60 protein-coding genes, 1 pseudogene and 1 riboswitch (2 of these 62 only partly in view) are annotated in these 56,196 nt (G+C 48.6%); of the genes and pseudogenes, 29 read left to right on the top strand and 32 right to left on the bottom strand.

The window, feature by feature from the left end; genetic code table 11:
- On the top strand, positions 1-495 hold the 3' portion of the coding sequence (locus NYE68_RS06060; RefSeq protein ID WP_015417169.1) for a mep operon protein MepB. 15 nt of this gene lie to the left of the window's left edge; only the last 495 of its 510 coding nucleotides appear in the window; the start codon falls outside the window, past its left edge; its stop codon occupies positions 493-495.
- A 228-nt stretch (positions 496-723) separates the two neighbouring features.
- Here NYE68_RS06060 and NYE68_RS06065 read toward each other — a convergent pair whose 3' ends face one another.
- Positions 724-1,434, bottom strand: a complete 711-nt coding sequence (locus NYE68_RS06065; protein ID WP_032866163.1) for a YrpD family protein — start codon at positions 1,432-1,434, stop codon at positions 724-726.
- A 195-nt stretch (positions 1,435-1,629) separates the two neighbouring features.
- Here NYE68_RS06065 and NYE68_RS06070 point away from each other — a divergent pair, with 195 nt between their 5' ends.
- Positions 1,630-1,899, top strand: a complete 270-nt coding sequence (locus NYE68_RS06070) for an excalibur calcium-binding domain-containing protein (RefSeq protein ID WP_003155168.1) — start codon at positions 1,630-1,632, stop codon at positions 1,897-1,899.
- Positions 1,900-1,931: 32 nt separating this feature from the next.
- On the opposite strand, the gene NYE68_RS06075 is transcribed toward NYE68_RS06070, so the two are convergent.
- From NYE68_RS06075 to NYE68_RS06090, 4 genes are all read right to left on the bottom strand, one after another.
- Positions 1,932-2,249, bottom strand: coding sequence for a YbjQ family protein (locus NYE68_RS06075; protein ID WP_003155166.1), 318 nt, complete (start codon positions 2,247-2,249; stop codon positions 1,932-1,934).
- A 41-nt stretch (positions 2,250-2,290) separates the two neighbouring features.
- Positions 2,291-3,760 (bottom strand): sodium:solute symporter, encoded by a 1,470-nt coding sequence (locus NYE68_RS06080; protein WP_324635955.1) that lies wholly within the window; start codon positions 3,758-3,760, stop codon positions 2,291-2,293.
- Positions 3,757-3,957: a DUF3311 domain-containing protein gene (locus tag NYE68_RS06085; protein ID WP_007409181.1), complete on the bottom strand. Its 201-nt coding sequence runs from the start codon at positions 3,955-3,957 to the stop codon at positions 3,757-3,759. Before NYE68_RS06085 ends, NYE68_RS06080 begins: the two co-directional genes overlap by 4 nt.
- Before the next feature lie 120 nt (positions 3,958-4,077).
- Positions 4,078-4,437, bottom strand: a complete 360-nt coding sequence (locus NYE68_RS06090) for a hypothetical protein (protein WP_040238315.1) — start codon at positions 4,435-4,437, stop codon at positions 4,078-4,080.
- Positions 4,438-4,589: 152 nt separating this feature from the next.
- Here NYE68_RS06090 and NYE68_RS06095 point away from each other — a divergent pair, with 152 nt between their 5' ends.
- The 4 genes from NYE68_RS06095 to NYE68_RS06110 all read left to right on the top strand — a co-directional run bounded on the left by NYE68_RS06095 (position 4,590) and on the right by NYE68_RS06110 (position 7,965).
- A complete protein-coding gene (locus tag NYE68_RS06095; RefSeq protein WP_031378467.1) occupies positions 4,590-5,216 on the top strand; it encodes a TVP38/TMEM64 family protein in 627 nt (208 codons plus the stop codon).
- Positions 5,213-5,728: a signal peptidase I gene (gene lepB, locus NYE68_RS06100; RefSeq protein WP_015417172.1), complete on the top strand. Its 516-nt coding sequence runs from the start codon at positions 5,213-5,215 to the stop codon at positions 5,726-5,728. Before NYE68_RS06095 ends, lepB begins: the two co-directional genes overlap by 4 nt.
- A gap of 148 nt (positions 5,729-5,876) precedes the next feature.
- Positions 5,877-7,355 carry a monooxygenase gene (locus tag NYE68_RS06105; protein ID WP_033574496.1) on the top strand — a complete coding sequence of 493 codons (1,479 nt, stop codon included), beginning with the start codon at positions 5,877-5,879 and terminating at the stop codon, positions 7,353-7,355.
- Between the two features lie 88 nt (positions 7,356-7,443).
- Positions 7,444-7,965, top strand: a complete 522-nt coding sequence (locus tag NYE68_RS06110) for a MarR family transcriptional regulator (RefSeq protein WP_033574497.1) — start codon at positions 7,444-7,446, stop codon at positions 7,963-7,965.
- 36 nt (positions 7,966-8,001) lie between these two features.
- Here the strand turns inward: NYE68_RS06110 and NYE68_RS06115 are convergent, their stop codons facing one another.
- From NYE68_RS06115 to NYE68_RS06135, 5 genes and pseudogenes are all read right to left on the bottom strand, one after another.
- Positions 8,002-9,159: an AbrB family transcriptional regulator gene (locus tag NYE68_RS06115; protein ID WP_324635954.1), complete on the bottom strand. Its 1,158-nt coding sequence runs from the start codon at positions 9,157-9,159 to the stop codon at positions 8,002-8,004.
- 167 nt (positions 9,160-9,326) lie between these two features.
- Positions 9,327-10,523: an MFS transporter gene (locus NYE68_RS06120; protein WP_012117246.1), complete on the bottom strand. Its 1,197-nt coding sequence runs from the start codon at positions 10,521-10,523 to the stop codon at positions 9,327-9,329.
- 15 nt (positions 10,524-10,538) lie between these two features.
- Complete coding sequence (locus NYE68_RS06125; protein WP_012117247.1) at positions 10,539-11,159, bottom strand: TetR/AcrR family transcriptional regulator; 621 nt, start codon at positions 11,157-11,159, stop codon at positions 10,539-10,541.
- A 227-nt stretch (positions 11,160-11,386) separates the two neighbouring features.
- Entirely contained in the window at positions 11,387-11,896 is a 510-nt protein-coding gene (locus tag NYE68_RS06130; RefSeq protein WP_015417176.1) for a ferritin-like domain-containing protein, read from the bottom strand.
- A gap of 68 nt (positions 11,897-11,964) precedes the next feature.
- Positions 11,965-12,679: pseudogene (locus NYE68_RS06135) on the bottom strand (DUF421 domain-containing protein).
- Positions 12,680-12,818: 139 nt separating this feature from the next.
- On the opposite strand from NYE68_RS06135, the gene addB reads away from it, so the two are divergent.
- From addB to NYE68_RS06160, 5 genes are all read left to right on the top strand, one after another.
- Positions 12,819-16,319: a helicase-exonuclease AddAB subunit AddB gene (gene addB / locus NYE68_RS06140; RefSeq protein ID WP_053573545.1), complete on the top strand. Its 3,501-nt coding sequence runs from the start codon at positions 12,819-12,821 to the stop codon at positions 16,317-16,319.
- A complete protein-coding gene (gene addA, locus NYE68_RS06145; protein ID WP_053573573.1) occupies positions 16,306-20,010 on the top strand; it encodes a helicase-exonuclease AddAB subunit AddA in 3,705 nt (1,234 codons plus the stop codon). The genes addB and addA overlap by 14 nt, the downstream gene beginning before the upstream one ends.
- A 64-nt stretch (positions 20,011-20,074) precedes the next feature.
- A complete protein-coding gene (gene sbcD, locus NYE68_RS06150) occupies positions 20,075-21,247 on the top strand; it encodes an exonuclease subunit SbcD (RefSeq protein ID WP_015417180.1) in 1,173 nt (390 codons plus the stop codon).
- Positions 21,244-24,636 (top strand): exonuclease subunit SbcC, encoded by a 3,393-nt coding sequence (sbcC, locus tag NYE68_RS06155; RefSeq protein WP_327935067.1) that lies wholly within the window; start codon positions 21,244-21,246, stop codon positions 24,634-24,636. Before sbcD ends, sbcC begins: the two co-directional genes overlap by 4 nt.
- A 15-nt stretch (positions 24,637-24,651) precedes the next feature.
- Positions 24,652-24,945, top strand: a complete 294-nt coding sequence (locus NYE68_RS06160; RefSeq protein ID WP_003155144.1) for a hypothetical protein — start codon at positions 24,652-24,654, stop codon at positions 24,943-24,945.
- A gap of 43 nt (positions 24,946-24,988) precedes the next feature.
- Here the strand turns inward: NYE68_RS06160 and NYE68_RS06165 are convergent, their stop codons facing one another.
- The 7 genes from NYE68_RS06165 to NYE68_RS06195 form a co-directional block, all read right to left on the bottom strand.
- Positions 24,989-25,207 (bottom strand): spore germination protein, encoded by a 219-nt coding sequence (locus tag NYE68_RS06165; protein WP_003155143.1) that lies wholly within the window; start codon positions 25,205-25,207, stop codon positions 24,989-24,991.
- A gap of 39 nt (positions 25,208-25,246) precedes the next feature.
- The gene (locus NYE68_RS06170) at positions 25,247-25,642 is read right to left on the bottom strand and encodes a spore germination protein GerPE (protein WP_014417372.1); all 396 of its coding nucleotides are present in this window, start codon (positions 25,640-25,642) and stop codon (positions 25,247-25,249) included.
- Positions 25,642-25,818 (bottom strand): hypothetical protein, encoded by a 177-nt coding sequence (locus NYE68_RS06175; protein ID WP_003155141.1) that lies wholly within the window; start codon positions 25,816-25,818, stop codon positions 25,642-25,644. The genes NYE68_RS06170 and NYE68_RS06175 overlap by 1 nt, the downstream gene beginning before the upstream one ends.
- Entirely contained in the window at positions 25,815-26,432 is a 618-nt protein-coding gene (locus NYE68_RS06180) for a spore germination protein GerPC (RefSeq protein WP_060562129.1), read from the bottom strand. The genes NYE68_RS06175 and NYE68_RS06180 overlap by 4 nt, the downstream gene beginning before the upstream one ends.
- A 35-nt stretch (positions 26,433-26,467) precedes the next feature.
- Entirely contained in the window at positions 26,468-26,704 is a 237-nt protein-coding gene (locus tag NYE68_RS06185; protein WP_007409164.1) for a spore germination protein GerPB, read from the bottom strand.
- 12 nt (positions 26,705-26,716) lie between these two features.
- Entirely contained in the window at positions 26,717-26,938 is a 222-nt protein-coding gene (locus tag NYE68_RS06190) for a spore germination protein (protein WP_003155135.1), read from the bottom strand.
- A gap of 189 nt (positions 26,939-27,127) precedes the next feature.
- Positions 27,128-27,343 carry an aspartyl-phosphate phosphatase Spo0E family protein gene (locus NYE68_RS06195; protein WP_007409163.1) on the bottom strand — a complete coding sequence of 72 codons (216 nt, stop codon included), beginning with the start codon at positions 27,341-27,343 and terminating at the stop codon, positions 27,128-27,130.
- Between the two features lie 217 nt (positions 27,344-27,560).
- On the opposite strand from NYE68_RS06195, the gene NYE68_RS06200 reads away from it, so the two are divergent.
- On the top strand, positions 27,561-28,466 hold the full coding sequence (locus NYE68_RS06200) for a fumarylacetoacetate hydrolase family protein (protein WP_031378473.1): 906 nt from the start codon (positions 27,561-27,563) through the stop codon (positions 28,464-28,466).
- A 93-nt stretch (positions 28,467-28,559) separates the two neighbouring features.
- Positions 28,560-28,916 (top strand): YisL family protein, encoded by a 357-nt coding sequence (locus NYE68_RS06205; RefSeq protein WP_007409161.1) that lies wholly within the window; start codon positions 28,560-28,562, stop codon positions 28,914-28,916.
- A gap of 38 nt (positions 28,917-28,954) precedes the next feature.
- On the opposite strand, the gene NYE68_RS06210 is transcribed toward NYE68_RS06205, so the two are convergent.
- On the bottom strand, positions 28,955-29,134 hold the full coding sequence (locus NYE68_RS06210) for a hypothetical protein (RefSeq protein WP_324635952.1): 180 nt from the start codon (positions 29,132-29,134) through the stop codon (positions 28,955-28,957).
- Between the two features lie 35 nt (positions 29,135-29,169).
- Complete coding sequence (locus NYE68_RS06215) at positions 29,170-29,712, bottom strand: DUF2777 family protein (RefSeq protein WP_038456447.1); 543 nt, start codon at positions 29,710-29,712, stop codon at positions 29,170-29,172.
- 175 nt (positions 29,713-29,887) lie between these two features.
- Between NYE68_RS06215 and asnB the strand changes: the two genes are divergently transcribed.
- Positions 29,888-31,729 carry an asparagine synthase (glutamine-hydrolyzing) gene (gene asnB / locus NYE68_RS06220; RefSeq protein ID WP_025284535.1) on the top strand — a complete coding sequence of 614 codons (1,842 nt, stop codon included), beginning with the start codon at positions 29,888-29,890 and terminating at the stop codon, positions 31,727-31,729.
- An 85-nt stretch (positions 31,730-31,814) separates the two neighbouring features.
- Positions 31,815-32,555, top strand: a complete 741-nt coding sequence (locus tag NYE68_RS06225; RefSeq protein ID WP_094032926.1) for a squalene/phytoene synthase family protein — start codon at positions 31,815-31,817, stop codon at positions 32,553-32,555.
- A gap of 35 nt (positions 32,556-32,590) precedes the next feature.
- On the opposite strand, the gene NYE68_RS06230 is transcribed toward NYE68_RS06225, so the two are convergent.
- Entirely contained in the window at positions 32,591-33,958 is a 1,368-nt protein-coding gene (locus tag NYE68_RS06230; RefSeq protein WP_033574567.1) for an MATE family efflux transporter, read from the bottom strand.
- Positions 33,959-34,080: 122 nt separating this feature from the next.
- Between NYE68_RS06230 and NYE68_RS06235 the strand changes: the two genes are divergently transcribed.
- The gene (locus tag NYE68_RS06235) at positions 34,081-34,944 is read left to right on the top strand and encodes an AraC family transcriptional regulator (protein ID WP_044053084.1); all 864 of its coding nucleotides are present in this window, start codon (positions 34,081-34,083) and stop codon (positions 34,942-34,944) included.
- A gap of 143 nt (positions 34,945-35,087) precedes the next feature.
- Here NYE68_RS06235 and NYE68_RS06240 read toward each other — a convergent pair whose 3' ends face one another.
- Both NYE68_RS06240 and NYE68_RS06245 read right to left on the bottom strand, forming a co-directional pair.
- The gene (locus NYE68_RS06240) at positions 35,088-35,582 is read right to left on the bottom strand and encodes a DinB family protein (protein ID WP_015239546.1); all 495 of its coding nucleotides are present in this window, start codon (positions 35,580-35,582) and stop codon (positions 35,088-35,090) included.
- A 54-nt stretch (positions 35,583-35,636) separates the two neighbouring features.
- Positions 35,637-36,245 (bottom strand): LysE/ArgO family amino acid transporter, encoded by a 609-nt coding sequence (locus NYE68_RS06245; protein WP_025284538.1) that lies wholly within the window; start codon positions 36,243-36,245, stop codon positions 35,637-35,639.
- A 125-nt stretch (positions 36,246-36,370) separates the two neighbouring features.
- Between NYE68_RS06245 and NYE68_RS06250 the strand changes: the two genes are divergently transcribed.
- Positions 36,371-37,813, top strand: coding sequence for a PLP-dependent aminotransferase family protein (locus tag NYE68_RS06250; RefSeq protein ID WP_031378478.1), 1,443 nt, complete (start codon positions 36,371-36,373; stop codon positions 37,811-37,813).
- 7 nt (positions 37,814-37,820) lie between these two features.
- Here NYE68_RS06250 and NYE68_RS06255 read toward each other — a convergent pair whose 3' ends face one another.
- The 4 genes from NYE68_RS06255 to NYE68_RS06270 all read right to left on the bottom strand — a co-directional run bounded on the left by NYE68_RS06255 (position 37,821) and on the right by NYE68_RS06270 (position 41,812).
- Positions 37,821-38,447: a pentapeptide repeat-containing protein gene (locus tag NYE68_RS06255; protein WP_031378479.1), complete on the bottom strand. Its 627-nt coding sequence runs from the start codon at positions 38,445-38,447 to the stop codon at positions 37,821-37,823.
- A gap of 197 nt (positions 38,448-38,644) precedes the next feature.
- The gene (locus tag NYE68_RS06260) at positions 38,645-39,085 is read right to left on the bottom strand and encodes a GNAT family N-acetyltransferase (protein ID WP_007409151.1); all 441 of its coding nucleotides are present in this window, start codon (positions 39,083-39,085) and stop codon (positions 38,645-38,647) included.
- Between the two features lie 82 nt (positions 39,086-39,167).
- Positions 39,168-41,009: a bifunctional homocysteine S-methyltransferase/methylenetetrahydrofolate reductase gene (locus NYE68_RS06265; protein ID WP_033574504.1), complete on the bottom strand. Its 1,842-nt coding sequence runs from the start codon at positions 41,007-41,009 to the stop codon at positions 39,168-39,170.
- 89 nt (positions 41,010-41,098) lie between these two features.
- A riboswitch (SAM riboswitch) is annotated at positions 41,099-41,220 on the bottom strand.
- Between the two features lie 100 nt (positions 41,221-41,320).
- Positions 41,321-41,812, bottom strand: coding sequence for a YajQ family cyclic di-GMP-binding protein (locus tag NYE68_RS06270; RefSeq protein ID WP_012117263.1), 492 nt, complete (start codon positions 41,810-41,812; stop codon positions 41,321-41,323).
- A gap of 99 nt (positions 41,813-41,911) precedes the next feature.
- Here NYE68_RS06270 and NYE68_RS06275 point away from each other — a divergent pair, with 99 nt between their 5' ends.
- The 4 genes from NYE68_RS06275 to NYE68_RS06290 all read left to right on the top strand — a co-directional run bounded on the left by NYE68_RS06275 (position 41,912) and on the right by NYE68_RS06290 (position 46,985).
- Positions 41,912-42,808, top strand: coding sequence for a S1 RNA-binding domain-containing protein (locus tag NYE68_RS06275; protein ID WP_170936341.1), 897 nt, complete (start codon positions 41,912-41,914; stop codon positions 42,806-42,808).
- A gap of 170 nt (positions 42,809-42,978) precedes the next feature.
- Positions 42,979-43,956: a BMP family ABC transporter substrate-binding protein gene (locus tag NYE68_RS06280; protein ID WP_053573551.1), complete on the top strand. Its 978-nt coding sequence runs from the start codon at positions 42,979-42,981 to the stop codon at positions 43,954-43,956.
- Positions 43,953-45,602, top strand: coding sequence for a methyl-accepting chemotaxis protein (locus NYE68_RS06285; RefSeq protein WP_031378482.1), 1,650 nt, complete (start codon positions 43,953-43,955; stop codon positions 45,600-45,602). Before NYE68_RS06280 ends, NYE68_RS06285 begins: the two co-directional genes overlap by 4 nt.
- Before the next feature lie 132 nt (positions 45,603-45,734).
- A complete protein-coding gene (locus NYE68_RS06290) occupies positions 45,735-46,985 on the top strand; it encodes a cytochrome P450 (RefSeq protein ID WP_031378483.1) in 1,251 nt (416 codons plus the stop codon).
- 48 nt (positions 46,986-47,033) lie between these two features.
- On the opposite strand, the gene NYE68_RS06295 is transcribed toward NYE68_RS06290, so the two are convergent.
- Both NYE68_RS06295 and NYE68_RS06300 read right to left on the bottom strand, forming a co-directional pair.
- Positions 47,034-47,156 carry a hypothetical protein gene (locus NYE68_RS06295; protein WP_003155105.1) on the bottom strand — a complete coding sequence of 41 codons (123 nt, stop codon included), beginning with the start codon at positions 47,154-47,156 and terminating at the stop codon, positions 47,034-47,036.
- A 48-nt stretch (positions 47,157-47,204) separates the two neighbouring features.
- A complete protein-coding gene (locus NYE68_RS06300; RefSeq protein WP_015417195.1) occupies positions 47,205-48,056 on the bottom strand; it encodes a DegV family protein in 852 nt (283 codons plus the stop codon).
- Between the two features lie 125 nt (positions 48,057-48,181).
- Between NYE68_RS06300 and NYE68_RS06305 the strand changes: the two genes are divergently transcribed.
- Both NYE68_RS06305 and NYE68_RS06310 read left to right on the top strand, forming a co-directional pair.
- Positions 48,182-49,024 carry a YitT family protein gene (locus NYE68_RS06305; RefSeq protein ID WP_007409143.1) on the top strand — a complete coding sequence of 281 codons (843 nt, stop codon included), beginning with the start codon at positions 48,182-48,184 and terminating at the stop codon, positions 49,022-49,024.
- Between the two features lie 14 nt (positions 49,025-49,038).
- Positions 49,039-49,500: a BsuPI-related putative proteinase inhibitor gene (locus tag NYE68_RS06310; protein ID WP_007409142.1), complete on the top strand. Its 462-nt coding sequence runs from the start codon at positions 49,039-49,041 to the stop codon at positions 49,498-49,500.
- A gap of 36 nt (positions 49,501-49,536) precedes the next feature.
- Here the strand turns inward: NYE68_RS06310 and NYE68_RS06315 are convergent, their stop codons facing one another.
- The 3 genes from NYE68_RS06315 to NYE68_RS06325 form a co-directional block, all read right to left on the bottom strand.
- The gene (locus tag NYE68_RS06315) at positions 49,537-49,734 is read right to left on the bottom strand and encodes a DUF3813 domain-containing protein (RefSeq protein WP_003155097.1); all 198 of its coding nucleotides are present in this window, start codon (positions 49,732-49,734) and stop codon (positions 49,537-49,539) included.
- Positions 49,734-49,883: a hypothetical protein gene (locus tag NYE68_RS06320; protein WP_003155094.1), complete on the bottom strand. Its 150-nt coding sequence runs from the start codon at positions 49,881-49,883 to the stop codon at positions 49,734-49,736. Before NYE68_RS06320 ends, NYE68_RS06315 begins: the two co-directional genes overlap by 1 nt.
- 85 nt (positions 49,884-49,968) lie before the next feature.
- A complete protein-coding gene (locus NYE68_RS06325; RefSeq protein ID WP_007409141.1) occupies positions 49,969-50,781 on the bottom strand; it encodes a Cof-type HAD-IIB family hydrolase in 813 nt (270 codons plus the stop codon).
- A 120-nt stretch (positions 50,782-50,901) separates the two neighbouring features.
- Here NYE68_RS06325 and NYE68_RS06330 point away from each other — a divergent pair, with 120 nt between their 5' ends.
- Together NYE68_RS06330 and NYE68_RS06335 are read left to right on the top strand one after the other, a co-directional pair.
- Entirely contained in the window at positions 50,902-51,669 is a 768-nt protein-coding gene (locus NYE68_RS06330; protein ID WP_007409140.1) for a prolyl oligopeptidase family serine peptidase, read from the top strand.
- 62 nt (positions 51,670-51,731) lie between these two features.
- Positions 51,732-52,040, top strand: coding sequence for a metal-sulfur cluster assembly factor (locus tag NYE68_RS06335; protein ID WP_003155088.1), 309 nt, complete (start codon positions 51,732-51,734; stop codon positions 52,038-52,040).
- Positions 52,041-52,171: 131 nt separating this feature from the next.
- Here NYE68_RS06335 and fosB read toward each other — a convergent pair whose 3' ends face one another.
- Positions 52,172-52,615: a metallothiol transferase FosB gene (fosB, locus tag NYE68_RS06340; RefSeq protein WP_182072541.1), complete on the bottom strand. Its 444-nt coding sequence runs from the start codon at positions 52,613-52,615 to the stop codon at positions 52,172-52,174.
- Between the two features lie 321 nt (positions 52,616-52,936).
- Between fosB and NYE68_RS06345 the strand changes: the two genes are divergently transcribed.
- The 4 genes from NYE68_RS06345 to argJ all read left to right on the top strand — a co-directional run.
- Positions 52,937-54,373 carry an FAD-binding oxidoreductase gene (locus NYE68_RS06345; protein WP_324635951.1) on the top strand — a complete coding sequence of 479 codons (1,437 nt, stop codon included), beginning with the start codon at positions 52,937-52,939 and terminating at the stop codon, positions 54,371-54,373.
- A complete protein-coding gene (locus NYE68_RS06350) occupies positions 54,370-54,912 on the top strand; it encodes an MFS transporter (RefSeq protein ID WP_012117271.1) in 543 nt (180 codons plus the stop codon). Before NYE68_RS06345 ends, NYE68_RS06350 begins: the two co-directional genes overlap by 4 nt.
- Before the next feature lie 165 nt (positions 54,913-55,077).
- Complete coding sequence (gene argC, locus NYE68_RS06355) at positions 55,078-56,115, top strand: N-acetyl-gamma-glutamyl-phosphate reductase (RefSeq protein ID WP_113766354.1); 1,038 nt, start codon at positions 55,078-55,080, stop codon at positions 56,113-56,115.
- A 22-nt stretch (positions 56,116-56,137) separates the two neighbouring features.
- Positions 56,138-56,196, top strand: the 5' end (the start) of a protein-coding gene (argJ, locus tag NYE68_RS06360; protein WP_324635950.1) for a bifunctional ornithine acetyltransferase/N-acetylglutamate synthase. It continues 1,159 nt past the right edge of the window; the window shows 59 of its 1,218 coding nt (coding positions 1-59); its start codon is at positions 56,138-56,140; its stop codon lies beyond the right edge, outside the window.

Below are 56,196 nucleotides of genomic sequence, written 5' to 3' on the forward strand. Positions count from 1 at the left end.
AAGGCGTTAACACATGTAAATAAAATTTTTTATGAACCAAATCACTTAACGATACATGATATTCAAGAAGAAGCTCAAAACTCAGAGTATGGGGCCGGTAGGTTTCAACTGCATTCAAAATCAGTTCGATTCAGAGTCGCAAAAATAACGCCTAACAAGATAGGACAGTTTGTTGCTTTTTGGGAAAAAGATGGAGATGGTAAAAACCAAGCCTTTTCATATGAAAAAGCTGCTGATTTATTGGTTATCAATACTTTTGCCAGTAATCATCATTTTGGACAATTTGTTTTTCCAAAAGAAGTTCTTGTAAAGCAAAATATCCTTAAAACAGCCGCTACAAAAGGAAAAATGGCAATTAGAGTTTACCCTGAATGGGAAAATCCCACTAGCAAACAAGCTATCGAAACACAAAAATGGCAGTTGGCATATTTTGTTGAGGCGAACGATGCAGATCGTTTTCCAGCACAAGACCTGTTAAAGCTATATTCTAACTAAAATTGGACAGCCCTGAGCCGGCTGACAGTATGTGAAGTTAACCGGTGCGTGAGTTGGAGAATAACGGGGAACCTCAACAAATGAGGTTCCTCTAATTGTTATATAGAAATCGACATTTTGAATGTAACAGAGTTTGTTTATTAAACGTAATCCGAAAAATAAGGGATTTGCGTATCCGGCAGACCCTCACGAAACGCACGATGTCAGAAATCGTGCGTTCGGAATTCTTTATTTGACGACAGACATGCTGACGCTGCTGCCTGACACTGTCAATTTGGCAAAATCCTGTGTATCAATCACAGGTGTGACTGCTTTATTGTCAATCGTGATGTTCGTAAAGGCTGTTGAGAAGTTTGATTTGATGTAAGGGCGCTGATCCTCTGATGTGACCGCGACGGTGGCGAGCGCTTTCCATTTTGAGACAGAGCCTACATTTGTTTGGGCGAGTTCTGAGATGATGCGGCCGGTGTATCCGTCATTATTCGTGCCCCAGTATGTGGCGCGGGTATTGCCGTTCAGATTTTTGTAGATGGTCAGCTGTACGGTGCTGCCGGGCCGGAAGCCTTTCGTATAGGTGAATTGGCTTTCTCCTTCCAGATACTTGACCTGGCCTTGTCCCTTTGAACCGACTTTCATGATCGGTTTCCATACATGATAGGTGTCACTGTACTGAAGTCCGATATCAGCCTCTGTGCCTCCGGTAAATCCTGAGTAAATATAGGCTGTCCCATTTGACACCTGAATTGAGCTTGGAAGCTGAATTTTCGTGACGAGTACAGAACCCGTGCTATTCAGGTAGGCCCTTCCGCCGATTCCTTTGCTGAGCTGGGACGCCGCTTCCGCCGTATTGGGGCTGATCACCCCCGGAATTTCCGCCGTACATGTGCCGAATAGAACCGCTGTAGTGAGCACACCCGCAAAAAGCCCTTTTTTCATCATCATTTCTCCTCCTATCATCATAGTCAGATCGCGCTATCAATTCATATTATAAAAGGTTTTGGGAAAAATTCCATAAAAGATATACGGGCGGACATAAATTAAAACTATCTTCCTATTTCTCTTGTAAATGGATATTATTTGAATTATGATATGTTCAGCAATACCGCATAACTTAGGAGAGGGGATAGGATAGAAATGAAAAAGACGGCAGCTGTGCTTTTGTCTTTCGGTCTTGTGTTCGGTTGTTCATACGGAGCGGGGCAGACGGCAGAAGCGAAAACAAAGGTAAAAACGTATCAAAACTGCAAGGCGCTGAACAAGGTGTATAAGGGCGGCGTGGCCAAATCGTCGAAAGTGAAAAACAAGGGCGGCAGAACAAAGTACAAGCCGTATGTATCAAAAGCGCTTTACAATGCAAATAAAAGACTTGACCGAGATAAAGACTATATCGCATGTGAGAAATAAAAAAACAAGCCTCTTTAAAGAGGCTTGTTTTTTTAAATGGATTCGGCGGTGACGGCGGTTCCGTATCCGATTAATTCGGATGTGTTCTGTCCTGCGGTCAGTTCGAACCTCAGGCCGACGATGGCGTTCGCTCCGAGCTGCTCCGCCTCTCTGATCAGCCGCTCTTTCACCGCTTTTTTGGAGTCTTCCAGCATTTCAGTATAGCTTTTCAATTCACCGCCGACGACAGATTTTAAGCCTGCAAGCAAGTCTTTGCCGATGTGACGGGACTGGACGATACTGCTTGTCACCAAGCCTTTCACTTCCGTAATCTGTTTTCCGGCGACAGTTTCGGTCGTTGTCATGATCATGCGTTTTTCCCCTTTCGTGTATCTTACCGCTATCTTACCATTTAAGCCGCCTTTTCGGCTGCGCTGATTTGTTTTTTTCTGACTGCGGCGCTGACTGCAAACATGACGGCAATGTTCAGAACCAGTGCGATGATGCCTGTATTCATATCTTTAACGATCTGCGGAAGAAACGGAAAGAGGGTTCCGATGGTTGATTCGGTCAGCGTAATGAAGGCCACCGTTCCGACCCCGGCCGTTATGCCGGCAAAAGCGCCGTGGCTTGTGATGAAACGCCGCTTCGGCAGGCTGAATAAGAGGGCGGGGAAAAGCTGGGTGACAAGGCTGTAGCCCATTAAAAGCAAGGTGACGATGGTATTTCCGCCTTTCAGCGTAAAATATACGGATATCAGCGCGATGACGGGTACGGCGTATTTTGCGAGCCGTGAGACTTTGTCGTCAGTCGTGCCGGGCAGAATGGCTTTGTACACATTTTTGGCGAACAGCGTGCTTGAGGCCATTAATATCATTGAACCGGGTACAAGCGCCGTCAGAATGCCCGCCGATCCGATCAGTCCGACAAACCAGGGATCAAAGGTTTTCACAGACAGCTTTAATAAGGCGAGATCCGTGTCCGTCCCTTTTAAACCGGGCACCTGCAGAATCGCCGCAAATCCGGTAAAGATGACAAACAGCAGGACGAGCTGATAAAGAGGCATGATGATCGCGTTTTTCCGAAACACCCGCGGATGCTCCGCCGAATAGGAAGCGGCAAAGGTATGAGGCCACATATAAAAGCCGAGGGCGGTCAGCAAAACCGTTGAGCTGAACCAGGAAACGCTCTGTCCGGTTTCCGGCAGCGTGAGAAAACCGGGTTTTGCGGCGTCAATTTGTTTGAACATCTCCGTAAACCCGCCATAGTAATGAATGGGCAGATAAATGCCTAAATACAGGACGATGCCTAAAATCATGATATCTTTAACGACTGATATCCACGCTGAACCGTGGATTCCTGATATCATCACATAAATCGTGATGGAGACAGCGCCGATCCAGACAGCGGCTGAGGGCGGAATCTGTCCGTATGACGTTGCTGAAACAATTAATCCGAGCCCTTTCAGCTGCAGGACGAGATAGGGGATGAGGGATGCGATGCCGACGAGCGATACGAGAATGCCGAGGAGCGGGCTGTTGTATTTTGAAATAAAAAAATCTGATTGCGACATCAGTTTGTGTTGTTTGGCGTAAGTCCACACGGCTGGCAGAAGCCAATATGACAAAATGTAGGCAAGGCAGCCGTACGCGATAATATAAAAGGCGGGGCCTCCTTTTCCGTAAGCCCATCCGCTTCCGCCGAGGAATGTAAAGGTCGTGTATATTTCTCCCGCCATTAATAAAAAGACAAACATCGTGCCGAAGCCGCGTCCGCCCACCGTCCATTGTTCAAGGTCCATATGTTTTCCTTTTCGGGCCCGGATTCCGAGATACACACAAAACAGGAGCACGGCGGCCATTACGGGAAATGCTGCGTTCATTCCGCCTCACCCGCCTTGTTTTCTTTGTCCAATTTGTAAACGGCGGCCATCAGAACGGAAGTCAGCACCGCCCAGATGACGACATACGCGAGAATGAAAGGCATTCCGAAAACATAAGGCGTCACCCGGTTGGCAAATGGAATGCCGGCGAGAATTCCGAAAAAGGGCAGGGCGGCGAGAACATGAATCAGTTTCATAACATTCCTCCTTTTCATTGAAAACAGCGTGTCCCGATTATAAAGAAAATCATGTCGAATGTATAGTGTGAATAGTCTGAAATTTATCAACTGAAAAGGAAAAGCAGTCCCGGCTGCTTTTTAAATGGTCGCAAGAGACAGGTAATATTCTAATAAGACGGTTACCTGTTCCCTTATTCTCGGGTTGAAATAACGGTGTTTTTCTTCATAGCCGTTAATGGTGCATATATAAAGCGTAAATGCTTCGTCTCTTTCCGCTTCGTATATTTTAATTTTACGCTTTCTTAACTCTTTTCGAACATCACTCAAATCCTTTTGTGCTAATTTTAAAGAGCAGCCGATAAGCTGTTTATAGGGTTGTTTTAATTTGAACGGGCACGAATCAAGCGCTTCGAGGTCCCGGTTCAGGATGGCAGCCGCCATGGGCAGAAACAGCCCTTTTTCGATGAGATCGCGGGTGCCGCTCCGGATGTCAGGCATAAATACTCCTTCTTTCTTAAAAAAGAGAACATTTGTTCTTATTTTATACTCGCTTACACGATATTTCAAGTCGGAAAATCTCGTAAACATTTTCGTTTTTTGGAGATAATGTGTAGAATAAGGATAGACAAACTCGTTAAGGAGTATAAACGTTGGAGCAATTTTTATCATATTTGACTGAGGAACAGCTGACGGAATGGTTCCAAAGCTATAGAGCTTTCGGCCCGGCGGCTGCGGTTGCACTGCCTTTTATTGAAGCGTTTCTTCCGTTTTTGCCGCTTGTTGTATTTGTGGTGGCGAATACGAATGCATTTGGGTTATGGGAAGGTTTTTTTCTGTCGTGGCTCGGATCTGCGGCAGGATCGATGCTGATGTTTTATGCCGTCCGCCGTTTCGGACAGAAAAGAGCTTTCGGTTTCATCCGCAGGCATCAGACCATAAGGCGGATGATGCTCTGGGTTGAGCGGCACGGTTTCGGTCCGCTGTTTATTTTGCTTTGCTTCCCCTTTACGCCGTCCGCTGCGGTTCATATCGTTGCCGGCCTGTCACGGGTCGGGGCGCTGCAGTTTATATCAGCAGCCGCTATGGGGAAAATGGTCATGATTTTTATGATCAGCTTTATCGGATATGATCTTCACGCACTCATGACACAGCCTTTCAGGATGGCGGGCGCCATAATGGTGATCGCGGTGCTGTGGTATGCCGGGAAGCATATCGAACGGCGTTTACAGATGAGAATCAGTCAGCATGAGAAAGACGGAGGGAGACAGGAATCTTGAAAAAACGATTTTGGTTTATAGCCGGCGTGCTTATCGTTGTTTTGGCCATACAATTAAAGAATGCCATTTTTATTGATTATAAAGTCGAAGGAATCAGCATGAATCCGACCTTTAAACAAGGAAATGAGCTGATGGTCAACAAGTTTTCCCATCGTTACAAAACGATCCGCCGTTTCGATATTGTCCTGTTCAAAGGCCCGCACCGCAAAGTGCTGATCAAACGTGTCATCGGGCTCCCCGGCGAGTCAATCGCATACAGGGAGGATCAGCTGTATGTGAATGGAAAACGGGTGGCGGAACCGTTTTTAAAACCGTTAAAGTCATCATTGTCCGCCGGGAGCCATGTGACCGGTGATTATACGCTGAAGGAAACGACCGGGCGCAAAAGCATACCGAAGGGACAATACTTTGTTATTGGCGACAACCGCATATACAGCCTCGACAGCCGTCATTTCGGTCCGATTAAGGATAAAGACATTGTCGGAGTCATCAGTGAATCAGACGCCAGGTAAACGGCGTCTTTTTTTTCGGAAATGATTGTAAAAAAGCAGAGGAAAGACTATAATGAAAATTGTTACGTGTGAAACAAAAAAGAAGGCGTTTTATTTTTTGGTTATTTTGTTACGTGTGTAACAAAAAATATGAAAGAGGGCTGATGAGATGAAAACACAGGCTGCCATTATCGGGGGAGGTCCGGTCGGGCTTATGCTTGCATCAGAACTGGCGCTGGCCGGAGTGAAAACGACTGTTATTGAACGATTGAAGAAGACGGTGCCATATTCCAAAGCGCTTATCATGCATCCGCGCACACTTGAGCTTTTTGCCATGAGAGGCATATTGGAACGCTTTTTGGAAAAAGGGACGAAGGTGTCTTCCGGCCATTTTTCCATGCTGGATACACGGCTGGATTTTTCTCGGCTGGATACGAAGCAGAATTATTCGTTAATGCTGCCTCAGGCAGAAACGGAGCGGATTTTGGAGGAGTATGCATCAAGTCTCGGCGCAGACATCATCCGCGGGGCGGAAGCGGTGGCTGTCACCCAGACGGATGACGGAGTGGAGACGGTGTTCCGGGACGAAAGCGGGATCCGCACTCTTCACAGTTTATATGCCGCGGGTACAGACGGAGCGGGGAGCATTGTCAGGAAACAGGCGGGCATCGCTTTTTCGGGCACTGATGCCGACTTAACAGGAACCCTCTGTGATGCCGCTTTGAAACATCCGCCCGAATCTTCCTTTTTGTCAACGTGCCGCCTGGAGGGATCGGTTGTGATTGTCCCTCTTACGGACGGACTTTTCCGCATCCTCATCGTTTCTCCGCACGCTCCGCAAAAGCGGAAGGAAGAGCCGGTCACTGAAAATGAGCTGAAAGAAGACCTGCGGCGGATATGCGGCACTGATTTCGGATTGAGTGATCCGGTATGGATGTCGCGGTTCGGCAATGCCGAGCGTCAGGCTGAGCAGTACCGCTCCGGCCGGGTTTTTGTGGCCGGGGATGCGGCGCACATTCATTTTCCCGCAGGCGGCCAAGGGCTGAACACGGGGCTTCAGGATGCCTTCAACCTCGGCTGGAAGCTGGCGGCGCAAATGAAGGGGAAAGCGGCGCCTTATCTTCTGGACAGCTATCATCAGGAAAGGCACAGCACAGGAAAAGAAGTGTTGCACAATATAAGAACCCAGATAAAGCTCATGGATTTTACCGAGTCGGGGATGGCATTAAGAGAAACGATGACCGCTTTGCTGGATTTTCAGGAGTCCAACCGTTTATTGGCGGGAAAAGTATCCGCGCTTGATCTGCATTATGAACCGGATGCGGAGCTGCCGCCGCATATCCTGAACGGAAAACGCCTGCCGGATATCGAATTGACCCTTCATGACGGGCGGCCGGCCCGGCTGTATGATTTTCTTCATAAGGGCGCCTTTGTGCTTTTGTCATTAAGAGGGAGCCTTCCCGCCGGTATTGATACGGACAGCGTGGCAGCTGTCAGGGCGGAGCTTGCTGAAACACGTGCCGATTGGGATGACGTCCACGCCGTTTTCATCCGGCCGGACGGCCACGCGGCATGGGCAGCCGGCGGCTCGGGACGTGAAGCGGAAGAAGCTGTTCTGGCCGGTTTGGAGAGATGGGGATTCATCTGATACCCTTTTATGCGCCTGTGTGATTGTTTCTTGTGTAACAAAACGTTATAGTAAAAGAAACAATCAATACGGAAGGGTGATTCAGCAGTTGGACAGAAGACAGCCAGACCATGCAAAACACATGATTCTTGAAGGGCTGACAGATATTTTTCACGAGCAGGAGAGGTGTCAGGAGGACATCAGGGCGTCGTTGGCCGGACGGATGGACGAACTCCGTGAAGGAAACGGAAAAAAATTACAGTTGACTTTGACGGAAATTCACATTTTGTCGTGTATCGGAGATCATGAACCGATCAATGTCACGTCAATAGCGGAAAAAATGAAGACGACAAAGCCGACCGTGTCGAGAAGCTGCGCGAAGTTTTTGGAAGCCGGCTTTCTGCGCAGGACCCGGCTGAGCGACAATAAAAAAGAAGTCTATTTCCGGCTGACTCCTGCCGGGAAAGAGCTGCATTCTCTTCATCATGAATATCATGAATTGATAAAAAAGCGGCTCTTGGCGTTTTTAGACCGCTATACAGATGAAGAACTGTTATTTGCTGAACGGCTGTTCCGTGATCTTTCAGCAAACTGGCGGTCTGTAAATGGCGGCGGAGAGCTGTTCAAATAAAAAACACGCATATGGATGCGTGTTTTTTTATTCGGATCATGTTCCTCTTTCTGCCCGGCCTCTTTCACCGTGTGCCCGTTTCAGCTGAGAAAGGTGGTGCAGCAGCCGATAGAAGGGCGGAAGCATGGCGATGACGAGAACGATCCGGATGACCTGAACCGCGACGACGAAAGTCGAGTCTTCGTGCAGGGTGATCGAAGTCGCCGCCATCTCGGCGATCCCGCCGGGAGAAAAGGCGAGAACAGATGTAATCATGGAGATGCCCGTTAATTTAGAAACCGCAATCGCGCTCAGAATCATGGCGGCGATTAATCCGACGGAAGAAATAAATCCGACGGTCAGCACTCTCGTCACGCCGGTGAACATGCTTTTGTACATTTTTGATCCGATTGTGGCGCCGAGAAAAATTTGTGACAGCTGGTTCGCTTCCGGCGGCCACCAGGCCAGCATGTCTTTGCCCGCTAAGGCGGACACGCCGATTTCCGCAGCAGCAACGCCGATCATGCTGCCGAGCAGCCAAGGGGCGGGAAATTTCAGCCGTTTTGCGCCTTTGCTTGCAAGCCAGGCAGCCAAAATAAATCCGGCCGTTAACAAGACGGGAGTAAGGCCCGGATGTGAAGCTCCTGCTGAAACGGCTCCGGCTGATGTCTGAGCTGCACCGTTTTGTTTGGTAAATAAGAAAATGACGAGAAACGGTATTGTCATGACGACCAAAAGGACGCGCGTCAGCTGAATAAGGCTTACAATCGCGGTGTTTGCGCCGACTTCCTGGGCGATACCCGGCATGGCAGATAAACCGCCCGGCGCCGTGCCTACAAAGCTTGTCATCATGTCCGTCCGGCTGAACCGAAAGAGCACATATCCGGAAACAAGCGCCATCACGATAGAAAAAATCAGCATGAAGCCTACCGGAAGCCAATGCTCCCGTAAAACCGACAGAACGGACAGGTTCAGTTTCTGGCCGAGTTCGATGCCGAGGATCATTTGTCCCGCGGCAAGCCATCTGCGGTGAATCCCTCTTCTGTCAGGCGCCATGAACAGCCAGCGGGGCCTCGTCATGGAGAGGATGCAGCCGGTGGCCAGCGTTCCGAGCATCCAGGCGATCGACATCCCTGTAAGCGAAAGAAGAAACCCCCCTGCCGCACTGATGAGAATAAACCAGATATCCGTAAGGAGATGTTTGTCTTTCTTCAATGAAAACCCTTCTTCCTGAAACATTCATATTAAATTGTTAAGCTCGTTAACCTTACTATTACTATAGTATAGATTTTGAGATAAATAAATAATGAATTATTTCTCATAATCCATTCATTTTTCTTATCGCAAACGCAAAAAAAGCTCCGGAGATGGGTGAGTGCACCCTACTCCGAAACCTCGCCCGCTTTTCCTTTCCACACAAAGGTCAATCCCAGACCGAGAAATAAAACCACACCTGCGAACAGAAACGGGAAGTGAATATTCATATCAAATAAAATACCGCCCAGAGCCGGGCCGAAAATGGTGCCCAAACTCGTGTATGTTGAGTTCATACCGGCAACAAACCCCTGCTGATTTCCTGCGATTTTCGATAAATAAGTAGTCAGTGCCGGGCGCAGTAAATCAAACGCAAGGAAAATGATGCAGGTGACAGCGAGCACGGGCAAAAATCCTGACATCACCGTAGAAACGAAAGCCAGCACAGCGCCGATGATCAGACAAAGCTGAATGACTTTTTTCTCCCCGAGGAAGTTGACAAGTCTGCCGAACGCGAGTACTTGAATGAGGACCGCCACGATGGAGCTGAACGTAATAATAATGGCGATATCCTTTGGCGTGAAGCCGAATTTATGGTTTGTAAATAAGCTGAATACCGTTTCGTACGCCGACAGTCCGAATGCCAAAACAAAAACGATGATAAAGGCAATCAAGTAGTTTGGATGAATCGACTTTTTCAAATCTTTTAAGAAAGTTGATTCTTTGACGCTTTCCATCTGCTTTGCGCGTTCTTCTTTAGTTAACGGCTCTTTCAGCATAAAGACAGAGGAAATCACTGCGATAAATGCAATTCCCGCCGCAAAGAAAAACGGCATACGAACGCCGTGATCGGCAATAAATCCTCCTATGCCGGGCCCGATGATAAACCCTGTGCTGATGGCGGCAGATACATAGCCCATCGCCTTCGATCTTTCCTGCACCGTCGTAATATCTGCGACATACGCTGTAACAGCGGGCATGATAAAAGCGGCACTGATGCCCCCCAGCACCCTTGCGAAATATAAAATGGAGACATGTGTGCCCAATCCGAAGGTCAGTTCGGATAATGCGAACAAAAACAGTCCGGCGAGAATCATGATTTTTCTGCCGAAGCGGTCAACCCATCTCCCCGCAATGGGGGATGCAATTAATTGCGCAACGGCGAAGGCAGCGACAAGGTATCCCATTGTGCTGCCCGTCAAGTGCATCACATTCATAAACAGCGGCATAACGGGAATGATCAATCCGATGCCTAAAAACGCAATAAATATATTGCTTAATAAGATGATGAGTACAGCCTTTTGTTCTCTGATCGGTTTTTGCATGTTGTTTCTCCTTTGTCAGCTGTCATTCTGTTTATCAGCGCTGATCGACCCGTGAATAAACACGGAGATGGCTTCTTTTTGCAATTCGATTCTTTGCTGAATGGTATCGTTTTTATATAACACATCTAAACCGTAGAAGACGGATAGCAGGATTTTCACTTTTGATTCGACATGATGAATGGACCAGCTGCCGTCTTGATTTCCCTCTTCTAAGATCTCTCTCATCACATCGTCATATTCAATATCAATTTTGTTGAGCCGTTTTACGACCTCCTCTGACGTAAACGCACTCGCATAAAACTCTTCACTTGCTCTCATAAGCGGGTAATTGATGCTCATCCGGCTGAGCAGCTCCGCAAAGCCCGCCAGCTTTTCGGCAGCATCTTTCAGATCAGCTTCCATTTCCCTCCACGTCTCGATCATCACGCGGTGATCCTCTTCCATGATATGAAGAAACAGAAACTCTTTTCCTTTAAAATGGTGATATAGATTGCCTTTACTGATTTCGGCCGCCTCTAAAATATCCCGAATCGATGTTTCTGAATATCCTTTTTTTGCAAATAAGTCACGCGAAGCGGATACGAGCCTGTTCTTCGTCTTTTCGCTCTTTCCGGCACCGCCTTTTGTATTTGTCACTTCACACAGATCCTTTCCGCCAAATGAGGTTCGGCCCCTTAAAAACCGACCAGTTGGTTTATTTTATTATAAAGGGTTTTTGCTGATTATACAATGAAGAAGGTATCCATTGTTTAGAGGGAGTATAAAACTGCTCGAAAAGTAAACCCCATTCTCTCATGTTGAAAGAACGGGGTTTGTCAGCGGTCTGAAGACTCCCGGCGGGGGAGCGTGATCTGCCTGAACCGTTATTTGCCGTTATTTACCTCGGTGTAGCTTGTGTTCGGCGCGTTTGATACCGTTCCCCCTGTATGGTGGAAAGGAGAGTGGGCCATATCGTATAAAAACCAGACGGCATGACGCTGCTCGTCAAATGCCGTGCGGGCAAATAACCGCTTCGCTTCCGGATGCACCGCTCTATCGGATGCCTGCAAATAAAAATCATTCGTTTTCTGCTCATCATAAAACGCCGCCCTCAGTCCTTCTCTGTATGTGTGCGGACAATGCTCCGTCTGTTTCGGCGTCAACTGTTTTCCGGTAATTGACGTATACAATGAAGAGAAAGCGTGCAGGTGGCGCACTTCTTCCTCTCTGATATGTTCGATTCGTCTTCTGATTTCTGCGGTCGGCGCTTTTTCGGCTAATATTGAGTAGCAAATCACAGCGCTGTATTCACCGTTTATGGATTTTACCAGATCCTTTATAAGCACAGAATCGTCACTGCAGATGGCTGTATAATGAAAAAAATTCTCGTGCATTGGACTCACCCCCGAATGTTTATAGGGTATTATACGGCGGCAGCCCGTGACATGTGCGGATGTCATTTTTATTCTTGATCCAGCGGCGATGTAATATGGTCGTCGTAAGTGTCGACAAAAAGCCGGCCGTTGCTTCCGCGCACAGCGTATACGACGTCTTCCGGTTTGAGGTTTCTCTTGTCCAATTCTTCTCTCAGCCATTTTTCCGATACGTGGTTTTCTTCCAGATTATTCATCACCAGCCGGCCGTCCATAATCAGCTCAACGGCAAAGTTCTTTTCATGTCCGGCAAAGATGCCGAGATCCTTTCTTGTAACGGGCGCAAATTCCGGTTTGACCTCCACTGACATGCTGCCGTTTGTTTCAATGATGGCAGTCTGAACCTGAGAAATGTCAAATACGTCATTTACACGCAGCTGCTGGTTCAAGTAGTCGATGGTATAACGCATCGTTTTCATATTATGCTCAAGTATTTTACCGTTTTGAATGATAATGGTCGGTTTTGCCTGCAAAGAAACCCCTAAGGGCCCTGTTTTTCATAGAAAGATATGCGACAAGGTAAATGATTGCCACGAAAATAATGTAGGCAATGACATGATAATGAATCGGCAGCTTTGTATTAAACGACAGATTTGCCGTGATGGCGCCGAGCGAGATGGCCGCAATGAAATCAAAAAGCGTCATCTGTGAAATGGTTTGTTTACCGAGTATCCGGGCGCCGATAAACAGAATGCTGAACGACAGAGCCGTCCGTACAATTACTTCGGGATATTCTGACATCATCATTAGTCCTTTTTTCTTTATTTTGGTCAAAAACGATATGTTTTAAAACAGTCATCCCGTTTTTACCAGCAGATGAGATTGGTCATTTTCGTCAACTTTCGATAAAATGTAGAAAGATAAAAAGAGAGGGGTCTTCTAATTGGGTGTTGAGTTTTTAGTAGGCAGATCGGGGAGTGGGAAAACGAGGCTGATTATCGACAGCATTCAAGATGAACTGCGCCGGGAGCCGTTCGGGAAACCGATCATTTTTCTAGTCCCGGATCAAATGACGTTTTTAATGGAATATGAGCTTGCTAAAACGCCGGATATCGGCGGCATGATACGCGCTCAAGTGTTCAGTTTTTCGCGTTTGGCGTGGCGCGTGCTTCAGCATACCGGGGGCATGAACCGCCCGTTTGTGACGACGACGGGTGTGCAGATGCTTTTAAGGAAATTGATTGAAGAACATAAGCACGAGTTTAAAGTGTATCAAAAAGCGAGTGACAAAACCGGGTTCACTGAGCAGGTGGAACGGATGCTGACAGAGTTTAAGCGGTACTGTATTGAGCCTGAAGACGTCCGCCGCATGGCGGAAAGCGGAACGGCGTCAGAATATCGCGGAGAGCGGATGCTGTCTGAAAAACTTCATGATTTAGGCATTTTATATCAGCAGATGGAAAGAAGCCTCGCCGGACACTATTTGCATTCAGAGGATTATTTGACGCTGCTCGCTCAGCAGATTCCTTTGGCGGACGTTGTAAAAGGCGCCCGTGTTTACGTCGACGGATTCTATCAATTTACGCCGCAGGAATTAAGGGTGCTGGAGCAGCTGATCATGCATGCTGAACATGTCACATTCTCGCTGACGGCGGACAGCCCTTCGGCGGAACAGGCACCGGATGAGCTCGATCTGTTCAGAATGACGGGAAGCACATACTATAAGCTTTATCAGACGGCAAAGGAATTGAATGCCGATATTTCCTGCAAGGAACTGCATGGCACGAAGCGGCATCAGCATGCGCCGGAGCTTGCCTGTATAGAGTCGCAGTACGATGTGCGTCCCGCCGCGGCGTATACCGGCGGACAGGAAGCTTTTACCGTCATGCAGGCGCAAAACAGAAGAGCTGAGCTTGAAGGTATTGCCCGGGAAATTCAATCACTTGTCCGGGACGGAGGATACCGGTACAAAGATATGGCGATTCTCATCCGTCAGCCGGAAGATTATAAAGATTTGCTGAAGGAAGTGTTTGCCGATTACGGGCTTCCTTATTTTATTGACGGAAAAGCTTCTATGCAGCATCACCCGCTTATTGAATTCATCCGTTCAAGCCTGGATGTCGTGAAGGGGAACTGGAGATATGAAGCGGTGTTCCGCTGTGCGAAAACCGAACTGTTATTCCCGCTTGATCAGCCGGAGCAGAAAATAAGAGAGCAGGTCGATCAGCTTGAAAATTACTGTATCGCCTACGGCATTAAAGGGGAGCGCTGGACGAGCGGCGAGCGGTTTGTATACAGGCGCTTCGTATCGCTCGATGAGGATTTCGCGCAGACGGATCAGGAAATAGAGATGGAACACATGCTGAACGAGACGAGAGAGTGGATAGCCGCGCCCCTTGTCCGGCTTCAAAACCGGATGAAAAAAGCGAAAACGGTTCAAAGCATGGCGGAGGCTCTTTATCTCTTTTTGGAAGATACCGATGTTCCCCTGAAGCTGGACCGGAAAAGGCAGCGGGCCGAAGAGACCGGAAACATGATCGATGCGCAGCAGCACGGCCAGGCGTGGGATGCCGTTATCCAGCTTCTCGAGGAGTTTGCCGGCATGATGGGTGAAGATGAAATATCTTTGGCACTGTTCCAGCAAATGCTTGAAACGGGAACGGAATCGCTTCATTTTTCTTTAATTCCGCCTGCGCTTGACCAAGTATTTGTAGGGAATATGGACCTCTCAAGAATGTACGGCACGTCCTGCACATTCGTCATCGGGGTCAATGACGGCGTTCTTCCGGCGCGCCCGGATGAAAACGGCGTGCTGTCTGATGATGACCGGGAGTGGCTGAAAGCAGTCGGAGTGGAGCTGTCTTCCGCGGGGCGTGAGCGGCTGCTTGATGAGCATTTTCTCATCTATATGGCGCTGTCGAGTCCGTCTGACCGTCTTTATGTGTCATACCCGATTGCTGATGCGGAAGGAAAAACGCTCCTGCCGTCAATCGTTGTAAACCGGCTTGGCGAGCTGTTTCCCGATCATCAGGAAAAGCTGTCAGCGGCTGATCCCGAGCAGGTAAGCGAAGAAGAGCAGCTTCAGTATCTCGTCAATAAACAGGTGGCTCAGACATATACGGCAAGTCAGCTCAGGCTGTGGACAAGAGAGTACGAGATCAGTGACGTATGGTGGAGCGCATACAATGTGCTGATGAAAGAGTCTGATCACCGGCGTGCGAAAAAGCTGTTTTCAAGCTTGTTTTTCCGCAATGAGGCGAAGCGTCTTGAACGGCCTGTTTCGCGCCAGCTTTACGGCGAGCATATTAAAGGAAGCGTCTCCCGGATGGAGGCGTTTAATGCCTGCCAGTTTTCTCATTTTGCATCTCACGGGCTTCAATTAAAAGAGCGGCAGTTTTTCAAGCTGGACGCGCCGGATATCGGCCAGCTGTTTCACTCCAGCCTGAAGCTGATTTCAGACCGGCTTCGTGAGCAGAAGCTGGAATGGCGCGATCTGACGAAAGATCAATGCCGGAATTTCTCCTATGAAGCGGTGGAACGGCTTGCGCCAAAGCTGCAAAAAGAGATTCTGCTCAGCTCAAACAGACACTTTTATGTGAAGGAAAAACTGCAGAAGATCGTCACGCGTGTTTCAGGCATATTAAGCGAGCATGCGAAGGCGAGCGGTTTCGTCCCGGTCGGTCTTGAACTCGGTTTCGGCGGAAGCGGGCCGCTGCCTCCGCTCACTTTCACGCTGAAAAACGGCTGTACGATGGAACTCGTCGGACGGATCGACCGCGTGGATAAAGCGGAAAGTTCAAAAGGCCTGCTGCTGAGAATCGTTGATTATAAATCAAGCGACAGGGGGCTTGATCTGGCTGAGGTGTATTACGGGCTCGCTCTGCAAATGCTCACATATCTTGACTTATCGATTACACATTCCGCGGATTGGCTCGGCATGAAAGCGACACCGGCAGGCGTTTTGTATTTCCATATTCACGATCCGATGATTCAGGCCAGTCTGCCGATGGGGCTTGATGAAATCGAGCAGGAAATTTTCAAGAAATTTAAAATGAAAGGCCTTCTCCTCGGTGACCGGGAGGCGATCAGTCTGATGGACACGACCTTGGAGGAAGGGCGTTCAAATATCATCAATGCCGGTTTGAAAAAGGACGGGTCTTTAAGATCCGACTCAGCCGCGGTCAGCGAACAGGACTTTCATCTGCTGACAGACCATGTGCGGCGGACATTTGAACAGGCTGGCGAAGCGATAACGGACGGGCTTGTGTCCATTACCCCGTATAAGCTGAAAGATAAGACGCCTTGTACGTACTGTGCGTTTAAGTCGGTATGCCAGTTTGATGAGTCACTTAAGGAAAATGAATACCGCAGCCTGAAAGCGGAAAAAGACGGCACCATACTGGATTGGCTGAAGAAGGAGGCGGATGATGATGCAAATTCCTAAACCGAAAGACAGCATATGGACGGATGACCAATGGAGCGCCATCGTTTCTTCCGGCCGCGATATTTTGGTCGCTGCCGCAGCCGGATCAGGTAAAACGGCCGTGCTCGTGGAACGGATGATCAGAAAGATAACCGCGGAGGAAGATCCGGTTGATGTTGACCGGCTCCTTGTGGTGACCTTTACAAACGCCTCAGCAGCGGAGATGAAGCATCGGATCGCGGAAGCATTAGAAAAAGAGCTCGCCAAAAATCCGGGATCTCTGCATATCAGACGGCAGCTCTCTCTATTAAATCGGGCGAGCATTTCGACGCTTCACTCTTTCTGTCTGCAAGTGCTTAAAAAATATTATTATATGATTGATCTTGACCCCGGTTTTCGGATGGCTGACCAGACGGAAGGCGAATTGCTCGGAGACGAAGTGCTTGATGAGCTGTTTGAAGATGAATACGCAAAAGGGAATCAGGCGTTTTTTGAGCTTGCGGACAGATATACGACAGACAGGCATGATCTTGATCTTCAAGACCTTGTCAAACGGGTGTACGAGTATTCCCGGTCGCATCCTGACCCGGAAGCGTGGCTGCAAAGCTTTGTCCGCCTGTATGACGTGACGGAAGAAAGCAAAATGGAAGAGCTTCCGTTTTACCAGTATGTGAAAGAAGATGCTGAAATGGCGCTCTTCGGGGCAAAACAAAAGCTTGAGAAGGCGCTTGAACTGACAAAAGCGCCCGGCGGGCCGGCCCCGCGCGCTGATAATTTTCTGGATGACCTTCAGCAGATAGAAGAGCTGATCAGCTGCCGGCATGACTTCGATGCGCTGTATGAACGGGTTCCCGCAGTCTCCTTTAAGCGGGCGAAGGCGGTAAAGGGCGATGAATTTGACAAAGCGCTTTTGGACGAAGCGACCGATTTGCGAAACGGCGCGAAGAAACTGATCGAAAAGGTAAAGACCGATTACTTTACAAGAAGTCCGCAAGATCACTTAAAGAGTTTAAAAGATATGAAGCCTGTCATCGAAACGCTCGTTCAGCTCGTGATATCATACGGAAAACGATTTGAAGCGGCGAAACAAGAAAAATCAATTATTGATTTCTCAGATTTGGAACATTACTGCCTGGCGATTTTAACTGCGGTTGATGAAGAAGGCCGGCGGGTGCCGAGCGAAGCGGCCGTTTATTATCAAGACCAGTTCCATGAAGTTCTGGTTGATGAATATCAAGATACGAATCTTGTGCAAGAGTCTATCCTGCAGCTTGTTAAAAGCGGGAATGAAGAGGCGGGAAATCTGTTTATGGTAGGCGACGTCAAACAATCGATCTACCGTTTCAGACTTGCTGAGCCGCTGCTGTTTCTCGGGAAATATAAAAGGTTTACAGAAAACGGGGCAGGCACGGGGCAGAAAATTGACCTGAACCAAAATTTCCGCAGCCGCTCCGATATTTTGGACAGTACGAATTTCTTGTTTAAGCAGCTGATGGGCGGAAAAATCGGCGAAGTGGATTACGATGAACAGGCGGCATTGAAGATCGGCGCATCGTATCCGCCGAATGACGCGGCAAAAACGGAACTGCTGCTCATTGACAGCGCTGATGGCGCAGACAGCTCCGAGGATGCCGAAGACTTTGAAACCGTGCATTGGGAAGCGAAAGCGATAGCCGGGGAGATCCGAAAGCTTGTCTCATCTCCGTTTAAGGTATATGACGGCAAAACAAAAACACACCGGAATATCCAGTACCGGGATATCGTAATTTTGCTGCGCTCCATGCCGTGGGCGCCGCAATTAATGGAAGAGCTGAAAAACCAGGGCATTCCGGTGTACGCCAATTTGACGTCGGGTTACTTTGAAGCCGTGGAGGTGGCTGCGGCGCTTTCAGTCTTGAAGGTGATTGATAATCCGTATCAGGATATTCCGCTTGCTTCCGTGCTGCGCTCGCCCATCGTCGGCTGTGACGAAAATGAACTTGCGCTGATACGTCTTGAAAAGAAAAAAGCGCCGTTTTATGAAGCGCTGAAAGCATATATAGCGAACGCTGACAGACATGATGAACTGTATCAAAAACTGAGAACCTTTTATGACAGTCTGCAAAAGTGGCGGTCATTTTCGACGAATCATTCGGTGTCTGAGCTGATTTGGGAAGTATACCGCGATACCGGATATTTTGACTATGCAGGCGGCATGCCTGGCGGAAAGCAGCGCCAGGCCAATCTGCGCGTCTTGTATGACCGGGCGCGCTCGTACGAAGCGACGGCGTTCCGCGGGTTATTCCGCTTTTTGCGGTTCATTGAACGGATGCAGGAGCGCGGCGATGATTTGGGGACGGCCCGGGCGCTCAGCGAGCAGGAGGATGTCGTTCGGCTGATGACGATCCACAGCAGCAAAGGACTTGAATTCCCCGTCGTTTTCACCGCCGGACTCGGCAGAAGTTTTAATATGATGGATCTCAACAAATCATACCTGCTTGATAAAGAGCTCGGTTTCGGCACGAAGTATATTCATCCGGAACTCAGAATCAGCTATCCGACTCTTCCGCTTGTGGCGATGAAGAAAAAGATGCGCAGAGAGCTCTTATCCGAAGAATTGCGCGTATTGTATGTGGCGCTGACCAGAGCGAAGGAAAAGCTGTTTCTCGTCGGTTCCTGCAAAAACCGGGAAAAACAGCTGGCCAAATGGCAGGCGCAAGCAGACCGGCCCGATTGGCTTCTTTCTGAATTCGACCGCTATCAGGCGTCATCTTATTTGGACTTTATCGGGCCGGCGCTCATCCGCCACCGTGACATGGAGGCGCACAGGACGCCGGGACTTTCCTCATCTGAGGATATCGCGCGCGACCCGTCGCGTTTTCACATCCGGATGCTGCAGCAAAGTGAATTGCTGGAAGAGAATCCGAAAGAACGTGCTGAAGAAAAGAGCAAACGTCTCAAAGCGATTCAGCAGGGCGAGCCGATTCCTGATTCGTTTTCATTTGATGATCAGGCGCGCCGTCTGCTTGAATGGGAATATCCGTACCGAGAGCTGACGGCTATCAGAACGAAGCAGTCAGTTTCTGAGCTGAAGAGAAAGCAAGAATACGAGGATGAATACAGCGGCCGCTCTCTCATCAAACCGTCAGGAGACACGCTTTTATACAGGCGTCCCGGTTTTATGATGAAAAAAGGGCTGACAGCCGCCGAAAAAGGGACGGCGATGCATACGGTGATGCAGCACATACCGCTGACGCACGTTCCGACTGCCGAAGAAGCGGAGCGGACGGTCCGGATGCTTTACGAAAAAGAGCTGCTGACAGAAGAACAGCAGGAAGCTATTGATATAGAAGAAATTGTCCAGTTTTTCGGAACTGAAATCGGGAAAGACCTTCTCGGGGCGCTGCGTATTGACCGGGAAGTGCCGTTCAGTATGGCGCTTCCGGCCGGCGAGGTGTACAAGGATGCCGAAACAGCCGGTGAACCGCTGCTCGTGCAGGGGATTATTGACTGCCTCTACGAAACTGCGGACGGTCTCTATTTGCTGGACTATAAAACAGATCGGATAGAGGGGAAATTCCGGAACGGATTTGAAGGCGCGGCTCCGATTCTGCAAAAAAGGTATGAAACACAAATCGAATTGTATACAAAAGCGGTTGAACAAATTACAAAAACGAAAGTGAAAGGGCGTGCGCTCTATTTCTTCGATGGAGGTCACGTTCTTACACTGTAACAAGATCCGAAGCTCCTTTTTGGAGCGGATCTTTTTTTCTATCAAAAAGTGAGGTGAATGCGGTATGCGCATTTTACATACAGCTGACTGGCACCTCGGCAAAACGCTGGAAGGCAGAAGCCGGCTGAGCGAGCAGGCCGAGGTATTGGAAGAGCTGAATACCATTGTCAAGGAAGAAAATATTGATGCGGTCATTATGGCGGGGGATGTATTTGATACGGTCAACCCGCCTGCGCTCGCTGAACAATTGTATTACGAAAGTCTTTCCGCGCTTTCTGACGGCGGAAAGCGCCCGGTTGTCGTCATTGCCGGAAACCATGACAATCCCGACAGGCTGGCGGCGGCTTCTCCGTTAACAAATGAGCGCGGCATTCATTTAATCGGCTATCCGCGGACAGAACCCGTGCATATTGAGGTGCCGTCGGCGGACGAGCTGTTAGCCGTAGCCGCGCTGGCATATCCGTCAGAGGCGAGATTAAACGAAGTGCTTTCTGATACGTTTGAGGAAAAGCTTCTTCGCGATCATTACGATGTCAAAATCAGAGAGGCGTTTGCTCACATGTGCGGACTGTGCCGGAACGATGCCGTGAAAATCGCGGCGAGCCACATTTATGTCGCGGGGGGAAACCAGACCGATTCAGAGCGTCCGATTGAAGTCGGGGGCGCTTACACAGTTGCCGCTGACAGCCTGCCGGCTGATGCGGCTTACGTGGCTCTCGGCCATCTCCACCGTCCGCAAACGATCAAGCGCGCCAAGACGGCTGCCCGTTATTCAGGCTCTCCGCTCGCATACAGCTTTTCGGAAGCCGGTTATGCCAAATCGGTGACGGTGGTAGAAGCGAAGCCCGGCGGAGAAGCGAAGTGGGAAGAGATTTTCCTGTCTTCCGGTAAACCGCTCGTCAAATGGAAAGCGCAGGGGCTGAGCGAGGTTCACGGCTGGCTCGATGAAGGGCGTGACCGGAATGCCTGGATCGATCTTGATATCCATTTGACGGATCAGCTTTCTCTCGAGGAAATTCATCGGCTGAGAAAGGCGCATCCCGGCTTTATCCATATCAGGCCGGTTTTTGAACAAAAAGAGACCGAAAATGACCGGATTGAAGTGAAACACACATCAATTGAGGATCGATTTAAGAAGTTTTATGAAAAACAAACGGGCGGCGGCGTGCCGGATGAGGAGATGGTCAAGCTGTTTTTAGAGCTTGCGTCAGCAGATGATGAGGAGGATGCGACATGAAGCCGATTCTGTTAACGATAAAAGGGCTCCACAGCTTCAGGGAGGAACAGACCATTGATTTTGCCGGACTGTCAGGAGCCGGGGTGTTCGGGATTTTCGGGCCGACCGGAAGCGGAAAATCGTCGATCCTTGATGCCATGACACTCGCTTTATACGGGAAAGTGGAGCGCGCCGCAAATAATACGCACGGCATCCTGAATCATGCCGAAGATCAGCTCGCCGTCTCATTTACATTCGCGCTTCAATCCGGCCACCGGGTTTCCTACAAGGTCGAGCGCGTTTTTAAGAGAACGGATGAAACGAAAGTAAAAACCGCCCTCTGCCGCCTGATTGAAATCAAAGACGAACAAACGGTGCTGGCCGATAAAGCGAATGAAGTGAACAAAAAGGTAGAGGAGCTTCTTGGCCTGACCATTGACGACTTTACAAGAGCCGTCGTGCTGCCGCAAGGAAAGTTTGCCGAGTTTCTGTCGCTTAAAGGCGCGGAAAGAAGACATATGCTCCAGCGCCTGTTTAATCTGGAACAGTACGGGGACAGGCTTGTCAAAAAATTGCGGCGGCGGGCACAGGAAGCGGCAGCGAAAAAAAATGAAATGCTGGCCGAACAATCCGGCCTCGGAGACGCAGGAGAAGATGCGCTGAAGCAGGCTGAACAGCAGTTTCACGAAGCGAACGAACGGCTTGAAGAAGCTGAGAAGAAACGGGTCCGGGCAAAAGAGCGCTTTGAGAATCACCAGGAAATTTGGAACCTGCAGACAGAAAGAGATGAATATGAGCGCCGGGAGAAAAAGCTTGAGGAAAGACGCCCGTACATCACGGATTTGACTGAGCGTCTTAAAGAGGCGGAAACAGCTCTCGCCCTTGAGCCGTACGCAGACCGTTACACAGAAGCCGTCCGCCGGAAGCAGCGCGCCGAACAGGAACACGAACTGGCCAAACGGAAATCAGAGGCGGAAACTGTTTCATTTACCCGGCAAAATGAAGCCTATGAAGCATGGCGGGCCCATAAGGCCGAACAGGAGCCGAAGCTTGTCAAGGAAGAAGAGTTGTATCAAAGACTTTCAGCCATTGAACAAAAACTGCTTGAAGCGAAAAAAGAAGCGGAAAAAACAAATGCGGAACACAGCAAAAAAGAGGAAGAATACGAAGCCGCCTCGAAACAGCTGGCCGGAGTGAAAGACCGCCTGACCCGCGGCCAAAACAGGCAGAATGAGCTGAAAGAAGAGCTGAAAGCAGTTCAAGTGACCGCCGATGAACGGAAAAAATGCCAGACCGCCGCACAGCTGGCGGCAGGCTTTCAGCAGACACAGGAACAAATCACGAAAGAACGGGCCAATCTGACAACGCAGCTGAAAAACGTGGAGAAGCTGAACGGAGAAAGCGAGTCGCTCACAGCGAAAGCGAAAACGGAAGAGGAAGATATTACGCACGCTTATCAAACGCTTCAAACCGTTTACCATATGGTCTGTGAAACGGAACGTTCACTGAAAGCCGCAGCCGAACGGGCTGACAAAACGCAAGCCGATCTCCGCAGGCGCTCAGAGGAAGCGAGAACGGCTGCATTAACAAAAGAATTATCGGAAAAACTAATCGAGGGAAAGCCTTGTCCTGTATGCGGCTCGACGCAGCATGACCGCCCGCGTTCCGCTCATGAAACATTCTCGCCTGATACGGCTGTACAGGAACAGCTGCAGCAGGTTGAAGCGCTGCTTTCTGAGGCGGCGGCTCTTTCTCAGGAGGTGCTGACAGCCAAGGTTGCATTAGAAGAGCAGTCGGGGCGTTTTACCGAAGAATGTCCGTTTCTGCAAAGCGTCCGGGTTCCGGAGCTGGAAGCCGCTTCCTCCATCAGCGGACGCCCGCTTGATGAAGCGTTCAGCGCCGTCCGCTTGGAATGGAAACAAATGAAACAGGATATGCTGTCGGTAAAAGAGAAGGCCACAAGACTGATCAGCGCGCATCAGCAGACGGTGAAACAAGCTGAGCAGCTGGCCGAACGAATCCGCTACGAGGAAAAAGAAGCCGGCCGTCTCAGACATTCATTAGAAGAGCTTGAATCGCTGTCAGAAAGCCGATTGAATCAGTACAACGAAGTCTGCGGTGATATTCCGCCAAACCGGATTGACGCCTGGCAGGCTTCGATAGATGAGAAGGACAGACAGGCAGAAGAATGTGAGAAGCGCATTGAAACAAGCATCGCATTCCTCAAGGAACATGAAGAGGAGAAAGAACGCCTGCAGGAGATGAAGCATCGGCTTGAACGGGAACGGCTCGAGCTTCACTATGCGTCTGAGCGCCTGCAGCAGGTGATTGACGGATATGAACAAGAGCTCGGAACAGCAGCTGAAGAAACATCAATTTCCGCAAAGCTTGAAGCGGTGCGGCAGGAATTACAGCTGTTAAAATCGAAAGAACAGTCCCTATTCGACGCGCTGAAGCAGGCGCAGCAATCACTGAATGACGCAAAAGGCCGGGAATCAGGGAGTCTCATGTCACTCAGGGATGCTGAGACCTCCCTTGAGAAAGCACAAAACGACTGGCGCGTGAGGTCAAAAGACACCGGGTTTGCCGAGCCGGACCAAGTCAAAAAAAGTCTGCTTCCGCAAGGGCGTGCAGAGGAAATGAAAAAAGAAATAGATGAGTTCCTGGACACCTCAAAACAGCTATCGGCAAATATCAGCCGTGTTACTGATAAATTAGCCGAGCGCCGGATATCGGAGGAAGAATGGACAGCATCCGTTTCTCTGCTGAAGCAGGCAGAGGCTGAGTCAGGCGCCGCCATGGAGGAAAAAGGAGCACAGGCAAAAGCCTTCGCGGTTATGCAAAAACAGCATAAGCGCTTTAAAGAGATTGAAGCCGAATTGAAAAGCTGGCAGACACAGATTGACAGGCTTGATAAGCTCCAGTCTGTATGTAAAGGCAATACATTCGTCGAATTTTTAGCGGAAGAACAGCTGGAAAGCGTGGCTCGGGACGCCTCTGCCCGTCTCGGAGCTTTGACAAGGCAGCGGTATGCCATATTAGTCGATTCAGAAGGCGGTTTCGTCATGCGTGATGACGCGAACGGAGGCGTCAAACGGCCCGTATCAAGCCTTTCCGGCGGAGAGACGTTTCTGACCTCGCTGTCGCTTGCGCTTGCCTTGTCCGCCCAGATTCAGCTGCGGGGGCAATACCCGCTGCAATTCTTTTTCTTAGATGAAGGATTCGGGACTCTTGACCAAGGGCTCTTAGACACCGTTGTCACAGCGCTCGAAAAGCTGCAATCGGACAACTTATCCGTCGGAGTGATCAGCCATGTGCAGGAGCTGAGAGCGCGTCTGCCGAAAAAATTAATCGTTCATCCATCCGAACCGGGCGGGAAAGGCACCCGGGTCACATTGGAGATCATGTAGAAAGGAGAAGGAATCATGGCCGATTCTGCCGAGGGCACATGTGAATTATGCGGCCGCCATCATGTGCGGCTGACGGAGCACCACTTAACGCCTAAGGAAGAAGGCGGGACATTCCTTCCGACCGCAATGCTCTGCATCCCTTGTCATAAACAGGTTCACGCGCTCTATACGAATCAGGAGCTTGCGGCAAGGCTCGCGGGAATAGAAGAGCTGCGGCGTGACCCGAAACTCGCGAGGTTTGTGAAATGGATCAGAAAACAGCCGCCAGAAAAGCTTGTAAAAACAAAAAAAGCAAATGAACGAAAATAATGCTGAACCAAAAGCAGCCCTCTTCTGAAAGAGCGGCTGCTTTTTAGGCGTTTCCGACCACATTTTGATCGCTGACATCGGGGTCTATATAGTTTGTCGCATTGACAACGTTGTTTAATAACAGGAAATCTCCGGTATTGCCTGCTCCCGAACCGAGCGCAGATTTAGAAGAGCTTTTTGGAGAAAGGTAAAAGGAATCACCAAAGTTTACGACTCCGCCCGATATGGAATTGATAGCTATAGGTCCGGTAATTGCTGGCATAAACGACACCCTTTATAGAAGTCTCACCGTCATTATATGTCAGGGCTGCTGTGATTGTGAGCTTGATGTGAAGATCTGCCTAATATGTTTCAGCCGCGAATCTCCCAGAACGATCGACGTCGATCCGATTTGAACCACGGACGCTGACGATACCCCTTGAACTTTCACATTCCTTACCCGAATTGAAGGGTTTTCATGGCAGAATGCGCTTTGGACTCCCGTTTCCGGTAACGGCATGACGGCCGGCTGCCGAAAGATCTGGTATTCTTTTTTGTTAAATGAGCCTTCATCATCTCTGTATACAGCAAGACTACGCTGATCGGCCAATACTTTGACCCGCATATTGATTTCATTCGTATCGCCTGCTTGAAAGACACTCGCAATCCCGACTGAATTGATTTTGGCGTTCCGGAGGCGTGAAATGCGCTTTAACATTATTCCGGCGCCAGCGGCACATAAGGCCCGATAATAAGAGATTCCGGAGGCGTGTCAAAGATGGAAGACAGATAGACGGAATCGGTGTCGCCGATTAATAATAAGGAAGAACTGGATACACCGGTAGACCGGATGTCGCCGACTTCAATATTCCGGTTAATCACTGTAAAAATCATGACGGATCATCACCTTTCATTTCACCAGGTATGTGCTTAATAAAGTGCTCGACGGCCCTGACAATATCACGCTTCACATGTTCGGCAATCTGCTCGGCATATTGCGCGGGCGCCGTATTTTCTTCTTTCGGGACATGGGACAGATAATACTGAATCCGGCTGTCCATCTGCTTTCTGATATCTTCAATAATATGATATTTGTTCGCTTCGTCCAGCCTGCTCTCATACTGAGTTTCGAGCTGCTCTAAAAGCGCGGGGATTTCTTCATTCAGGTACATATCGACGTTTTGGCGGATTTGCTGCATTTGCTGGCCCGCCTGTTCCTGCTGCATCACTCCGACCTGCGGAGATGTCTGGCCGACTTCGAAGTTTTGCACGGCATTCGGATCAGTCGGATTCAATCCGATATTCAGCGTTCCTTCCAGCCGTTCAATTTTCAGCTGATCAAATTTATACTCGAGCCGATCGATTCTTGTAGAAGGCTGCTGCTTCAGCGTTGAAATTTCATTTTGGAATTCTTTCAGCTGCCGTTCGAGCTCCTGAATCTGCTGCGCCTGCTGCTGGACGAAAGAATTTAAATTCTGCAGGTAGGATGAAACGGATTGATCATACATGACATTCACCTCGCGTCTCGTTTCCTTCATTAAAACTACCGGCTTGGCGGCTGGAGCGGTACAAATGATGAGGTGCCGGGACCTCCCCCTGTTGTTACAGTCTGCTGCCCCGCGGTGACAGGCGGCGCCGGCTCAACATAACTCCCTGTGTTGTACAGATTGGAAAGAGATTTAATTGAACCGGCGCTTCCGATTTGCAGTATGGAGGAATTGCTGACAGATTCTACACGCATGTAATTGATATGGATCGACTGATTGACGTAAAAATTCATACGGCGCCTCCTTTATGCGTTTCCTGCCATCGGCTGATCGATTACATCATTATCGTACACATTCGTTGAATTCCTGTAATTCGTCAGTGTGAGATTGTCTCCGGTATTGAAGCTGCCCGCTCCGGCAAATGTCTTAACCTCTGCTTTTGGAGAAATGGTGATGCAGTCGCCTATATGAACGACTCCGCTCGTACCGACGGCATTAATTTTAAACGCTCCGACAATTGCGGGCATACGAGCACATCCTTTTCGTGAAGATTTTCATGACTACACTCCAGGAGCTTATCTGGGCTGCCTGCCTAAAATAGCTTATGACAAATGCACATTTTTGTGAGCGGAAAAAACTTTAGACGTAAAAACACCGGCGCTTTACGCATGCCGGGTCTTATACATAAATGATACAGATTTATATACATATCACGTTTATGAGAAAGCCTCTTTTTTTCCTGCGGTGCGGCCGTGCTCAATCTGTGCGGCCGGGTTCAGCCCGCTGTCTTTCGTTTGTTGGATGAGCCCGCCCCGGCACCCGTTTAAAAGGCTGTCCAGCTCCTGGCTGCACCTGATGGTCTCCGTTGCATTGATTCCGAATTTTTGCGCTGTCTCGAATAAAGTTAATCTTTTTTCTTCAATTTTGTTCATCGTGTGATCTCCAATTCTCGATTATTTTGGAAAACATAGGATGACAATAGTATAACCCATTTTGGCCAAGAAGGTTTTATTTCGTCAATATGACTAAAAAAGTGACAATTTTTGATACTCTTTTACACTTATTTTCAGCCTGTTTAAAAGAGGAATTTCCCGCCCGGAGGAAGAATACATAAAGGAATGCCAGATTTAAAAATGATGGGGGATTAACATGAAATTTGCGACAGGGGAACTGAACAGCCGAACATTTGTCGGTCTGATCATTGATGATGACAAAATCTTAGATCTGCAAAAGGCTGAAAAAAAGTTGTTTGAACTTGAGACGATTCCGGGTTCGCTGATCGAGTGCATTCAAAAAGGAGATAAGTTTGTCGCGCATGCCGGACAGCTTGCGGAATGGGCGAAAAAACCGAATGACGAGTCGGGTTCATTTATGTATGCGCTGTCTGACGTAAAGCTTTGCGCGCCTATTCCGAGACCTTCAAAGAACGTGATCTGCATCGGGAAAAATTATCGTGATCATGCCGTTGAAATGGGGAGTGAGGCTGATATACCGGAGCATCCCATGGTTTTTACGAAAGCCCCCGCTGCCGTTACAGGACACGGAGAAACAGTGGACAGCCACTTGGACGTAACAGAGCAGCTTGATTATGAAGGGGAGCTTGCGGTAATCATATCAAAAAGCGGATCGCACATCTCCAAAGAACATGCGCTTGATCATATATTCGGCTATACAATTGTAAATGATATAACAGCGCGCGATCTGCAGAAGAAACATAAACAGTTTTTTATCGGCAAAAGCCTCGATACGACATGCCCGATGGGCCCGGTCATTGTACATAAGTCGGCCGTCAGTGATCCGCAAAGCCTGAAAGTTGAAACGCGGGTGAACGGAGAACTGCGCCAATCAGGATCAACGGGTGACATGATTTTTCCGATAGCTGAATTAATCGAAACGCTGTCAAAAGGAATGACGCTTGAAGCCGGTGACATTATAGCGACGGGGACGCCGTCCGGTGTCGGAAAAGGGTTTAAGCCGCCGAAATTTTTAAAGCCGGGGGACCGCATTGACATTACAATTGAACCGATCGGCACGCTGTCGAACCAAATCGGATAATTGTGTGTCTTTCGCACGATTGATAATGCTCCGATCGGCTTGTTGTGGTACCATAAGTGAGGCAGATTGATCTGATAGGGGGAATTGAACATAATGACACATTGGCATATTACTTCATGGGTCGTTGCGCTTATCCTGGTATTTGTCAGCTACGGGCTGTACGGTTCCGGAAAAGCGAAGGGCGCAAAAATTACGCATATGATTCTGCGCTTATTCTACATTATTATTATTCTGACCGGAGCTGAGCTTTTTGTCCGTTTTGCGAATTGGAACGGAGAGTACGCCGGAAAAATGCTGCTCGGCATCATTACCATCGGACTGATGGAAATGCTCGTCATCCGCAAGAAAAAAGGCAAATCAACCGGCGGACTGTGGATCGGTTTTATTATCGTGCTCGTCCTGACGGTGCTGCTCGGCCTACACTTGCCGATCGGCTTTCACGTATTTTAATCAATCGCTTGAAAAACCCGGATGCATCCGGGTTTTTTTTAGTCGCGCAACTGTGCCGCTGAATGAGAAATGCCGTGGCAGGGGGATGTTGATGAGGCGAAGAAGATTTGCAGGATGCCAAAAGCGTCAATCACTCTCGTTACCGCAAAAGCTGCGGCTGTGAAGGGTAATAGCAAACGCCGGGCGTCAATCAGCGTGAAAAACAAAGCTGAATACATCAGGCGGCACCTATTTAAAAGGTGCCGCCTGTTTGTTACGCGGTGCCGTCTTGTCTTGCCGCTGAATACATAATGGAGCGTCGCCCGTCAGATGCCGTCCATTCAAATCTGTCGTGTTTACCCGAGCTGCCGCGGTGATGCTGCAGGGCGCATTGTGCGTCATCCGCCGAGAAGTGATAAAACGAAACGCCTTCACCGGAAAACAGCGCCTGATTGTAGGAAAATACGCAATCATATACAGACAGGCCGAACCCGTGAAGATGGCTGAGAAACAGCAGAAACGTTTCATCGTCCAGCGAATCGAGCAAGGTTAACAGCGGCCGTTTGACCGCCTTTTCATAACGGATTTCTTCCCCGCCGAGCAGGGGGATGGTGTCTGCGCCGATTTCGGCCGCACCGCCGCAAATCCGTGCCGGCTGCCATCTGCCGCCGCGTTTCATCAATACGTCTGCGTTTCCTAGACTGTCTGCCAGCAGGATATCGCCTTCATCGTTTTCGACGAGGCAGATGCCGTCCTCTATCATCAGGGTGCCGCGCCCCCATTTGTTTTTTTCTGAGAAAAGCTGTTTTCGTTTCATAACCGTGCCGGTCTCCTTTGTTTGTTTCTTCTCTTCCGTTCTTTCCAAATCGGGCTTGTCTCATACAACTCTTAGTGGGACAAATCAACTATCTGCGTTTCTTTGCATAAACTGGGTAAAGTGCTGATAGAAACGAATTTGATACCGACAGAAACGGGATTGGAGCTGATATCACATGTGTGGAATTGCGGGTTGGGTCGATTTTCAAAAGCAGCTCGTCCAAGAGAAACATATTATGAACAATATGATAGACACTCTTTCAAAACGAGGGCCTGATGATTCAAACGTCTGGGGAGAACCCCATGTTTTATTCGGACATAAAAGACTTTCGGTCGTTGACATTGAAGGCGGCCGCCAGCCGATGGCCTGCACGCATCAAGAGGAAACGTACACCATCATTTATAATGGCGAGCTGTATAACACGGAGGAATTGCGGAAGGAGCTTCAGGCGAGGGGCCACCGTTTTGAGAGGACCTCTGATACAGAAGTGCTGCTGCACAGCTATATTGAGTGGCGGGAGGAGTGCGTGGACCGCTTGAACGGTATTTTCGCTTTTGCCATCTGGGATGAAAAGCGCAAGCGGCTGTTCGGGGCAAGAGACCGGCTCGGCGTCAAACCGTTTTTTTATAAAGAACACGGCTCTTCCTTTCTGTTTGGGTCGGAATTGAAAGCCATCCTTGCTCATCCTGATGTGAAAGCCCGCACAGACAGCGGCGGACTTGCGGAAGTATTCGGACTCGGGCCGTCCAGAACTCCGGGCTGCGGAGTGTTTAAAGGAATTCACGAGGTGCGTCCCGCCCATGCGTTCACTTTCTCAAAGGACGGTTTGTCCATATGGCGTTATTGGAATGTAAAGAGCGAAAAGCATACAGACAGCTTCGATGAAACCGCGGCTCACATTCGGTACTTATTTCAGGATGCAGTGACACGCCAGCTCGTATCTGACGTGCCGGTTTGCACGTTTTTATCAGGGGGGCTTGATTCGAGCGCGATAACCGCGATAGCCGCCGCTCATTTTGAGAAACAAGGCAGAGATCCCCTTCATACTTATTCCATTGATTATGAGGAGAACAGCAAATTTTTTAAAGCGAGCGCCTTTCAGCCGAATGATGACGGCCCGTGGATCGATAAAATGACAAATGCATTCGGCACACAGCATCATAAGTGCGTGATTACGCAGGATCAGCTGGTTGAACATCTGGAGGAATCCGTTCTCGTCAGAGATCTGCCGGGCATGGCTGATGTTGATTCCTCGCTATTATGGTTCTGCCGGGAAATTAAAAAAGATTTTGTCGTGAGCCTTTCCGGAGAATGCGCGGACGAAATTTTCGGCGGATATCCGTGGTTTCACACCGCGGCAGAAGAAGACGGATTTCCTTGGATGAGGTCGACTGAGGAAAGGATCACGCTCTTGGATGAAAAGTGGCAAAAACGGCTGAATCTTAGAGAATACGTGAATGCGAGATATGAAGAAACCATTGCGGAAACGCCGCTGTTAGACGGTGAGACGGGAACAGATAAAGCGAGACGGCAGCTGTTTTACTTAAATATGCTTTGGTTTATGACAAATCTGCTCGACCGCAAAGACCGCATGAGCATGGGCGCAAGTCTTGAAGTACGGGTGCCGTTCGCCGACCACAGACTTGTGGAATACGTTTGGAATATTCCTTGGGAAATGAAAATGCATGGCAGCCGGGAAAAAGGCATCTTGCGGAAAGCGCTTGAAGGACTGCTTCCTGAAGATATTTTGTACCGCAAAAAAAGCCCTTATCCGAAAACGCATCACCCGAAATACACGCAGGGGGTCACAGAATGGCTGAAAACGATTTTACAACAGAAAGATTCCGTGCTTCACACCCTGCTTGACAGAAAGAAGCTGGAAATGCTGCTGGAGACAGAAGGTTCATCTTTTCAGGTTCCGTGGTTCGGCCAGCTGATGAAAGGCCCGCAGCTGATCGCCCATCTTGCCCAGATCCATACATGGTTTGAGGCGTATCGTATCGATATAGAAGAATAACAGTGCCGCGACCGGTTTCCGCTGAAGGATATCGGTCTTTTTATTGTGAAACATATGGTACACTAAAAAACAGAGGAGTGATACCATGACCGAATACGAAACATGCGCCCAGCTTGCCGAGGCGCACTTTCCTTTATATAAACGGACTTTCTCATCCCTGCCGCCAAAAAACAGGCGGGCCGCATGGGCGGTGCTTGCTTTGTTTCACGAAGCTGACCGGCTTGATGTGCAGGAACTTGGAGGATTTGAACAGGCGGCACAAGACTTTCTGAACGGGTCCCGCGCCGACGGCTTTTTGTGGGAGGCGCTCACCGATGCGCGGCAGCAATTTGCGCTTGAAGAAGAGCCGTTACGTGAGTTTATCGCCGGCCAAATCTCTGACAGAGAAAAAGTAACGTATCAAGAGTTTGATGACCTGCTGATGTACGCGGGCCAAACAGGCGGAGCCCTCGGCCTGCTTCTGCTGCCGGTTTGCGCGCGCCGGAACCAAGAGAAACTCCGCCATGCAGCCGTTTCATTAGGAGCAGCCATTCAGCTGACCCGGGTGCTTCTGGAGGTCCATACGGACGAGCGGGCGAAAAAGCGTCTCCCGCGCCAGGTGATGAAGCAATTCGGCTATACGGAAGAAGAGCTGGAGAGCCATACCGTCAACAAAGCTTTTATGAATGTATGGGAGTACATCGCATTCGAGGCCGAGGCGTATTTCGAGGAGGCGTCTGAAGAGCTGGAGCTGTTTCCGTTATACTCAAGGCCCGCCGTTACCGGTTTAGCGGCACATTACCGGTCAGAGCTCGGTGACATGAGACAACAGCTTTCACAAGCATAAAAAAACGCCCGGCTTCATAACGAAGCTTCGGGCGTTTATGCAATCCCTTTTTGAATCCAAATCCGCGACCGCCATCTTCTGTACATAAGGATGCCTCTGACCCATTCATCCGCGATAAATGAAATCCAGATGCCCATAAGCCCTAATCCGAAATGGATGCCGAACAGATAAGCGAGCGGCAGTCCGATACCCCACATGGAAATCATTGCCATGTAGACGGGGAATTTTGCATCTCCGGCAGCCCGCAGCGAGTTGATGATAATGACATTGAATGAACGGCCGGGCTCAAGAATGATCGTCATGGCGATCAGCATGCTCGCCGTCGCAATAATGTCAGGGCTGCTTGTGAAAATTCCGATCAGCTGCTTTGAAAACAAGGTCATGATCACGGATGTCAAAGCGGCAATGCCAAGCGCCCAGTACAGACTTTTCATGCAGCGGTCATAAGCGTCGTCAAACCGTTTGGCGCCGATATATCTGCCGATCAAAATCTGTGTGCCCTGGCTGATCGCCGTTCCGAACAGCAGGATAAACATGGTGATGTTTTGTGTATAAACCTTTGTCGTAAGCGCCTGAGCGCCCATAATGGCGATAAAATAAGTGACAACCATTTGCGAAATGTTGTAAGACAGCTGTTCGCCGGCAGACGGAATCCCGATTTTCAGGAGTTTCCGCAAGTGCTCTTTATGGACGTGAAAAATCTTTTGCCATGTCAGACCGAGTCCGATGCGTTTTTTGACGATCACAATCATCGCGACCAGTCCGATGATCCGCGCGAAGGACGTTGACATCGCAACACCGGCGACGCCTAACACCGGAAGGCCGAGCGGCCCGAAAATGACAAGAAAGTTTCCGGCAATATTTAAAATATTCATCCCGATCGTAACGAACATCGTATCCTTCGTATGACCGTAGCTTTTTAAAATGGCGCTGAACGTCATAATCAAAGCCTGAATGAAGGACAGCCCGCCGACCACCTGCAAAAAGACTTTAGCATCCGGCATTAATTCATTGGAAAGACCCATCACATGAAGCAGCGGAACGGCCGCAAAAAATATGGCGGCGCTGATGGCGAGACTGATGACAAAGTTCGCTCCTATTGATACATAAGCGACTTCCTGCGCCTCTTTTTTCTGTTTAGATCCTAAAAACTGTGAAATCACAATTGTCGTACCCGTTGCGATAAAGCTGAACATCACGATAATTAAATTTAAAATCTGATTGCTGACACCCACGGCCGCCACACTGTTGTCAGAGTATTGGCTAAGCATAAGAGTGTCGGCGTTTCCCATAAACATATATAATGAAACCTCAATAAATATCGGCCAAGTCAGCGCGTATAATGAGAGTTTGTGATCAGAGGATTGTTTGAACGCAGCCCGTTTTAAAATCGCTTGTTTCATTTCTTTTAACCCCTTTCCTGACAAAATCAACGTTTAAAAGTGTACCTCCATTTTCTTATAATAAAAAGGGAGAGAAACGAAACTTCTTGCAAAAATCCGACTTAAAAAGGAGGGCCGAAAATATGTCCTTTCTCGAGTTCACAGTTCCTCCGTTCCCGGTCTTTATCGCTGCGGGAGAAGGAGTGTTCAAAAAAGGCGAAACCCATGTGAGACGGGTCTTCCCGGTGTTTGATCTGCTGTATGTGAAAGAAGGCGTCCTCTACATTACAGAAGACGAAAACGCCTTTTCCGTTGAAGCGGGAGAATATATTCTGCTTTCTCCCGGGCTTGAACATTACGGGACAAAAGGCAGTGAAGAAACGACATCCTATTCGTGGCTTCATTTTGAAGGAGCGGATTATGAGGTGACGGAAACAACCGGGAACAACTGGTCGGAGCTGAGGCGAAAAAAAGGGAGCTTTGAAGAGCCGTCCCGCTACCGCCTGTCCCTGCCGCAAAAAGGGAAGGTGAGACGCCCGCAGTTTATGGCCGGGCAATTCAGTGTGCTGACCGATGACAGCGCAGAGAACTCCGATCTGCCGCTCAGAAAGCAGATTCTGTTTGAAGAGCTGCTGCTCCATCTTCAGAAAGAAGCGTTCCAAATCCCGTCCGCAAAGGAAAGAGTCGCATGGGAGGCCGCCCGGTACCTGCAGGAGCACTATCAGGAGAAAACAACCATCAAAGCGCTCTCTTCGGCTCTTCATTACAACCAAGACTACGTGACCCGCTGTATGCAGCAGGTGCTCGGCGTCACGCCCGGCCAGTATACGAACAAAGTCAGAATGACGGAGGCGAAACGTCTTTTGTCCGCAACCAATGACAAAATGGGGGCGATCGCGGACGCCATCGGTATGGAGGACCCAACCTATTTTTCCAAACTGTTTAAACAGATTGAAGGCATTTCGCCGCTTGAATACCGCAAATTCGTAAGCCGGAAAACGGACTGACCTAAAACCAGAGAACAAAAGAGGGATCAGTAAGCATGAAAATGACAATTTACGATGTGGCCGAAAAAGCGGGCGTCTCCAGCTATATCGGATTATGATAGATTCGAAGTAAAAAAGCAAAGGCCCGGGAGGCCTTTGCTTTTTTATGATTCGTATGAGAAAAAAATGTAGTCAGTCGGCACGCCTTTATAGCCCATTTGGTGAAGCATCGCGGTGATATTGCCGCGATGGTATGTGCCGTGATTCACAACATGCCGGATCACATCGGCATATGTCGTCTGAAGCGTCCCCAGGCGCGGATGAGAAATAGAGATCGGACCTTCCGGGTTCTCCATTTCTTTTAAAAATTCGCTGAATTCTTTGTCCAGTTCAGTCATTCTATGTTCAATCGCCTCAAAATCTCCGTCAAGCTTTTCAAATTGATCAAACTGCGAGACGATTTGTTCGAAAGTTTCTCCGTAAAGCACGTGAAGCCAAATGTAATCAGCCCGGTATATATGCACAAGCACGGCGTTCACAGTCGGAAAAACACTTTTCAGTTTCTGCTGTAAGCTGACCGCGGGCAGCGTCTTCAGATGCTGAATAACTTGCTCATTTGCCCATCTGTGGTAGTGATACAGCTTTAAAATGTCTGACATTCCAATTCCCCCTCTTCCTTCCGGTACATTCAACATGGCCTGGCCGAATTCCTTTTATCGAAACAAAAGCGCCGCAAAATAAAAAGCAGCACCCCACATCACCAATGCCGAGCATTTATTCAGGATGCCGAGGAGCCGGCCTCCTGTATCCGCCGTTTGAACGAGCCGTCCCGCGAATGCCAGTCCGGCGAACCATACCCAGGAAACCGCGATACAAGCACCGGCAAACAGCCATTTATCAATTCCCGGATAGGCGGCGGAGCTTGTGCCGATGACACTGACGGTATCCAAAATCGCATGCGGGTTCAAAAGGGATACCATGACGGCCGTGACCGCCTGTTTTTTTGCCGTGAAAACCGTTTTTCTCGCCTGTTCGGCCTGCGGTTTGCTTCTCCAAGTCTGCCAGCCTAAAAAACTGAGAAACAAAAAGCCGCCTATAAGCATGACGGTCTGAAAAACGGGAATCTCTGCAATAATCATTGACACGCCTGCGACGGCCGCGCTGATGAGAATCGTATCGCATACCGCGGCGGCAATCACTGCGGGAAACGCCTGCCACACATGTTTTTGCCAGGCTCCCTGCTGAAAAATAAACACGTTTTGCGCACCCAATGGCAAAATAAGGCCGAAAGCGAGCATCACTCCGTGAAGAATCGCATTCATTTCGTAAAACCCTCCAATCGTCAACTAAATCTCATTGTAGCCGCACTGTGTGCTGATGTCTCCGGCCATTTGGCTGGTACTTGAACCAGCCAAATGTATAATAAATAAAGAAGGAGGGATGACGTATGAACAGCTGGCGTCCGGATCGGGAGTCGCACATACCGCTTTATCTCCAGATCGAACAGCATATAAAAGAAAAAATACTTCATGGCGAATGGACCATCGGCACGAAAATTCCCTCACAAAGAAAGCTCGCCGAGGAGCTTCAGGTCAACCGAAGCACAGTGACGGCAGCAGTTGATGAGTTAATCGCCCAAGGTCTTCTGGAAGGAAAAAGAGGGGGAGGCACAAAGGTCGTCAACAATACGTGGAGCATCATGGCAGCGGCTAAGCCCCTTGATTGGAGCACATACGTTACATCGGGAAGTCATCAGCCGAATTCAGCCTTGGTTCAGGCCATTAATCAAAACGAGCCGCGTCCGGATCTGATCAGGCTGGGGACGGGTGAACTGAGTCAAGAGCTGCTGCCTGAGCAGGAGATGGCCGAACTGTTCCGTGAAGCGGGAACTAACATTTTTGCGCTCGGCTATGAAGAACCGAAGGGCAGCCTTCAGCTTCGGCAAAGCGTCGCGGAACATTTGAAAACAAAGGGGATTCACGCGTCCCCGGCATCCATCGTAATCGTCTCAGGCGCGCTGCAGGCGCTTCAGCTCATTTCAATCGGGCTGCTAAAACCAAACTCTGTCATGCTGACTGAAAACCCGTCGTATCTCCATTCCCTGCGTGTGTTTCAATCAGCGGGCGTCAGGCTTAAGGGAGTGCCGATGGATGGGAGCGGAATGAAAACGGATCATCTTCCCGCTTACCGGCGGCAATACGAAGCAGGGCTGCTGTACACCATTCCGTCATTCCATAATCCGACCGGAACGGTAATGTCACTTAAGCGGCGGAAGGAACTCATCGCGCTCGCAAGAAATCACCGTCTGCCTGTCATTGAAGATGACGCATACGGTGATTTATGGATCGATAAAGAACCGCCGCCTCCGTTAAAATCGATGGACGGTGAGGGGAATGTACTGTATATCGGCACGCTGTCAAAAACCGTAAGCCCGGGTCTGCGCATCGGATGGGTCGTCGCCCCTGAGCCGGTTGCAGACAGGCTCGCCGATATTAAAATGCAGACGGATTACGGCTCCAGTGCTTTATCTCAATGGGCGGCATGTCAATGGCTGTCAAGCGGCCGCTATGAAGCGCGCCTTTTGCGTCTCAGAAAGGAACTCAAAATCAGAAGAGATGCGGCATTGCGTTCTCTTGAAAGATACGCGGGAGATATTGCGGAGTGGCGTGTGCCGGAGGGGGGCTTTTATTTTTGGGTCACTTTTCATCAAGCAATCGCCGTTCAGACGCTTTTCACCCGTGCCTTGGATGCCGGCGTGCTGATCAATCCGGGAGCTCTCTATCTTCCCGAAGACCGGCAAAGCCTGCGTCTTTCCTATTCGTACGCATCCTTACCGGACTTGGAAAAAGGCATTCAAACGATAGCGGACATCGCCCGCCGTTTCGTTTAATAAAAGATCACGTCACAATGGCTCCGAGCGCTTCTGCGAATGTAACGGCATGCGCCGGAGAGATGCGGCATCCTTTCAGCTTCTCAAGTGAGACATGCAGATGATCAAATGTGCACGTGCTGATATCCATATTAAAAAGAGACGTGCCGATAAAATTTGAGCCGTTCAAATCACAGGCGTCAAGATCTGTGTATTCAAGAACGGCATCATTCCACTCGCTTTCTGTAAGAGCGCACGTGTCAAACCGGACATGCTTCATATTGGAATAGCTGAAGGAGCTGTAATTTGCGAGGCAGTCTTCAAACCGTACATGACGCATGGCGGAATCCGCCAGATTCAAGCCGAGAAGTTTTGAATGCTGAAACGCCGTTCTATGGATGATGCTTCCGCTGAAATCAGCGTTTGAGACATCACATTTGTCAAACAGGACATCGGTACATTCCATATGTCTGAAAGAGACATCCGTAAAAACGGTGTTTCTGAAAATGACTTTTTCGGCGCGCAGGCCGTCCAGTTTGCTGTTTACGACGGCGTTCTCTATGACGACTTCTTTTATGAGGTCGTCCTGAAGCGCTTCTGTGAAAGAAAGCACCGGCAATTCTTTCGGGATTTTCGGTTTTTGGATCGTATTCATCTCATACTTCCTTTTCTGAATTAATAGCTGAAAACGGCAATTGACAGATATCGTTTTCTGCCTGCCATCCTTGCTGTTGCGTAATGTACAAAGGGTATTAAAAAAGCGGGAGGGCGTCAATAGTACCGCATATAAAAGCAGGCGTGACATTCAAGGTAATGCCCTTAGAGACATGTCCCCAAGGGCATTTGTCTGTTTCAGGCGAGTTCTTTATACATGATCACATGCGGGCCGATGCCGGGTATGTCAAAGGGGCTGCCCGTGCTTTTCCAGCCGAGCTTTTCGTAATATCCCTTTACGTGACATCTGGCGTTGCACCAGACAAGCGCCGCCCCCATATCTGCCAGTTTCCGTTCTGCATAGGCAATTAACGTGCTTCCCGCTTTTTGCGTCCGGTATTCCTCAAGCGTCGCCATGCCGCGCAGCTGATAGGCGGGCGCTGCCTGTAACGCCTGCTGGTTCTGCGGGTAGAAAGAAGCGATGCTGATCAATGTCCCGTCGTAAAAACCTCCGAGATGAAAGGCTCCTTTGACGCTGTCCTGATCATATTTACAATCCTCAATCGTCTGATGGGGGCGCAGCACGCTGTGTCTGATCGCGTATGTGTCTTCTGCGGTGATGGGTTTTACTTCAACCATGAAAAAATCCTCCTTTGCTTGATTCTTTTTCTGTATCGTACCATGAAAAAGCCGCCTGTCATATCAGGCGGCCTCTTTCGCGTCAATGCAAATATACATCAGCCCGCTTTTCATCCTTTTGCTTAATATAAGCTGCAAGCTCTGACGTCAAATCAGAACGGAGAAACGGGGTGATTAAATAAATTCCGTTAAACAGTTCGCACGCCGTGTCGAGAAGCGACTTGGCGATGGCGAGGCCTTCGGCTTTCTGCTTCCGCTTGTCTTCGCCGGCGAGCGCCATTTTTTCGCGGATGCTGTCTGACAGCTTAATGCCCGGGATTTCATGATGGATGAACTCTGCGTTGCGGCTGCTCGTTAACGGCATGATTCCGATATACACCGGTGTTTTGAGATGCTTCGTTTCATGATGAATGTCAATGAGCTGCTGCTCCGAGTAGACAGGCTGGGACACGAAGTAGTCAGCTCCGCACTCTATTTTTTTCTCCAGCCGTTTTACTGCTTTATCAAGGTGGCGGACATTCGGATTAAATGCTCCGGCTACGGAAAAGTTCGTTTTCTTGCCGAGCGGTTTCCCAGATAAAGAAATGCCCTCGTTGAATTGTTTAATCAGCCTGATCAAGTCAAAGGACGTTAAATCATAGACGGAGGTAGCCCCCGGAAAGTCGCCGATTTTTGAAGGATCACCCGTGATGGCTAAAATGTCGGTGAGCCCGAGCGTATCCAGCCCCATTAAATGTGACTGAAGGCCGATGATGTTGCGGTCTCTGCATGTAATGTGAACGAGAGAACGGATATCAAGACGCTCTTTCAGCAATGAACCGCAGGCTGCATTGCTGATCCGCGGTGTCGCCAATGAATTGTCGGCGAGCGTCAGCGCTTCTATGCCGGTTTCTTTTAATTCAGCCGCCGCTTGCAGAAATTTGTCAAAATTCAATTTTTTTGGCGGATCAAGCTCTACGATAATTGACCGTTTTTGAGCGGCGATTTCGTTTAAACCCGGCTCGGTCCGTTCGTTGCGGACTGAGATGACTTCTTCTTCCCGTCTGATTTTCACTTCTTTCTCAGTGACAGGAGAAAGTCCTTGGACCGCTTCAGCCATGGCTCTGATATGGTTTGGCGTCGTGCCGCAGCAGCCGCCGATAATGCGCGCGCCCTGAGTGCGGAACTGTACGGCGCTCTCCCGGAAATAGGCATCGTCCGTATCATAAACAAGCCGGCCTTCTTCTAAAGACGGAAGGCTGCTGTTCGGATAGACCGATAAATAAGCGTCACTGAAAATCGGCACTTCGGTGAGCGCTTCAATCATGTGGTACGGGCCGAGCCGGCAATTGATTCCCGTTATGTCAGCGCCGAGATCGGCAATTGACCTGAGGGCTTCCCGAAGCGGCGTTCCGTCCTGCAGCACGCCCTGTTCGTGCATGGATACGTTCAGCATAATCGGAAGTTCCGTTTCTTTTCTCGCGATCTTCAGCACTTCGCGCGCCTCTTCTAAATCATAGTATGTTTCCAGAAGCAGACCGTCCGGCTCTTCGTGCAGCAATAAATAAAGCTGCTCCCGAAAGCTGCGTTTAATCTCCTCCAGGCTGTAGGCGTTTTTGTTAAAGGTGCGGATGCCGCCCATCGTTCCCAATACATAAGCGCCGTCTGAGGAAGCGCGCGCGATTCTGACCGCCTCCTGATTGATTTTTTTCGTTTCGTCCTCAAGTCCGTATCTTGAGAGCTTAATAAAATTCGCGCCGTACGTATTTGTCTGGATGATGTCTGCCCCGGCTTCCACGTAAGCCTTATGTATCCGCTTGATCTCTTCGGGCTTTGATACGTTCAGTTCCTCAAAACATCTGTCAATGCCGTAGGAATAGAGGAGAGTGCCCATCGCGCCGTCTCCGATTAAAACCCGTTCTTTTAAGTCTTGTAATAGTCCCATTGTTTGCCTCCTTCGTCACATTCAGCAAGGAAAAAAGAGAAATAAAAAAAGTCTTCTTAAGAAGAAGACTTTGTAATCATTTGTCTCTCTTCTTATCTTCCAAGCTGTTTTTAGCTTGCTGGATTTAGCACCTTGGTCATGGTTTGGGTAAACCACTACACCGGTTGCTGAAGCGTCGTCGGGCCAGTCCCTCAGCTTCTCTTGATAAGAACGTTCATGTAATTGTTATGGGTTTCCAAAACTTAACTGTGGAAATCCCTTTCTCCAAATTTACCGAAAATAGAGACAATAATCAATAGGAATCACATAATTTATCTAAAATTAATAAATTGAACGTCAATCGGCAGGTCTGCTCCGCGGACGGCTGCAATAATCTGCTGCAGATCATCTTTATTTTTTCCGGTGACGCGCACTTGGTCGTCCTGAATCTGCGACTTGACCTTCAAGCCGGAGTTTTTAATCACCGCGTTGATTTTTTTGGCGTTGTCTTTATCAATGCCCTGTACAAGCTTCGCGCGCTGGCGCACCGTGCCCCCCGATGCATTTTCGATTTTGCCGTATTCAATGTTTTTCGTCGGCACGTCCCGTTTGATCAGCTTGCCGCTCAGCACATCTTTGAGCTGATTCAGTTTAAACTCGTCATCAGAAATCAGGACGAGTTCTTCCTTTTCTAAAGTTACATCGCTTTTCGATCCTTTAAAGTCATAGCGCGTGCCGATTTCTTTCAGCGTCATCTGAATCGCATTCTGCACTTCGGGAAATTCAACTTTGGATACAATATCAAAAGAACTTTCTTTTGCCATGAGAAAACCTCCTATAACATTTCACTTATGAGTTGATTATAGTAGAATAAAGAGAAATGTCCAACAGCATAAAGCATGAATTTATGCATGTTGGAAAAAATGAGAAAAACATCAGCCTCATACGGGCGAATCAGGAAGGACGATAACATGAGACCAGGGCAGCAGCTCACGCTTAGTATAGATCACCAAACCGATTTCGGTTATTTTTTAACCGACGGCGAGGATACGGTTCTTTTACATAACAGTGAAATCACAGAGGATATCGAAGACAGAGATGAAGTGGACGTATTTATTTACGTCGATCATCAGGAAAGACTTGCGGCGACGATGAAAAAGCCGCTCATCAGCTTTTATGACTACGGATGGGTGGAAGTGACGGACGCTGTGGAGGATATGGGCGTATTCGTCGACGTCGGTCTGTCAAAAGACGCGCTCGTCGCAACGGAGCACCTGCCTCCGTACAAATCCGTCTGGCCGCAAAAAGGCGACAGACTGTATTGCATGCTGAAGGTGACAAGCCGCGGACGCATGTTTGCCAAGCCGGCGCCTGAAGATATCATCAGTGAATTATTTACGGATGCAGAGGAAGACGTCATGAATAAAGACCTGACGGGCACGGTGTACAGACTGATTGCATCAGGCTCTTTTCTGATTACCGATGAAGGCATCCGCGCGTTTATTCACCCTTCAGAAAGAAAAGAAGAGCCGAGACTCGGCAGCCGCGTGACAGGGCGTGTCATCGAGGTGAAGGAAGACGGCTCCGTCAACATGTCACTGCTGCCGAGAAAGCAGGATGCGCTTTCGGTTGACGCGGAAGAAATTCTGACCTATCTGAGATCAAGAAACGGCGCGATGCCTTACGGAGACAAAAGCCATCCTGACGATATCCGCGAACGGTTTCATTTAAGCAAAGCCGCCTTTAAGCGGGCGCTCGGGCATCTGATGAAAAACGGCAAGGTCTATCAGGAAGACGGCTGGACATACGAAAAACAATAAATTTTCTGCAAAAACATCGGTGAACCAAAACCGATGTTTTTTATTTTCTCAAAAGCTCCTATGCCCTCATTTGTTTAACATCCTGCCGAACATACATATTTTATTGAAATAAAATATTCTGACATCCGAACCGATATATAACTATAGAAAAAAACAAAAGGAGAGTTTCAATGAGAAAAATGGCGATATTTGCGGCTGTACTGCTGATTGCGCTCAGCACAGCGGGATGTGTCGGCAAATCTGAGGAAACGGCGGCCGAAAAAACGAAAACAATCGGCATCATGCTGACAGACAACGGCCTCGGCGACCAATCATTTAATGATTCAGGCTTTCAAGGTTTGATGAAAGCGAGAGACGAGCTCGGCATCACATTTGACTATCGGGAAATAAAAGATACCGGTACATACGAAAAAGGACTGACCCAGCTTGTCCGGGAAGGCAATGATCTTGTTGTGGGGCTCGGTTACAGCATGCAGGCGGATTTAGAAAAGGTCGCCAAAAAATATCCGAAGCAGCGGTTTGTGCTGATTGATTCCGTATCAGACCTGGATAATGTCACCTCCGTCACGTTTAAAGAGGATGAAGGAAGCTTCTTAGCCGGAGCGCTGGCGGCCATGACGAGCAAAACCGGCACAATCGGATTTATCGGCGGTTCAGATGCCGACGTCATTAAACGGTTTAAAAAAGGCTATCTGAAAGGCGCGGAATCAGTCAAACCGAGTATCCGAGTGCTGTCGGACATCAGCGGTACGTTTGACGATGATAAGCTCGGGAAGGGCATCGCCCAAAACATGATCCGAAAAAAAGCCGATGTCCTGTTTACGGCGGCCGGCTTCACGGGTGTCGGCGCACTGAAAGAAGCGGAGGCGCAAAAAATATACGCCATCGGTGTTGACAGCGATCAATATTACACCGCCGAGCACGCCGTTATCTCTTCTTTAGTGAAAAACGTCGACCATGTCATCTATGAATTGGCGAAAGATTTAAAAGACAACAAGGAGATCAAAAGCGGTGAGATCGTTTACGGACTGAAGGAAAACGGCATGGACTTAGCCAAGATCAGAGTTGTCAAAAACGCAGGCGGGCTGACGAAAAAGATCACGGATATGAAAAACAGTATGATTGAAAAAGGAGGCGATCTGAAGTGACATTACGGACAAGGCTGCTCGTTAACGCAGCCGTTACGATGATTTGCTTCGCCGCCGTCATCGGCTTTACCATCGTAAACATGATGAATATTCAGGCTTCAAATGAAGATGAAGTGGACGCGCTGTTAAACGTCCAGGAAGCAAAAGCTGACCTTAATACGTTAAAAGAAAGCATCACCGGCTATTCCTATACGCTCGCAGACGCCCAGAAAGAAGATGTGCGAAGCTATATGAAAAGCAGCTCAGACAAACTGGCGGCGCTCAAAAAAACGATGACGGACGGTGCAGACAAAGCCGCTTATGACAAACTCGCCAAAAAATACGAATCATGGCAGGCGGAGGCGGACGCTGCTCTTGATTCGAAAAGCCCGGCTGAAGCGACAAGGACGGCGGCCCGCATCAACGGTCTTCTGAATGATATTTATATGCTGAATCTGAAAAGCCGGGATCACTATGAAGACATGCAGAAGCAGACGGCTGACCAGATTCAGTTTATCGTTTACAGCGCAGCCGTGCTGACCATCGTGATACTTGCCGCCACCGTCATATCTTCCATCAGGCTGACGAAGAGAATTGCAGGGCCGATCCGCCGCATGGCTGAAAATGCCCGTCGTATTGCAGGAGGAAACCTTGCTGTTGAAATGCTTGATTATAAAGGGAAGGACGAACTGAAAGAGCTGAATGACTCATTCGGAATGATGGCTGAACAGCTCCGCACCTTAATTCAGGCGATCGGAGAGGTCGGCCGTGAAGTCGAGACTTTCGCGGAAGGTTTGACGAAGGAAAACCAGACGCTGAAGGACATGACCGAGCAGGTGTCCGTGTCGACGGAAGAAATGGCGCAAGGCTCCCAAACCATTTCAGAAGATCTGCAGCATGCAGTGCAATTCATTGAACAAATGGATGAACATTCAAAGGCGAACGCCGAACGTTCAAAACAAACGACGAGAAGCAGCGAAGAGACGATTGCGGCGGTGGCTGCGGGGCGCGGTGCTTTAGCCGAGACCAAGCAAGCCATTGATAAAAGCAATGAGACATCAAAAGAGATTTCCGAAGCCGCCGATCTCTTCATAGAGCATGCGGCAGGCATCAGTATGATGGCGCAGACCGTTTCTGACATTGCGGGCCAGACCAATCTGCTGTCATTAAACGCCGCAATCGAGGCGGCCAGAGCAGGCGAGGCGGGAAAAGGATTTGCCGTCGTTGCCGAGGAGATACGGAAGCTCGCAGACGGATCAGCCAAAGCGACCGCGCAGATTTTCGATATGGTAAAGCAAATTGAAGACGGCATCACATCTATTACCGGAGCTGTCACGACCGGCGTCGCTTTAGCGGACAGACAGCAGGAGCTGATGGAGAAAACGTCAGAATCATTCGTCCATATTGAACAAAAAGCCGCCCATATTAAAGCGGAGCTTACTCAATTGGACGGACGGATCATCGAATCGAAACAGCTTGGTGAGCAAGTGCTGCATCATGCCGAAAGCATCAGCGCCGTCGTTCAGGAAACAGCTGCGGGAAGCGAAGAGATTTCTGCCTCCGCGCTTGAGCAGCTGTCTTCTTTTCATAAAATGGCGGAAAGCGTCAATAATCTGGTGAGCCTGACAGAGCGGTTAAACGATCAGGTCCGCCGGTTTACTTTGTAACGGGCTTATGCCCGCCCCCTGATTTTTGCAGCCTGACATGAGTAACTTCTGAATGAAACACAAATACTGAATATACTTGTGTTTATATTTATTCTTTTTCGTAAAAGGTGAAAAAAGAAGGGAGGAATCGGGATGAATGAACAAATTCCGCATGATAAGGGTCTTGATAATAGTCTGGCTTTATTACGCGATGGATATGTATTTGTGAAAAACAGAGCGGAGACTTATCGCTCGGATGTGTTTCGCGCCCGTTTATTAGGGAAGACATTCATTTGTATGAGCGGAGCGGAAGCCGCAAAGCTTTTTTATGACACAGAACGATTTCAGCGGGAGCATGCCCTCCCCAAACGGGTGCAGAAAACGTTATTCGGAACAGGGGCAATCCAGTCAATGGACGGTGAACGGCATAAGCACAGGAAGCTTCTATTTATGTCGCTGTTGACGCCGCCCCGGCAAAAACGGCTTGCGGAAGCGGTGGCAAAACAGTGGAAAGCATCTGCGGAAAAGTGGGAGGGTTCAAATCGAATTGTCCTTTTTGATGAAGCGAAGAAAGTGCTGTGCCGGGCTGCCTGTGAGTGGGCCGGCGTCCCGCTGAAAGACTCAGAAGTGAAAGAGCGGGCGGAGGATTTCACCGATATGGTAGACGCATTCGGCGCTGTCGGACCGCGTCATTGGAAAGGCAGAAGGGCGAGGCTGAAAACGGAGAAATGGATAGAGGAGGTCATTGAGGATGTGCGGTCCGGCAAGCTGCAAACGCCGGAGTGCTCAGCCTTGTATGAAATGGCTTTTCATACAGAACTTGACGGGAACAGACTTGATTCTCACATGGCTGCTGTTGAGCTTATTAATGTTCTGCGCCCGATTGCCGCCATTTCTTACTTCATTACGTTTTCAGCTCTTGCATTGCATGATTACCCTGAATATCGGTGCAAACTGAGATCGAGAGATGATCAGGAGGCTGAAAGATTTGCACATGAAGTTCGGCGGTATTACCCGTTTGCCCCGTTTTTAGGAGCCGTTGTGAAAAAAGATTTCGTATGGAAGAACTGTGAGTTTAAAAAGGGTGCATCCGTCATGCTTGACCTATATGGGACAAACCATGATTCCCGGCTTTGGGAGGATCCCAATGAATTTCGCCCAGAACGTTTTCAGGGGCGGGAGGAAAATAAATTTGATTTCATTCCCCAGGGCGGAGGTGATCCGGCTAACGGCCACCGCTGTCCGGGTGAGGGAATGACCGTGGAAGTCATGAAAACTTCCCTTGCGTTTCTTGCCAATGAAATAGAGTACGGTGTTCCGTCCCAAGATTTGAGCTTCAGCCTGTCCAGAATGCCGGCATTGCCTGAAAGCGGATTCGTGATAAGTGATGTTAGACGCATATAGAACAAAAAACAGCCCTCTATCTTCATACACAAGAGGGCTGTTTTGCTTTTACAGATGGTCCGGTTTTTTGGAATTCTGGTTTTTTCCCGCCTGCCGGTTTTTTTCGGCAAGCCGGTTCTTTTTCTGATTTACGGCGTTATTGTCCAACGGTTTTTTGTCATCATCTTTCATGCGGCAAAGCCTCCCTTCTGTCCGTTAGGATGCCCGCCCGCATTGAAATTATGGCTTCAGGAAAAAAATCGCGAGCGTGCCCGGCCCGGAGTGCGCGCCGATCGCAGAGCCGATTGAATGAAGAATGATCTCTTTCGGATGGAACGCTTCTTCAATCATTTCCTTCATCCGAAGCGCCGTCTCCTCGTTATCTGCATAGCTGATCCCCACGGTTTGATCCGCCCAATCGCCGCCTTCTTCCTTCATCATGTCTATAATCCGTTTAAACAGTTTCTTCTGTCCGCGCAATTTTTCGAGCGGCACGAGCCTGCCGTCATCCACATGCAGAATCGGTTTAATGTTCAAAAGCCCCCCGACAAAAGCGGACGTTTTTGAAATTCTGCCGCCCCGCGCGAGATAAGCGACATCATCGACCGTAAATATATGTTTCATCCGTGCGCAAAAGCTCTTTACAGACGTTTCGATTTCTTGTATTGTATTCCCGTTAACACAGAGTGTTTGCGCGTGCATCACAGCAAGGCCGCAGCCCAATGAAGCGCATTTGGAATCTACAATCCGTAAATCAAAATCGGGAAATTCCTCTTTTACTTCATTGGCGATCATTACGGCCGTCTGATAGGTGCCGGAAAGACCTGAGGAAAAGGCGATGTATATCGCCGGTTCTCCGAGTTCCGCGTATTGTAAAAATACTTTTTTTATCGTATCCGGTGATGCCTGGGATGTTTTCGGAACTTTCCCGTCCCGCATCGCTTGAAATATATGATCCGCCTGAATGGTGACCGCGTCCTCATATTCGTTTCCGTCAAGTGTTACGTGCAGCGGAATGAACCCGATCCGGTTTTCTTCAATATAAGATTTCGGCAGATCAGAGGCGCTGTCAGCAATAAGGTGAACTGTCATCATAATTCCCTTCTTTCCGATTGGTGAGAGTGATGCCAACTATAACATATAAATGTGGCAAAATAGTGTTCAAAACTTTATTTTAAGGGAAAAGCTAATAATGAAAATGAGCGGAGGAGCAAGCCATGGTACTAGAACAAGCAAAAAAATTAGCAATCGTCGTCATCGGCGCGTTTCTGTATGCGGCGGGACTGAATTTATTCCTGATACCGGCGAATGTATATGCCAGCGGTTTTACCGGTGTCGCCCAGCTGCTGTCAAGCGTCGTTGATCAATACGCCCCCTTTTATATTTCGACAGGAGTTCTCATGTTCCTCTTAAACATTCCCATCGGTGTGTTAGGGTGGCTGAAAGTCGGCAGATCATTCACTGTATACAGCATATTAAGCGTAGCGCTGACGTCCGTCTTTATGGGAATTCTCCCGGAAATGAGACTGTCGCACGATATTCTTCTGAATACCGTATTTGGAGGAGTCATCTCAGCTATCGGCATCGGTTTAACGCTGAAATTCGGCGCTTCGACAGGCGGTCTTGATATCGTGTCGATGGTGCTGGCCAAATGGAAGGATAAGCCGGTCGGCACATATTTCTTCATTTTGAACGGGATTATCATTTTGACGGCAGGATTATTGCAAGGATGGGAGAAAGCATTATATACCCTTGTCGCTCTGTATGTCACAACAAGGGTGATTGACGCCATTCACACCCGCCACATGAAACTGACCGCCATGATCGTTACAAAAAAAGCCGATGAAATCAAAGAAGCGATTTACGGGAAAATGGTCCGCGGCATTACGACGGTGCCGGCAAAAGGCGCTTACACAAACGAACAGAAAGAAATGATGATCATCGTCATCACGCGGTACGAATTGTATGACCTTGAGAAAATCGTGAAAGAAGTCGACCCGAAAGCCTTCACAAACATCGTGCAAACGACGGGGATCTTTGGTTTCTTCAGAAAAGACTGATAGGAGCGGATAGAATGAAGTGGCTGTTTGGCCTGTTATTACCGGTCATTTTACTGATCGGATGCAGCAGTCAATCCGGGCAGAAGGAGCCCGCTGAGGAGGTATCCGGAGAGATGAATGAACAGCAAGCGGAATTAGCCGTAAACCCTGTGCAGACGGATCAGCAGATCGAATTTCAAATGTCTTTAAAAAACAAGAGCGGCAGCCCGATCGATTTCACATTCAGTTCAGGGCAGAAATTCGAATTGACCGTACATGACCAACATCACAAAGAACTGTACCGCTATTCAAAAGACAAAATGTTTACTCAGGCGTTTCAGACCGTGACCTTAATGCCGAATGAAACGTATGACTTTTCAGATGTGTGGAAGAACGTGCCCGGTCCGGGAACATACACGGTGACGGTGACGTTTTTAGGGAAGTCCGATCAGATCGGAAAAAGACTGAAAACGGTAAAAACATTTGAAGTGAAATAAAAAAGCGGCGCCCTCGTCTAAACGGGGCGCCTTTTTTTATTGCAATTTCTCCAGCTGATCCTGAAATTGGTGCAGCTGCTGACGTTCTGCATCCGTCGAATTGGCGTACGCGGAAGACACGGCGTTTTTGGCGCGTGAGACAGCTTTTTCCTGATCGCCGTCCTCGAAACCGTTAGCAATCATGACGGCCTGCTGGACAAATGACTTGGCTTGAGAAAACAGTTCGTTTCTCATTAAAAGTCAACCTGCCTTTCAGCCGAATCTTTTGCTGCATCATGCTGTGCTTCCTCTAATGTAGACCGATATGGAAATCTTGCGTCATGAAGACTGACAGAGTCCTTGCCTTGCTGAATAAACCGTTTTGATTTGTTTCGTTTACCCATTGCAATGTCCCCCTTCCATATTTAGACGAGATGAGTCGTCTGTTTTAGTATGGGCGGAAGGCTTTGTGTTATGAGCGGCAAAACCTCACAGGGAGAAATAGGATTTTAAAAATTCGGCGATTCCGTCCGCTTCATTTGATCCCGTGACGCGGTCGGCGGCCTGTTTGACTTCATCCGTGCCGTTTCCCATCGCTACGCCGCACCCGGCAAACCGGAGCATTTCAAGATCGTTGTCTTCGTCGCCGAACGCGATGATCCGTTCTCTCGGCACTTGGTAATAGTCGCTGATTTTCTTCAGGCCGACCGCTTTATTCATCCCGTGTTTAATGATTTCAATCACATGCCACGGAGCCGCCCATCTTCTGTGGTCAATGACCTCGGCGTGCACATCGGATAAATGCGCGCGTATATCCGCGACGTCCTCTTCCTTTGCATGAATCAATACGGACGTTACATCCTCCTTGACCGTTTCACGCAGATCGCCGAATGTGACATTCGCCGTATTCATATGAAACGCCTCAATTAAATGCTCATCATGATAATGGAAGTACACATCATCAATGACCTCAGCGAGCACATTATGTATTTGATAGGTCTCTGTAAGTTCGGCAAGCTGTCTGACCACATCGACCGATAAAGACGTGTGGTATCGTCCCCATGATTCGTCTTTCGGATGGTGGACAAACGCCCCGTTAAAATTGACAATCGGCGTTGTCAGCCCAAGCTCGTCATAATACATCGAACTGGAACGGAACGGGCGCCCGGTTGAGATGCAGACATGATGGCCCGCTTCTTTCAGCTTCTGAATCGTCCGTGCCGTTTCAGGGGAAATGGTTTTATCGTCTTTTAATAAAGTTCCATCCAGATCTAAGGCGATGAGATAAGGTTTTGTCTCCATAAATAACTCCTTTTGTCATATAATTTGCTGTTTTTCACTTATGTACAGTGTAGCTTTTTACCATCTTTATTGTCTACATGTTACACTTATGATTATGGTTATCCTAAGGAGGGAGTCAACGTGATTCTTATTGATCATCAAACCGTATCAGGCATTCCGTTTTTACATATTGTAAAAGAAGAAAATCGGGACCGTCCCGCTCCCCTTGTTTTCTTTATTCACGGTTTTACAAGCGCGAAGGAGCATAATCTTCATTTCGCTTACCTGCTTGCTGAAAAGGGCTTCAGGGCCGTGCTGCCGGAAGCTCTTTACCACGGTGAACGCGCTGAACAGCTGTCAGCAGAAGAGCTCGCCGTCCATTTTTGGGACATTGTATTAAATGAAATCGAGGAGCTTGACGTGCTGAAAAAGGATTTTGAAGCGCGCGGTCTGATTGAAGACGGGCGGATCGGTCTTGCGGGCACGTCAATGGGCGGAATTACGACATTCGGCGCGATGGCCGCGTATGATTGGGTCAAAGCCGGCGTCAGTCTGATGGGAAGCCCGAACTATACGGCATTTTTTCAGCAGCAGATTGACCACATTCAAAAGCAGGACATCGACATTGACGTCACAAAAGAACAGGTCGATGAACTGTTTGCGCGGCTCAAACCGTTCGATCTCAGTCTGGAACCGGAAAAACTCCGCAGCCGCCCGCTGCTGTTCTGGCACGGCGTTCAAGACAAAGTCGTTCCGTATGCACCGACCCGCGGCTTTTATGAAACGATTAAACCTCATTACAGCAGCCGGCCTGACCATCTTCAGTTTCTGAAAGACGAACGGGCTGATCATAAAGTCCCGAGATACGCCGTTTTAGAAACCGTCGCCTGGTTCGATAAGCATTTATAAAGCACAAAGGTGTTAACAAAACCCGCTTTTACGTTATACTGAGGAAAAAGGAGTGATGGAACGTGGAAGAAGCATTAAAAGAAAACATCATGGGCGCCTTGGAGCAGGTTGTTGACCCTGAGCTCGGCGTCGATATCGTCAATCTCGGCCTTGTATACGACGTTGATATGGATGACGACGGCCTGACGCATGTTACGATGACACTGACATCAATGGGGTGCCCGCTCGCTCCGATCATCGTCGACGAGGTGAAAAAAGCGCTCGCCGACATTCCGGATGTAAAAGAGACGGAGGTCCACATCGTCTGGAATCCGCCTTGGACAAGAGACAAAATGTCACGCTACGCAAAAATCGCATTAGGGATTCAGTAATAAGAAAATGCACCTCGGATTTTAGGTACATCCTAAAGTTTGGAGGTGCTTTTCTTTTGTCTGCATTTACAAGGAAAAAATCAACGCGAATAAGCGACAGTGAGGGTTTGTTTTGGATCGCAAACAAACCTTTAAATATAAAATTTCATATGAGGTTTATCTTTTTTGTAATAGGACAGTCTGTCTTGGAGTGTACCTGTGTGGAATTCAAATTTATGTCCATCGGGATCAGTAAAATAAATTGACTTTTGATCTTGCTTATCCCTAGGACGCCCATTTAATATATTTACATTTAGATTTTTTAGCCTTTGATGTATTGCATCAAAATCTTTTGGGTCAATTGTAAAGGCCATATGCGTATAAGATTTATGTATTTCATTTCTTGGTATATCCGCCTCTAAGTTAAGCGCAAGCCAAAGCCCGTTCAGATCAAAATATGCTGTCTTTTGTCCTTTAACCAGGAGCTGTGCATGAAATACTTTTTCATAAAATTCTTTAGATTTTTCCAAATTTGAAACAGAAAAAAGAAGATGATTGATTCCTTTTATGTTTATTTTCCCCACCTCGTTTAACATGTTTGTTTTAAACAATCCCTTTGGTAATACATCTGCATATATATCGATTATATACTGACTAAAAAATCATTTTAAGGATTTCTGTGGATTTTTATGCCCGGTGTTTTCCGGCTCACCGTTTCGAGCTGTACTAAACATGATTCTGTCGGGCGCCGTTCTGTCTGCTTTGCCGCTAGAGACCGGCGTGCGGAAAGAAGGGCAAGTCACTAAAAAAACCCGAGTTTCCCACCATTCGGGGTTTTTTGCGGTATCGGGTTAAAAAGGAAAAAAACGGACGTGAGGCATGATATAATAGACCGGCTGCATGCGAGGGAGGAATCCATGAAGAAAAAATTACTTCTCATTATCCTTAGCATTCTTGTTTATACGGCGCTGTTCGCTGTTTCCGCTTTTCACAAAGAGCCGGTGCAGCAGGCAGGGACAATGACGGATGTCAGCCGCCTCATGCCCGTGAAAATTAAGCAGACGGTCAAAGGAAAAGAGAAAGAAACATTGGTCGAAACGATTAAGGAAGCAAAGAGAAAGCATCTGAAGATCTCAATCGCAGGCGCCCAGCACTCAATGGGCGGCCAGACGTATTATGAAGACGGTATCGTTCTCGACATGACGGGCTACAACAAAATACTCGGTCTCGACCGAAAGAAAAAAATCATCAGAGTGCAGGCGGGAGCGACGTGGAATGATATTCAGCGCTATGTCAATCCGTACGGGCTCGCGGTAAAAGTCATGCAATCGCAAAACATTTTTACGATCGGCGGCTCACTGAGCGCCAACGCCCACGGCCGGGATATCCGGTACGGTTCGCTGATTGATACGGTCAAATCGTTTCATCTTTTAAAGGCGGACGGCAAAGTCATCACCGTTACTCCGAAAGATGACCTGTTTTCAGCCGTCATCGGCGGCTACGGCCTGTTCGGCGTCATCCTTGACGCGGATATTGAGCTGACGGATGATGAGCTTTATGAAATGAAAACGAAACGCATGGACGCTGATACATACAGTCAATATTTTACGCAGCATGTTCAGCGCAACCCCGCCGTGCGCATGCATCTCGCGCGGATCGCAACAGGGGATAAAGGCTTTTTGCACGATATGTATGTGACTGATTACACACTCTCAGACAACCAGAAAGAATTAAAACGGCACAATGAACTGAAAGAAGATGAGCATCCGGCGCTGACGAAATTCGCGCTCGGCCTCTCCCGCCGGTATGACTGGGGAAGAAATTGGTTCTGGTCAACCCAGCAGTCTTATTTTCTCAGCCAAAACGGCGTGAAAGTCTCCAGGAACAATGTCATGCGGTCAGAATCGAAATTTTTGGAATATGAAAACACGGACAACACCGACGTGCTACAAGAATACTTCGTGCCCGTGGGCGAATTTGCGCCGTACATTCATGATTTACGCAAGACGCTGTCACATGAAGATCTCAATCTCGTAAATATTACGATCCGCTACGTGCAAAAAAATGAAAAAGCCGATCTGTCATACGCAAAGGAAGACATGTTTTCACTCGTTCTTTTAATCAATGAAGGGTTTTCAACAGACAGCCAGGCAAGTGCGGCGCGGATTGTCAGAAAAATGACGGATACGGCATTGCGCCACCGCGGCAGTTATTATCTCCCGTATATGCTGTATCAAACGAAAGAGCAGATGCGCGAGGCATATCCGAAAAGCGATATGTTCTTTCAGAAAAAACACAAATATGATCCGGATGACTTGTTTATGAATTATTTTTATCAGAGGTACAAATCATGAAACACAACCATTTAAAATGGCTGATCCTGTCTCAGAGCAGTGTCTTTTTTGCCGGCAGCCTGATCTTTCCGTTTTATATTTTATTTATTAAAAACATCGGTTCCAGCTACACGCAATTCGGTCTTTCATACGGCTTGTTCGGCCTGAGCGGCGCATTGATTCATCCGCTGCTCGGCCGGCTGTCGGCAAGACTGGATTCCCGCTGGTTCCTTATGGCAAATTCGTGGGGGATGGCGGTGCTTCTTCTGACGCTCCCGCACATTACCGGCGTGCACCAGGTTTATGTTGTGCAGGTGCTTTTGGGCCTGTTCGGCGCGATGCAAAAACACGGCGAGAAAATCATGATCGCCGATTACACCGACGGCGGGGAGCGGGGAAAAAAAGTCGGCAGCTATCATTTCTGGACGGCCGTATTTTCAGCTGCCGCCATTATTCTCGGCGGGTTTCTCGCTGATTTCTTTACGGTTTATATTATTTTTTACGCCAGCTCCGTGCTGTTTTTTATAAGCGGGCTGATGATGCTGAAAAAAACAGGCTGATCCGAGCAGCCTGTTTTTTTTTATGCCCCCCTCGATCGAGAGGGGGTTTTTTGTCAGCGAAAACAGATGGAAAATGAATGAAAAAATATTAAATATACAATTGAATTAATTTTTATTCATGTTATAATGTTAAATAATTTCACAAAAACCAAGAAGGTGAACCCGTTGAAAATAGGTATTATAGGCGCGACTGGTTATGGAGGCGCCGAACTTGTCAGGATTCTTAACCATCACCCTTATGCAGAAGATTGTATATTATATTCATCGAGCGACGAAGGAAAAGAATATGCCGCTTCATATCCGCATTTGAGGAATATAGCGTCACAATCACTTCAGCCGCTTCATATAGAAACGATCCGAAACGAAATTGATGTCATGTTCATAGCCGCGCCGCCCGGCGTTTCCGGAGAGTGGTCGCCCAAGCTGGCGGAGGCGGGCATCCCGGTCATTGATCTATCCGGCGATCTGCGGATTCAAAACCCGGCCGTGTATGAAAAGTGGTATAAGCGGAAGGCCGCTCCGAAAGGAACGATTCAAAGCGCGGTTTACGGTTTAGCTGAACTGCAAAAAGAAGAGATTCAGACTGCAAAGCTGATTGCCAATCCGGGATGTTTTCCGACGGCTGTGCTGCTCGGGCTCGCCCCGCTGGCGAAGAATAAGCTTTTACAAGATTCATTTCTGATTGTTGATGCGAAAACGGGCGTATCCGGCGCCGGCCGAAAAGCATCCATGGGCACTCATTATTCTGAGCTGAATGATAATTTCAAAATTTATAAGGTTAATGAGCATCAGCATACTCCGGAAATTGAACAGCAATTAGCGGCTTGGCAGCCCGGCACAGGCCCGATCACGTTTTCCGCACATTTGGCGCCGATGACAAGGGGCATTATGGCGACGATGTATACCGACGCCCCTCCGGGAATGTCTGCTGCACAGGTAAGAGAATTGTATTCCGAATTCTACAAAGATTCATATTTTGTCAGGATCAGGCCGGAAGGTGAATTTCCGGCGACGAAAGAGGTATACGGCAGCAATTTTTGTGATATCAGTGTCACCGTGGATGAAAGAACAAACCGTGCCACCATCGTTTCTGTCATAGATAATCTGATGAAAGGCGCCGCAGGGCAGGCGGTTCAAAATTTAAATATCATGAATGGCTGGCAGGAAGAAACGGGACTTACGATGACGCCAGTCTATCCATAGAACGAAAGAGGGATTCAAAAATATGATTCAGCTGAGTGAGGAAATCACGAAAATAAAAGGCGGCGTATCCTCGCCGAAAGG

The organism is Bacillus sp. FSL R5-0447 (assembly GCF_038606125.1).
GTDB classification, from domain to species: Bacteria; Bacillota; Bacilli; order Bacillales; family Bacillaceae; genus Bacillus; species Bacillus velezensis.

What these genes read in the sequence shown, in the direction of transcription:
- NYE68_RS06250 (WP_031378478.1), top strand. Translation starts at nt 36,371, where the DNA reads ATGAACAGCTGGCGTCCGGATCGGGAGTCGCACATACCGCTTTATCTC.
- NYE68_RS06325 (WP_007409141.1), bottom strand. Translation starts at nt 50,781, where the DNA reads ATGGAGACAAAACCTTATCTCATCGCCTTAGATCTGGATGGAACTTTA.
- NYE68_RS06295 (WP_003155105.1), bottom strand. Translation starts at nt 47,156, where the DNA reads ATGAAAGATGATGACAAAAAACCGTTGGACAATAACGCCGTAAATCAG.
- NYE68_RS06320 (WP_003155094.1), bottom strand. Translation starts at nt 49,883, where the DNA reads ATGGGTAAACGAAACAAATCAAAACGGTTTATTCAGCAAGGCAAGGAC.
- NYE68_RS06310 (WP_007409142.1), top strand. Translation starts at nt 49,039, where the DNA reads ATGAAGTGGCTGTTTGGCCTGTTATTACCGGTCATTTTACTGATCGGA.
- NYE68_RS06205 (WP_007409161.1), top strand. Translation starts at nt 28,560, where the DNA reads ATGACACATTGGCATATTACTTCATGGGTCGTTGCGCTTATCCTGGTA.
- NYE68_RS06240 (WP_015239546.1), bottom strand. Translation starts at nt 35,582, where the DNA reads ATGTCAGACATTTTAAAGCTGTATCACTACCACAGATGGGCAAATGAG.
- NYE68_RS06350 (WP_012117271.1), top strand. Translation starts at nt 54,370, where the DNA reads ATGAAACACAACCATTTAAAATGGCTGATCCTGTCTCAGAGCAGTGTC.
- NYE68_RS06305 (WP_007409143.1), top strand. Translation starts at nt 48,182, where the DNA reads ATGGTACTAGAACAAGCAAAAAAATTAGCAATCGTCGTCATCGGCGCG.
- NYE68_RS06300 (WP_015417195.1), bottom strand. Translation starts at nt 48,056, where the DNA reads ATGACAGTTCACCTTATTGCTGACAGCGCCTCTGATCTGCCGAAATCT.
- NYE68_RS06265 (WP_033574504.1), bottom strand. Translation starts at nt 41,009, where the DNA reads ATGGGACTATTACAAGACTTAAAAGAACGGGTTTTAATCGGAGACGGC.
- NYE68_RS06165 (WP_003155143.1), bottom strand. Translation starts at nt 25,207, where the DNA reads ATGCCAGCAATTACCGGACCTATAGCTATCAATTCCATATCGGGCGGA.
- asnB (WP_025284535.1), top strand. Translation starts at nt 29,888, where the DNA reads ATGTGTGGAATTGCGGGTTGGGTCGATTTTCAAAAGCAGCTCGTCCAA.
- NYE68_RS06065 (WP_032866163.1), bottom strand. Translation starts at nt 1,434, where the DNA reads ATGATGAAAAAAGGGCTTTTTGCGGGTGTGCTCACTACAGCGGTTCTA.
- addA (WP_053573573.1), top strand. Translation starts at nt 16,306, where the DNA reads ATGCAAATTCCTAAACCGAAAGACAGCATATGGACGGATGACCAATGG.
- NYE68_RS06215 (WP_038456447.1), bottom strand. Translation starts at nt 29,712, where the DNA reads ATGAAACGAAAACAGCTTTTCTCAGAAAAAAACAAATGGGGGCGCGGC.
- sbcD (WP_015417180.1), top strand. Translation starts at nt 20,075, where the DNA reads ATGCGCATTTTACATACAGCTGACTGGCACCTCGGCAAAACGCTGGAA.
- NYE68_RS06260 (WP_007409151.1), bottom strand. Translation starts at nt 39,085, where the DNA reads ATGGTTGAAGTAAAACCCATCACCGCAGAAGACACATACGCGATCAGA.
- NYE68_RS06280 (WP_053573551.1), top strand. Translation starts at nt 42,979, where the DNA reads ATGAGAAAAATGGCGATATTTGCGGCTGTACTGCTGATTGCGCTCAGC.
- NYE68_RS06130 (WP_015417176.1), bottom strand. Translation starts at nt 11,896, where the DNA reads ATGCACGAGAATTTTTTTCATTATACAGCCATCTGCAGTGACGATTCT.
- NYE68_RS06070 (WP_003155168.1), top strand. Translation starts at nt 1,630, where the DNA reads ATGAAAAAGACGGCAGCTGTGCTTTTGTCTTTCGGTCTTGTGTTCGGT.
- NYE68_RS06160 (WP_003155144.1), top strand. Translation starts at nt 24,652, where the DNA reads ATGGCCGATTCTGCCGAGGGCACATGTGAATTATGCGGCCGCCATCAT.
- NYE68_RS06290 (WP_031378483.1), top strand. Translation starts at nt 45,735, where the DNA reads ATGAATGAACAAATTCCGCATGATAAGGGTCTTGATAATAGTCTGGCT.
- NYE68_RS06180 (WP_060562129.1), bottom strand. Translation starts at nt 26,432, where the DNA reads ATGTATGATCAATCCGTTTCATCCTACCTGCAGAATTTAAATTCTTTC.
- NYE68_RS06275 (WP_170936341.1), top strand. Translation starts at nt 41,912, where the DNA reads ATGAGAAAAACATCAGCCTCATACGGGCGAATCAGGAAGGACGATAAC.
- NYE68_RS06210 (WP_324635952.1), bottom strand. Translation starts at nt 29,134, where the DNA reads ATGTATTCAGCTTTGTTTTTCACGCTGATTGACGCCCGGCGTTTGCTA.
- NYE68_RS06085 (WP_007409181.1), bottom strand. Translation starts at nt 3,957, where the DNA reads ATGAAACTGATTCATGTTCTCGCCGCCCTGCCCTTTTTCGGAATTCTC.
- NYE68_RS06225 (WP_094032926.1), top strand. Translation starts at nt 31,815, where the DNA reads ATGACCGAATACGAAACATGCGCCCAGCTTGCCGAGGCGCACTTTCCT.
- NYE68_RS06075 (WP_003155166.1), bottom strand. Translation starts at nt 2,249, where the DNA reads ATGATCATGACAACGACCGAAACTGTCGCCGGAAAACAGATTACGGAA.
- NYE68_RS06245 (WP_025284538.1), bottom strand. Translation starts at nt 36,245, where the DNA reads ATGAATGCGATTCTTCACGGAGTGATGCTCGCTTTCGGCCTTATTTTG.
- NYE68_RS06120 (WP_012117246.1), bottom strand. Translation starts at nt 10,523, where the DNA reads ATGCAAAAACCGATCAGAGAACAAAAGGCTGTACTCATCATCTTATTA.
- NYE68_RS06230 (WP_033574567.1), bottom strand. Translation starts at nt 33,958, where the DNA reads ATGAAACAAGCGATTTTAAAACGGGCTGCGTTCAAACAATCCTCTGAT.
- NYE68_RS06105 (WP_033574496.1), top strand. Translation starts at nt 5,877, where the DNA reads ATGAAAACACAGGCTGCCATTATCGGGGGAGGTCCGGTCGGGCTTATG.
- NYE68_RS06175 (WP_003155141.1), bottom strand. Translation starts at nt 25,818, where the DNA reads ATGATTTTTACAGTGATTAACCGGAATATTGAAGTCGGCGACATCCGG.
- fosB (WP_182072541.1), bottom strand. Translation starts at nt 52,615, where the DNA reads ATGTTAAACGAGGTGGGGAAAATAAACATAAAAGGAATCAATCATCTT.
- sbcC (WP_327935067.1), top strand. Translation starts at nt 21,244, where the DNA reads ATGAAGCCGATTCTGTTAACGATAAAAGGGCTCCACAGCTTCAGGGAG.
- NYE68_RS06315 (WP_003155097.1), bottom strand. Translation starts at nt 49,734, where the DNA reads ATGAGAAACGAACTGTTTTCTCAAGCCAAGTCATTTGTCCAGCAGGCC.
- NYE68_RS06080 (WP_324635955.1), bottom strand. Translation starts at nt 3,760, where the DNA reads ATGAACGCAGCATTTCCCGTAATGGCCGCCGTGCTCCTGTTTTGTGTG.
- NYE68_RS06270 (WP_012117263.1), bottom strand. Translation starts at nt 41,812, where the DNA reads ATGGCAAAAGAAAGTTCTTTTGATATTGTATCCAAAGTTGAATTTCCC.
- NYE68_RS06170 (WP_014417372.1), bottom strand. Translation starts at nt 25,642, where the DNA reads ATGTTAAAGCGCATTTCACGCCTCCGGAACGCCAAAATCAATTCAGTC.
- NYE68_RS06195 (WP_007409163.1), bottom strand. Translation starts at nt 27,343, where the DNA reads ATGAACAAAATTGAAGAAAAAAGATTAACTTTATTCGAGACAGCGCAA.
- NYE68_RS06255 (WP_031378479.1), bottom strand. Translation starts at nt 38,447, where the DNA reads ATGAATACGATCCAAAAACCGAAAATCCCGAAAGAATTGCCGGTGCTT.
- NYE68_RS06345 (WP_324635951.1), top strand. Translation starts at nt 52,937, where the DNA reads ATGAAGAAAAAATTACTTCTCATTATCCTTAGCATTCTTGTTTATACG.
- NYE68_RS06190 (WP_003155135.1), bottom strand. Translation starts at nt 26,938, where the DNA reads ATGCCCGCAATTGTCGGAGCGTTTAAAATTAATGCCGTCGGTACGAGC.
- NYE68_RS06090 (WP_040238315.1), bottom strand. Translation starts at nt 4,437, where the DNA reads ATGCCTGACATCCGGAGCGGCACCCGCGATCTCATCGAAAAAGGGCTG.
- NYE68_RS06235 (WP_044053084.1), top strand. Translation starts at nt 34,081, where the DNA reads ATGTCCTTTCTCGAGTTCACAGTTCCTCCGTTCCCGGTCTTTATCGCT.
- NYE68_RS06200 (WP_031378473.1), top strand. Translation starts at nt 27,561, where the DNA reads ATGAAATTTGCGACAGGGGAACTGAACAGCCGAACATTTGTCGGTCTG.
- NYE68_RS06185 (WP_007409164.1), bottom strand. Translation starts at nt 26,704, where the DNA reads ATGAATTTTTACGTCAATCAGTCGATCCATATCAATTACATGCGTGTA.